At 70.7% G+C, this 51,683-nt stretch carries 45 protein-coding genes and 1 pseudogene (1 of these 46 running past the window's edge); 22 read left to right on the top strand and 24 right to left on the bottom strand.

Annotation, left to right across the window (positions count from 1 at the left end; genetic code table 11):
* The 3 genes from ACFPZ3_RS40500 to ACFPZ3_RS40490 all read right to left on the bottom strand — a co-directional run.
* A partial coding sequence (locus ACFPZ3_RS40500; protein ID WP_379519664.1) for an ABC transporter ATP-binding protein occupies positions 1-455 on the bottom strand: 455 nt, incomplete at its 3' end.
* A complete protein-coding gene (locus ACFPZ3_RS40495) occupies positions 452-1,495 on the bottom strand; it encodes a FecCD family ABC transporter permease (protein ID WP_379519663.1) in 1,044 nt (347 codons plus the stop codon). The genes ACFPZ3_RS40500 and ACFPZ3_RS40495, both read right to left, overlap by 4 nt.
* Entirely contained in the window at positions 1,495-2,529 is a 1,035-nt protein-coding gene (locus tag ACFPZ3_RS40490) for a FecCD family ABC transporter permease (RefSeq protein WP_379519662.1), read from the bottom strand. Before ACFPZ3_RS40490 ends, ACFPZ3_RS40495 begins: the two co-directional genes overlap by 1 nt.
* 100 nt (positions 2,530-2,629) lie before the next feature.
* Between ACFPZ3_RS40490 and ACFPZ3_RS40485 the strand changes: the two genes are divergently transcribed.
* Complete coding sequence (locus tag ACFPZ3_RS40485; protein ID WP_379519661.1) at positions 2,630-3,595, top strand: ABC transporter substrate-binding protein; 966 nt, start codon at positions 2,630-2,632, stop codon at positions 3,593-3,595.
* A gap of 4 nt (positions 3,596-3,599) precedes the next feature.
* On the opposite strand, the pseudogene ACFPZ3_RS40480 reads toward ACFPZ3_RS40485, so the two are convergent.
* A pseudogene (locus ACFPZ3_RS40480) lies at positions 3,600-4,039 on the bottom strand (pyridoxal-phosphate dependent enzyme); the annotation flags it as partial.
* 249 nt (positions 4,040-4,288) lie between these two features.
* Here ACFPZ3_RS40480 and ACFPZ3_RS40475 point away from each other — a divergent pair.
* On the top strand, positions 4,289-4,873 hold the full coding sequence (locus ACFPZ3_RS40475) for a sigma-70 family RNA polymerase sigma factor (RefSeq protein WP_379519660.1): 585 nt from the start codon (positions 4,289-4,291) through the stop codon (positions 4,871-4,873).
* Here ACFPZ3_RS40475 and ACFPZ3_RS40470 read toward each other — a convergent pair.
* Both ACFPZ3_RS40470 and ACFPZ3_RS40465 read right to left on the bottom strand, forming a co-directional pair.
* Entirely contained in the window at positions 4,870-5,778 is a 909-nt protein-coding gene (locus ACFPZ3_RS40470; RefSeq protein WP_379519659.1) for an anti-sigma factor RsbA family regulatory protein, read from the bottom strand. The genes ACFPZ3_RS40475 and ACFPZ3_RS40470 overlap by 4 nt on opposite strands.
* 54 nt (positions 5,779-5,832) lie before the next feature.
* Positions 5,833-6,672, bottom strand: a complete 840-nt coding sequence (locus ACFPZ3_RS40465) for an EamA family transporter (RefSeq protein WP_379519658.1) — start codon at positions 6,670-6,672, stop codon at positions 5,833-5,835.
* Between the two features lie 88 nt (positions 6,673-6,760).
* Between ACFPZ3_RS40465 and ACFPZ3_RS40460 the strand changes: the two genes are divergently transcribed.
* The 4 genes from ACFPZ3_RS40460 (at position 6,761) to ACFPZ3_RS40445 (ending at position 9,276) form a co-directional block, all read left to right on the top strand.
* Positions 6,761-7,339: a helix-turn-helix domain-containing protein gene (locus ACFPZ3_RS40460; protein ID WP_379519657.1), complete on the top strand. Its 579-nt coding sequence runs from the start codon at positions 6,761-6,763 to the stop codon at positions 7,337-7,339.
* Positions 7,340-7,464: 125 nt separating this feature from the next.
* Positions 7,465-7,770, top strand: a complete 306-nt coding sequence (locus ACFPZ3_RS40455) for a hypothetical protein (protein WP_379519656.1) — start codon at positions 7,465-7,467, stop codon at positions 7,768-7,770.
* 30 nt (positions 7,771-7,800) lie between these two features.
* Positions 7,801-8,595: a polysaccharide deacetylase family protein gene (locus tag ACFPZ3_RS40450; protein WP_379519655.1), complete on the top strand. Its 795-nt coding sequence runs from the start codon at positions 7,801-7,803 to the stop codon at positions 8,593-8,595.
* Positions 8,596-8,625: 30 nt separating this feature from the next.
* Complete coding sequence (locus ACFPZ3_RS40445; RefSeq protein ID WP_379519654.1) at positions 8,626-9,276, top strand: DUF2461 domain-containing protein; 651 nt, start codon at positions 8,626-8,628, stop codon at positions 9,274-9,276.
* A gap of 50 nt (positions 9,277-9,326) precedes the next feature.
* On the opposite strand, the gene ACFPZ3_RS40440 is transcribed toward ACFPZ3_RS40445, so the two are convergent.
* Together ACFPZ3_RS40440 and typA are read right to left on the bottom strand one after the other, a co-directional pair.
* Positions 9,327-11,849: a hypothetical protein gene (locus ACFPZ3_RS40440; RefSeq protein WP_379519653.1), complete on the bottom strand. Its 2,523-nt coding sequence runs from the start codon at positions 11,847-11,849 to the stop codon at positions 9,327-9,329.
* Between the two features lie 232 nt (positions 11,850-12,081).
* Positions 12,082-13,932 (bottom strand): translational GTPase TypA, encoded by a 1,851-nt coding sequence (gene typA / locus ACFPZ3_RS40435; protein WP_379519652.1) that lies wholly within the window; start codon positions 13,930-13,932, stop codon positions 12,082-12,084.
* Positions 13,933-14,293: 361 nt separating this feature from the next.
* Between typA and ACFPZ3_RS40430 the strand changes: the two genes are divergently transcribed.
* The 5 genes from ACFPZ3_RS40430 to ACFPZ3_RS40410 all read left to right on the top strand — a co-directional run bounded on the left by ACFPZ3_RS40430 (position 14,294) and on the right by ACFPZ3_RS40410 (position 19,418).
* Positions 14,294-15,037 (top strand): AMP-binding protein, encoded by a 744-nt coding sequence (locus tag ACFPZ3_RS40430; RefSeq protein ID WP_379519651.1) that lies wholly within the window; start codon positions 14,294-14,296, stop codon positions 15,035-15,037.
* 52 nt (positions 15,038-15,089) lie between these two features.
* Positions 15,090-17,504, top strand: a complete 2,415-nt coding sequence (locus tag ACFPZ3_RS40425) for a LuxR C-terminal-related transcriptional regulator (protein ID WP_379519650.1) — start codon at positions 15,090-15,092, stop codon at positions 17,502-17,504.
* A 79-nt stretch (positions 17,505-17,583) separates the two neighbouring features.
* Entirely contained in the window at positions 17,584-17,964 is a 381-nt protein-coding gene (locus tag ACFPZ3_RS40420; protein ID WP_379519649.1) for an AMP-binding protein, read from the top strand.
* Between the two features lie 219 nt (positions 17,965-18,183).
* Entirely contained in the window at positions 18,184-18,660 is a 477-nt protein-coding gene (locus ACFPZ3_RS70340) for a hypothetical protein (RefSeq protein WP_465263585.1), read from the top strand.
* Between the two features lie 32 nt (positions 18,661-18,692).
* Entirely contained in the window at positions 18,693-19,418 is a 726-nt protein-coding gene (locus ACFPZ3_RS40410; protein ID WP_379519647.1) for an alpha/beta hydrolase, read from the top strand.
* Positions 19,419-19,597: 179 nt separating this feature from the next.
* Here the strand turns inward: ACFPZ3_RS40410 and ACFPZ3_RS40405 are convergent, their stop codons facing one another.
* On the bottom strand, positions 19,598-21,031 hold the full coding sequence (locus ACFPZ3_RS40405; protein WP_379519646.1) for an aldehyde dehydrogenase: 1,434 nt from the start codon (positions 21,029-21,031) through the stop codon (positions 19,598-19,600).
* A gap of 122 nt (positions 21,032-21,153) precedes the next feature.
* The gene (locus tag ACFPZ3_RS40400) at positions 21,154-24,168 is read right to left on the bottom strand and encodes a M14 family metallopeptidase (RefSeq protein WP_379519645.1); all 3,015 of its coding nucleotides are present in this window, start codon (positions 24,166-24,168) and stop codon (positions 21,154-21,156) included.
* A 202-nt stretch (positions 24,169-24,370) separates the two neighbouring features.
* On the opposite strand from ACFPZ3_RS40400, the gene ACFPZ3_RS40395 reads away from it, so the two are divergent.
* On the top strand, positions 24,371-25,267 hold the full coding sequence (locus ACFPZ3_RS40395; protein ID WP_379519644.1) for a VldE C-terminal domain-containing protein: 897 nt from the start codon (positions 24,371-24,373) through the stop codon (positions 25,265-25,267).
* Here the strand turns inward: ACFPZ3_RS40395 and ACFPZ3_RS40390 are convergent.
* A complete protein-coding gene (locus ACFPZ3_RS40390; RefSeq protein WP_379519643.1) occupies positions 25,249-26,586 on the bottom strand; it encodes a GH1 family beta-glucosidase in 1,338 nt (445 codons plus the stop codon). The two genes, ACFPZ3_RS40395 and ACFPZ3_RS40390, sit on opposite strands and share 19 nt — an antisense overlap.
* Positions 26,587-26,676: 90 nt before the next feature.
* On the opposite strand from ACFPZ3_RS40390, the gene ACFPZ3_RS40385 reads away from it, so the two are divergent.
* From ACFPZ3_RS40385 to ACFPZ3_RS40365, 5 genes are all read left to right on the top strand, one after another.
* The gene (locus ACFPZ3_RS40385; RefSeq protein WP_379519642.1) at positions 26,677-27,315 is read left to right on the top strand and encodes a TetR/AcrR family transcriptional regulator; all 639 of its coding nucleotides are present in this window, start codon (positions 26,677-26,679) and stop codon (positions 27,313-27,315) included.
* 74 nt (positions 27,316-27,389) lie between these two features.
* The gene (locus ACFPZ3_RS40380; RefSeq protein WP_379519641.1) at positions 27,390-27,749 is read left to right on the top strand and encodes a MerR family transcriptional regulator; all 360 of its coding nucleotides are present in this window, start codon (positions 27,390-27,392) and stop codon (positions 27,747-27,749) included.
* Between the two features lie 35 nt (positions 27,750-27,784).
* Positions 27,785-29,221 (top strand): penicillin-binding transpeptidase domain-containing protein, encoded by a 1,437-nt coding sequence (locus ACFPZ3_RS40375; RefSeq protein WP_379519640.1) that lies wholly within the window; start codon positions 27,785-27,787, stop codon positions 29,219-29,221.
* A gap of 58 nt (positions 29,222-29,279) precedes the next feature.
* Complete coding sequence (locus tag ACFPZ3_RS40370; protein ID WP_379519639.1) at positions 29,280-31,697, top strand: ATP-binding protein; 2,418 nt, start codon at positions 29,280-29,282, stop codon at positions 31,695-31,697.
* A 343-nt stretch (positions 31,698-32,040) separates the two neighbouring features.
* Positions 32,041-32,814 carry an AMP-binding protein gene (locus ACFPZ3_RS40365; protein WP_379519638.1) on the top strand — a complete coding sequence of 258 codons (774 nt, stop codon included), beginning with the start codon at positions 32,041-32,043 and terminating at the stop codon, positions 32,812-32,814.
* A 79-nt stretch (positions 32,815-32,893) separates the two neighbouring features.
* Here ACFPZ3_RS40365 and ACFPZ3_RS40360 read toward each other — a convergent pair whose 3' ends face one another.
* The 8 genes from ACFPZ3_RS40360 to ACFPZ3_RS40325 all read right to left on the bottom strand — a co-directional run bounded on the left by ACFPZ3_RS40360 (position 32,894) and on the right by ACFPZ3_RS40325 (position 41,706).
* On the bottom strand, positions 32,894-33,898 hold the full coding sequence (locus ACFPZ3_RS40360; protein WP_379519637.1) for a 2-hydroxyacid dehydrogenase: 1,005 nt from the start codon (positions 33,896-33,898) through the stop codon (positions 32,894-32,896).
* Entirely contained in the window at positions 33,895-34,509 is a 615-nt protein-coding gene (locus ACFPZ3_RS40355; RefSeq protein ID WP_379519636.1) for a histidine phosphatase family protein, read from the bottom strand. Before ACFPZ3_RS40355 ends, ACFPZ3_RS40360 begins: the two co-directional genes overlap by 4 nt.
* Positions 34,506-35,987 (bottom strand): FGGY-family carbohydrate kinase, encoded by a 1,482-nt coding sequence (locus ACFPZ3_RS40350; protein ID WP_379519635.1) that lies wholly within the window; start codon positions 35,985-35,987, stop codon positions 34,506-34,508. Before ACFPZ3_RS40350 ends, ACFPZ3_RS40355 begins: the two co-directional genes overlap by 4 nt.
* Entirely contained in the window at positions 35,984-37,546 is a 1,563-nt protein-coding gene (locus ACFPZ3_RS40345; RefSeq protein ID WP_379519634.1) for an FGGY family carbohydrate kinase, read from the bottom strand. Before ACFPZ3_RS40345 ends, ACFPZ3_RS40350 begins: the two co-directional genes overlap by 4 nt.
* Positions 37,546-38,778, bottom strand: coding sequence for a sugar ABC transporter permease (locus ACFPZ3_RS40340; RefSeq protein ID WP_379519633.1), 1,233 nt, complete (start codon positions 38,776-38,778; stop codon positions 37,546-37,548). The genes ACFPZ3_RS40345 and ACFPZ3_RS40340 overlap by 1 nt, the downstream gene beginning before the upstream one ends.
* Complete coding sequence (locus ACFPZ3_RS40335; protein ID WP_379519632.1) at positions 38,775-39,533, bottom strand: ATP-binding cassette domain-containing protein; 759 nt, start codon at positions 39,531-39,533, stop codon at positions 38,775-38,777. The genes ACFPZ3_RS40340 and ACFPZ3_RS40335 overlap by 4 nt, the downstream gene beginning before the upstream one ends.
* Positions 39,533-40,615: an ABC transporter substrate-binding protein gene (locus ACFPZ3_RS40330; protein WP_379519631.1), complete on the bottom strand. Its 1,083-nt coding sequence runs from the start codon at positions 40,613-40,615 to the stop codon at positions 39,533-39,535. Before ACFPZ3_RS40330 ends, ACFPZ3_RS40335 begins: the two co-directional genes overlap by 1 nt.
* A 125-nt stretch (positions 40,616-40,740) precedes the next feature.
* A complete protein-coding gene (locus ACFPZ3_RS40325; RefSeq protein WP_379519630.1) occupies positions 40,741-41,706 on the bottom strand; it encodes a sugar-binding transcriptional regulator in 966 nt (321 codons plus the stop codon).
* Between the two features lie 160 nt (positions 41,707-41,866).
* Here ACFPZ3_RS40325 and ACFPZ3_RS40320 point away from each other — a divergent pair, with 160 nt between their 5' ends.
* The gene (locus ACFPZ3_RS40320; RefSeq protein ID WP_379519629.1) at positions 41,867-42,538 is read left to right on the top strand and encodes a rhomboid family intramembrane serine protease; all 672 of its coding nucleotides are present in this window, start codon (positions 41,867-41,869) and stop codon (positions 42,536-42,538) included.
* A 14-nt stretch (positions 42,539-42,552) separates the two neighbouring features.
* On the opposite strand, the gene ACFPZ3_RS40315 is transcribed toward ACFPZ3_RS40320, so the two are convergent.
* Entirely contained in the window at positions 42,553-43,521 is a 969-nt protein-coding gene (locus ACFPZ3_RS40315; RefSeq protein ID WP_379519628.1) for an ArsR/SmtB family transcription factor, read from the bottom strand.
* A gap of 59 nt (positions 43,522-43,580) precedes the next feature.
* Between ACFPZ3_RS40315 and ACFPZ3_RS40310 the strand changes: the two genes are divergently transcribed.
* A complete protein-coding gene (locus ACFPZ3_RS40310; protein WP_379519627.1) occupies positions 43,581-44,780 on the top strand; it encodes an MFS transporter in 1,200 nt (399 codons plus the stop codon).
* On the opposite strand, the gene ACFPZ3_RS40305 is transcribed toward ACFPZ3_RS40310, so the two are convergent.
* Complete coding sequence (locus ACFPZ3_RS40305) at positions 44,728-45,729, bottom strand: LacI family DNA-binding transcriptional regulator (protein ID WP_379519626.1); 1,002 nt, start codon at positions 45,727-45,729, stop codon at positions 44,728-44,730. The two genes, ACFPZ3_RS40310 and ACFPZ3_RS40305, sit on opposite strands and share 53 nt — an antisense overlap.
* Positions 45,730-45,797: 68 nt before the next feature.
* Here ACFPZ3_RS40305 and ACFPZ3_RS40300 point away from each other — a divergent pair, with 68 nt between their 5' ends.
* Both ACFPZ3_RS40300 and ACFPZ3_RS40295 read left to right on the top strand, forming a co-directional pair.
* A complete protein-coding gene (locus tag ACFPZ3_RS40300) occupies positions 45,798-46,970 on the top strand; it encodes a CynX/NimT family MFS transporter (RefSeq protein WP_379519625.1) in 1,173 nt (390 codons plus the stop codon).
* Positions 46,971-46,989: 19 nt separating this feature from the next.
* Positions 46,990-47,652, top strand: coding sequence for a hypothetical protein (locus tag ACFPZ3_RS40295; RefSeq protein ID WP_379519624.1), 663 nt, complete (start codon positions 46,990-46,992; stop codon positions 47,650-47,652).
* Here the strand turns inward: ACFPZ3_RS40295 and ACFPZ3_RS40290 are convergent.
* Positions 47,627-48,160: a cysteine dioxygenase gene (locus ACFPZ3_RS40290; RefSeq protein WP_379519623.1), complete on the bottom strand. Its 534-nt coding sequence runs from the start codon at positions 48,158-48,160 to the stop codon at positions 47,627-47,629. The two genes, ACFPZ3_RS40295 and ACFPZ3_RS40290, sit on opposite strands and share 26 nt — an antisense overlap.
* A 20-nt stretch (positions 48,161-48,180) precedes the next feature.
* Positions 48,181-49,119 (bottom strand): amidohydrolase family protein, encoded by a 939-nt coding sequence (locus ACFPZ3_RS40285; protein ID WP_379519622.1) that lies wholly within the window; start codon positions 49,117-49,119, stop codon positions 48,181-48,183.
* Positions 49,120-49,369: 250 nt separating this feature from the next.
* On the opposite strand from ACFPZ3_RS40285, the gene ACFPZ3_RS40280 reads away from it, so the two are divergent.
* On the top strand, positions 49,370-50,359 hold the full coding sequence (locus ACFPZ3_RS40280; RefSeq protein WP_379519621.1) for a LacI family DNA-binding transcriptional regulator: 990 nt from the start codon (positions 49,370-49,372) through the stop codon (positions 50,357-50,359).
* 5 nt (positions 50,360-50,364) lie between these two features.
* Here ACFPZ3_RS40280 and ACFPZ3_RS40275 read toward each other — a convergent pair whose 3' ends face one another.
* Positions 50,365-51,683, bottom strand: the 3' portion of a protein-coding gene (locus ACFPZ3_RS40275) for an aromatic amino acid lyase (RefSeq protein WP_379519620.1). The gene runs 67 nt beyond the window's last position; 1,319 of the gene's 1,386 nt are visible here — the last part of the coding sequence; its start codon lies off the right edge, out of view; the stop codon is at positions 50,365-50,367.

Raw genomic sequence — 51,683 nt, 5'->3', positions numbered from 1 at the left:
GCCATGGCGATCATGATGCGCTGCCGCTGCCCGCCGGACAACTCCTCCAGCGGCCGCTCGGCCAGGTCGGCCAGGCCCGTCATGTCGAGCGCCGCCGAGACCGCGCCCTCGTCGTCGGAGGACCACTGCCGGTACCACGTCTGGTGCGGATGCCGCCCCCTGGCCACCAGATCGGCCACGGTCAGCCCTTCGGGAGCGGTGGGCGACTGGGGGAGCACGCCGAGGATCTTGGCCACCTCGCGGGTGGGGATCTTGTCGATGCACTTGCCGTCCAGCAGCACCTCACCGCCCTGCGGTTTGAGCAGCCGTCCCAGGGCGCGCAGCAGTGTGGACTTGCCGCAGCCGTTGGGGCCGATGATCGTGGTCACCGTGCCCGCCTCGATGCCGAGGTCGAGCCCATCGACGATGACGCGATCGCCATACCCGAGCTTGACGTCGGCGGCCTGCAGTCTCACTTTCGCGACCTCCAGATCAGATGGATCAGGTACGGGGCGCCCAGCACCGCGGTGACGATGCCGACGGGCAGTTCGAGCGGGGAGAACAGGGTCCTGGCGATCAGGTCGGCGGCCGTGGTGAGCACGCCCCCGATGATCGCCGAGCACAACAGCGGCGGCCGGCCCGAGCGGGCGAGCCGCAGCGCGATCTGCGGCGAGGCCAGGGCCACGAACGCGATCGGCCCGGCCGACGCGGTGGCCACGGCGGCCAGCAGCACGGCGGCCAGGATCATCAGGGCGCGGGCCAGGTTCACCCGGACGCCGAGCGCGGTGATCGTGTCGTCGCCGAAGCGCAGGGCGTCGAGCGAGCGGGTGCCGAGCAGGGTCAGCGGCACCAGGACGACCAGGGCCAGCGCCGTGGGTGTCACGTGCTCCCAGCCCCGGCCGTTGAGTGAGCCGCTGATCCAGACCATGGCGCGGCTGGTGTCGTTGACGTCCCCGACGGTCAGCAGCCAGAACTTGACGTTCGTGAACACGGCGGCCACGCCGATGCCGACCAGCACGAGGCGGTAGCCGTCCAGGCCGCGCCGCCAGGCCAGGCCGTACACGATGGCGGCGCCGAGCAGGCCGCCGAGCAGGGCGAGCGCGGGGATGCCGAGGGAGGCCAGCAGGCCGCTCGTGCCGCCGGCCGCGCTGCCGCTGGCCACGACGCCGGCCACCACGGTGACCGAGGCGCCGGTGGTGACGCCGAGGATCTCGGGGCTGGCCAGGGGGTTGCGCGCGATCGACTGGATGATCGCGCCCGACAGCGCCAGCGCGGCGCCGACGAGGGCGCCGGTGAGCGCGCGGGGCAGGCGCAGCTCCATGATCACGAAGTGGGCGGCGCTGTTGACGTCGAACGTGCCCGCGACCACCTCGGGCAGCGTCATGTCGATGTCGCCGATGCGCATGTTCAGAGCCATGAGCAGGACGAGCAGGACGACGCCCACCAGGGTGATGGTGACGCCACGCAGCCGTAGCCGCCAGGACAGTGCGCCGACGCGGAGGGGGAGAGTGGTCATCACAGTCGTACGGGCTTCCTGCGGCGTACCAGGGCGACGAAGAACGGGGCCCCGAGCAGCGCGAGCACCACGCCGACCTCCAGCTCGCCAGGAGGGGCCACCACGCGGCCGATCACGTCGGTGACCAGCAGCAGCGCCGCCCCGATCAGCCCCGAGTACGGCAGCAGCCACCGATGGTCGGTGCCCGACAGCGGCCTGGCGAGGTGCGGCACCATGAGCCCGACGAATGCCAGCGAGCCGCAGGCGGCCACCGACGCGCCCGACAGCAGGGTGACGGCGGCGACGCCGACGGTCCTGGTCATGGGGATGTTCTGGCCGAGGCTCCTGGCCACGTCCTCGCCGAGGGAGAGCGCGTTCAGGCCGGGGGCGTTGATCATCGCCAGCACCAGGCCGACCAGGATGAACGGCAGCACCTGCCACACCACGTCGGCGCCCCTGGCGGCGATCGAGCCCGCCTGCCAGAACCGGAACACGTCCATGGCCTGCTCGTCCAGCAGCACGATGGCCGAGGTCAGGGCGTACAGGAAGGCGCTGACGGCGGTTCCGGCGAGCGCGAGCGTGACCGGGGTCGGGCCGCCCCTGCCGCCCACCATGCCCAGCGCGAACACCGCCACGCTCGCCACCAGCGCGCCCGCCAGGCCGAACCAGATGTAGACGAGCAGGCTGGAGGCGCCGAGCAGGACGATCGAGGCCACCATCGCGAACGCCGCGCCCTGCGTGACCCCGAGCAGGCCGGGGTCGGCGAGCGGGTTGCGGGTGTGGCCCTGCATGAGAGCGCCCGCCACGCCGAGCGCGAGTCCGGCGAGGATGCCTAAGACGGTCCTGGGCAGGCGCAGCGAGCGGATGACGATGTCGTTCTCGGTACCGGTCGGAGTCATGAGCGCGTGCCAGGCGTCGGTGAGCGGCACGGGCTTGGAGCCGATGGTGATGCTCAGCACCACCGCGACCGCCACGGAGGCGAACAGGACGAGCAGGACGGTGAGCCGGCGGTGGCGGATGCCTTGGAGGCGCGGGGCGACGGCGGTTGCGCTCACCCATGTCCTCCTCAATGATTGCCCGATCCTGCTGAAGTATGCCAGCTTAGGCAGGGCTAACCTAATTTAGGGTTGCCTTACTTTTCGAGAGAGAGAACTGATGAGACCTCTGCGCGTGCTGGCCGGAGTCGTCCTCCTGGCGGGCCTGGCCGCCTGTGGGTCGGCGGAGACGAGTGAGCCTCCGCGGGCGGGCGCGGCCCCGTTCAGGACCGTCAAGCACGCGATGGGGGAGACGGTGATCCCCGCTCAGCCGAAGCGGGTGGTGGCGCTCGACCAGAGCTTCGTGGACGCGGTGCTGACGCTGGAGACGCCGGTGGTGGGGTACACGACGTATCGGTCGATAGATACGAAACTGCCCGACTACCTCGGGGCGGTCGCGCAGCAGTACGGCAAGGAGGCCACCCCGGTCGGCACCCTGGAGCAGCCGAGCCTGGAGAAGGTCATGGCGCTCAAGCCGGATCTGATCGTCTCGGCGAAGGTGCGGCACGAGGCGCTGTACGACAAGCTGTCGAAGATCGCGCCGACCGTGTTCAGCGAGACCACCGGGGCCATCTGGAAGGACAACCTGCGTCTCATGGGCCAGGCCCTGGGCAAGGAGGACCTGGCGGAGACGAAGATCAAGGAGTTCGAGGGGCGGGCGCGCACGATCGGCACGGCGATCAAGGAGAAGGACGGCGAGCTGCCGACGATCTCGATCGTGCGCTTCGCCGGCGAGCCGACGACCCGCCTGTACGTGGAGAACTCCTACTCGGGGGTGGTCATGAAGGACGTCGGGTTCCCGCGTCCCGAGGGCCAGCCGACCGACGAGAAGGCGATCGCGGTGGACGTGAGCCAGGAGCGGATCGCGGACCTGGACGCCGACCACATCTTCGTCGCGACATATCCGGATCCCTCATCTGATGGGCCGAAGGAGAAGTTCGTCGGCAACCCGCTCTGGGACAAGCTCAAGGGCGACAAGCACGAGGTCAGCGACCTGACGTGGATGAGCGCGGTGGGGATCCAGGGGGCGCACGCGATGCTGGACGACGTGGCCAAACTGTTCGGCGTGGATCCCGCCAAGCCCTGACGCGGGTCTCGGTTGCCAGATGGTGAGATTCCTCATAAATCGCACCGGGATCTTCAACCAAATGGCACCTCCCGCCGTAGAACTCGATGAGATGAATCTTCTCCGGCGAAGTGGAAGCGGGCGTCACCGCGATGAAGGACATACCGGCGAAATGTGCCTCGCTCACGGCAGTGGATCCGCTCGACGCCTCGACGACGGTCGTGGCGGGGCCGATCCAGCCGTCGGCCAGGCCGTACAGGAATAGAGAGCGGGCAAGACGGTGTTTCAGCGAACTATTGGGTGCACTGACTCGTCTTTCAGGTAGAGGTTTACTCCCCATCGCGAGGGCAGCGGAAAGACGTGCAGATGTGTGTCGCAGCTACGGTTGGCGTCGGCCTCGACCTTGCGTATGGCCTCAGTCACCCAGCGGCGTGTACCCGGGTCGTGACGGTCCACGAAACTCATCCTCATACGCTATCCCTTGTGACTCTCGCCACTATTACTGCAAGATTGGGTGGGTAGTGTTATGATAATGAGACTTGTCCGGCCGTGGACGTGACCACGCACGCCGCGAGCAGATGGACGGAAACCCCTTCTGGCCAAGGCGGAACCTCCCTAACGCGTCCCTTACCTGGGTCTTGCGATGATGGAACCGCCGTCAGGCGGCTTGTGCCGAAAACGGGGGATAGCGCAAGGGGGAATGAATTGATCACCATGACCGATGAGCAGCGTCAGGACTGGTTCGAGCGCGATGTCGTGCCCGTGACGTCGCAGCTGTTCGCCTCCGCCATGCGCCTGACCCGTAACACCGCGGACGCGGAGGACCTGGTTCAGGAGACGGTGGCGAAGGCGTACACCTCCTACCACCAGTTCCGCGAGGGCACGAACCTCAAGGCTTGGCTGCACCGGATCCTGACCAACAACTTCATCAACGACTATCGCAAGAAGCAGCGCTCGCCCAAGTTGTCGGCCGCCGAGGAGATCGAGGACTGGCAGCTGCACGCCGCCGAGTCACACAGCTCGACCGGCCTGCGCTCCGCCGAGACCGAGGCGCTCGACCGGTTGCCCGACAACATCGTGATGAACGCGCTGCGCTCCCTCCCCGAGGACTTCCGCGTGGCGGTCTACCTGGCCGACGTCGAGGGCTTCGCGTACAAGGAGATCGCCGAGCGCATGGGCACGCCCATCGGCACCGTCATGTCACGGTTGCACCGGGGGCGCCGTCAGCTTCGGGGGATGCTGGAGGAGTACGTGCGCGAAGAGGGCGCCGTGCGCCTTCCCGCCCAGCGCGCCGCCTAGGACTCCATCGACAAATGAAGGCGGACGCGTAACACGCCGCCTTCCGCGCGCAGCTCCACGAGGTCGCAGAGCTGTCTGCTGATCCAGAGCCCGTATCCCCGAGGGGATTCGGGCTCCGGTGGTATATAGCCGGGTAAGGGGTCGTCCAAGGCGCCCCCGGGGTCGGCGATCTCGCAGACCAGCTCGCCGTCGCGGACCCATATCGCGACCGTGCCGTATCCCGCCCCGTGCTCCACGCTGTTGGCCGCGATCTCGGAGACGCTGATCACCAGCGAGGTGATGAGGTTGCGGTCCATGCCGGCCGACCTGGCGTAGTCGCCGACGCTGTGGCGCAGCCGTTTGAGCTCTCTGCCGGTGAACCGGATCGTCGCGGCGTCGCTCGGGGGCTCGGGCAGCGGGGCCTGGTCATGGTCCAGCACCAGCTCGTGGGGCTCGACGAACCGGCCGCTCGTCACCTCGCCGTCCGCGCCGAGCAACACGGGGTGGTTGACCGGGGCGAACTCGACCACGTCGCCGGGGACCTTGCGCACGTCGTACAGGCACCACATGATCGAGGCCGCCGCGCGCAGCGCGGCGTTGACCACGGAGTCGCAGCGGATGAGCTCCCTGACGTCGCGCGGGCTCTTGTCCGCCCAGCTCGGCTCGCCGATCACGAGGGTACGGCGGCCGCGCGTGTACTCGTGGTAGGCGGCCAGCATCCGGTACGGGTGGTCGAACCAGGAGGAGGACAGCCGGCTGTCGATGCGCCCGGCCTCGGGCCCCAGGGCGTCGGCCAGCGCGGCCAGTTTGGCCGGGCCGACGATCACCAGCACGCGCCTGCCCTCGTCCAGCGCGGAACGCACGCGCGGTACGGCCAGGTCCAGAAAGGACTCGTCCGAGCTGTAAGGCACCGCTACGTGCTTCAACGACTCACCATCGGAACGTGCCCGCTCAGGGCGCACGGCCGAAACGTAGCAAGGCTAGAGATGCTGCGCAACGGCTATGAGCGCCACCGCGGCGAGCGCGCATAGCACGCCGCCCACCTGGACGGCCCGCAGCCGCTCCCCGAGCACGCGGTTGGCCAGCAGCAGCGTGCTCGCGGGATAGAGCGAGACCAGCACGGCGACCAGGCTGAGCAGGCCGTCCTGCTGCGCCAGCAGATAGAGCACGTTCGCGGCCATGTCGAGCACGCCGGCCGCCACGATGATGGGCAACGAGCCTGGGCCCGGCTTGAGCGCGCGCCGCGTGAGCAGGGCCAGCAGGCCCACCACCGACACCGACGACAGCCGGGCGCCGACCAGCGGCCACAACCCCGTCCCGTCGGGAGCCAGGGCGAGGAGGATGAAGAAACCGCCGAATCCGGCACCCGCGGCCAGCGCGACCAGCACCGACGAGAGCGACACGCGCCCGCCGCCGGACCTGTCCTGGCTGACCAGCAGCACCGAGCCCAGCGCCAGCACCACCCCGACCAGCGCCCAGAACTGCGGGCGCTCGCCCGTCGCCAGCCCGAACACCACCGGCAGCGCGGCCGAGGTGACCGCGGTCGTCGGGGCCACGACCGACATGACGCCGGTGGCCAGCGCGCGGTAGAACAGGGTCAGTCCGGCGGCTCCCGACAGGCCCGCGGCCAGCCCCCAGGTCAGGGCCAGGTTGCCGTACGCGCCCGGGAGCACGGGCAGCAGGGCGAGGATCAGCGCCAGGCCGGCGATCTGCGAGAGCACGACGACGGACAACACCTGGGAGCGTCGCGTGGCCAGGCCGCCGAAGAAGTCGGCGGTGCCGTACACGATGGCGCACGCGGTCGCCAGGATCACCGTCACCGGAGCCCTCCAGTTCAATGCATTGCACTGTTAGTACAACAGACAGAGTACATTCTGGTGCAAAAAGGAGTCACTAGACTGCACTCCCATGGAGGACCCGGAGCTGATCACCCAGGCCATCGCGAACAACGTCCGCGCCCAGCGCGCCCACCGCGGGCTGACCCTGGACGCGCTGGCCGCCAGGTCAGGGGTGAGCCGGGGCATGCTGGTCCAGGTGGAGCAGGGGCGTACGAACCCGTCCGTCACCACGCTCACCCGGATCGCCTCCGCGCTCGGCGTCACCGTGGCCAGGCTGGTCGAGGTCGCCGACGTGCCGATGGTGCGGGTGGTGGACAAAACGGACGTGGTGACGTTCCGCCAGGGCGACGTGCAGGCGCGGCTGCTGGTCGGCGCGGACATGCCGCTGATCCTGGAGTTGTGGGACTGGCGGCTGGCGCCGGGCGAGCACCACGACGGCGACGCCCACCCGCCCGGCACCCGCGAGATGCTGACGGTGCTGGCGGGTGAGCTGACGCTCAGTGTGTACGGCAAGAGTCACGTGATCGGCAAGGACGACGCCGTGCTCTTCACCGCCGACCGCCCCCACGTCTACGCGAACAGGGCCGAAGAAGAGCTCAGGTTCATCATGGTCGTCGCGGAGCCGCGCGAAGCGCACGATTCGGCCTGAGCGAAAATGCGCGAACACCCCCCGGATCACCCGGTGGAGTTTCATGATTACTCCATGTCTTGGACGGCTGATGCCCGTTGTTGGGTACATCCCTTGTGTACGGCGACGTCGGCAGGGGGTGGCGTGTGAGTGAGGCCCGAGGGGCGACGGAGAAGCTCCAGGCGGAGCTTCATGGTCTGGGCGTCACCAGCGCGTACGAGGTAGGCGACGACGAGACCATCTCGGTGTGGATCGGCCTGGTCGTGCGCTATAGAGATGGTTTTTACCGGTGGCAGGAAGGGCCGGTGAAACGTCGGCATCTGGGTACGGATCCGGTCGGATGTGCCATGCGCGTGGCGCGCCGCTACAAGGAATTGCAGACGGATGTCCCACTCTGGTGGGACGACCTGGACAGGGAGCTGCGGGGGGCACCGGTCCAGGATTATCCGTAGGCCCCCGCATGCGGCGTTTCGGGGGGAAGCATGCGCGTATGGGCCCTGCCGCTGGCCCTGCTCGCCCTGGTGAGTTGCGTCACCCAGTCGGTGCCGCGCCGCCAGCAGCAGTCCAGGGCGCCGGCCATGCCGGCCAGGCCGGTCGTCGTCGATCCTGTGGCGCTGGCCAAACGATTGGTGTCCATGCAGGCGGGCTGGCCGCGCAGCCGCAAGTTCGACTGCGCCAGGCTCAAATGCGTGGCCCTGACCTTCGACGACGGTCCCGGGGAGCACACGTGGCGGTTGCTCGACGAGTTGAGCAAACGTGACGTCAGGGCCACCTTCTTCGTCCTCGGGCAGATGGTGGCGGCCGACAGGGGCGGGCAGACGGTCCGGCGCATCGTGGGCGACGGCCACGAGATCGGCAACCACTCCTGGAGCCATCCGGCCCTCTCCGGGCTGCCGCTCGAGGAGGTCAAACGGGAGCTCAAGCACACCGAGGAGATCGTGCGGCGGCTGACGGGGGTGCGGATGCGGGTGATGCGGCCGCCGTACGGGGCGACGGACAAGAAGGTCGAGGCGGAGACGCGCAGGGAGGGCCTGGCCCAGATCCTGTGGAGCCTCGACACCCTCGACTGGCAGGACCGGGTCGCCTCGATCGTGGCCAAGCGGGCAGGCGACGCCAAACCCGGATCGATCGTCCTGCTGCACGACATCCACCGCAGCACCGTCGATGCCGTACCGGCGGTGCTGGACACGCTGAGCAAGAAGGGCTACACCTTTGTCACCGTCTCCGAGCTGTACGGCAAGACGCCCGCGCCCGGCCGGACCTACACCGAGCGCTGACTGTCGGTGGGACATGGCACCCTTGTGCGCATGGGTTTCACCGGCTTTCCCGACGAGGCGTTCCTCTTCTACGAGGGGCTTGAGGCGGACAACTCCAAGACCTACTTCGCCCAGCACAAACGGCTCTACGAGGAGGCCGTCCGAGCTCCCATGCTGGCTCTCGCCGACGAGCTGGCCGCGGAGTTCGGCGCCGCCCACCTCTTCCGGCCCTACCGCGACGTCCGCTTCGCCAAGGACAAGTCGCCGTACAAGACCCACCAGGGCGCCTTCGTGGATGCCATGCCCGGGATCGGCCTCTACGTGGAGCTCAGCGCCTCGGGCCTGTTCACGGCGGGTGGCATCTACTCGACCGCCTCCGACCAGGTGGCCCGCTACCGGGCCGCCGTGGACGAGGATCTCTCCGGCAAGCCCCTGGAGTCCATCGTGGGCTCGCTGGAGGCGGAGGGCTTCGAGATCCTGGGCGAGCGGCTCAAGACGCGGCCGCGAGGCTTCGACGAGGACCATCCCCGCATCGAACTGCTCCGGCACAAGTCGCTGTTCGCCGGGATGCGGTTCGAGCCCGCGGAGTGGGTGCACACGGCTGAGGTGCGCAGGCGGGTGGAGAGAACGTGGCGCTCGGCGGGGCCGCTGGTGGAGTGGTTGTGCACGCACGTGAGAGGCAGCGAACTACCACGCCGTTGAACGCCCGCCCATGACCCTTACCTCCGCTGCGGTGGTGCGCTGTGTGGGGGTCAGCGTGGGGCGGTGGTGGCGGTGGTTGTTATCTGGTCGCCTTTCAGGATGCGGTCCACGGTCTGGCCGGCGGCTGAGGAGGCTGCCGTCGTGCCGGCGGCCAGCACCAATGCCAGGGTCGGGGCGGCCAGGCTGCGGACGCTGCGGAGGTTGCGGACGCGTGCCCACGGCTCGCCCGCCAGATGCATGGTGCGCCACTCCCAGAACAACCCGAGCCCGATGCACACCATCATCACCTGCCCCACCACGATCCCCACCACCTGGGCCTTGTCGATCGCCCCGATGTCGGGCTCCGCGAGCGTCGACAGGTAGCCGGACAACTCGGTCAGCAGGGCGGCGGCGGTCAGGTGGAGGGCCTTGGTCATGGGCTGGGTGCCGCGGATCCGGGGGTAGAAGTAGCCGAAAAGGAAGCCGAAGGCGGGCAGGGTGATGAGGTAGCGCCCGTCGAAGATGAAGCTGGTCAGGTCCACGCCTTCGGGCCAGCCGTACACCAGGGCGAAGGGCAGGCTCAGGAGGAGGCTGACGGTGAAGGCGTGGATGCCGTTGTGCCAGGGCGTGCAGCCGGCGGTGGTGGCGAAGGCGGTCTCCGGGTGCCGCCCGTGCCGGTTCATGGCGCTCTCCAGGGCGCTGCGCTGCTGTTCGAAGTCGGCCATCGACAGGTCGCCGGCCCCGATCCTGCCGCGGCCGTACCGGTAGAGGTCCTGTTCGGAGACGAGGAGCAGGCGGTTGTGCAGGGCCGCGCGGACGAGCCGGCGGTGTTCCTCCTGGTCGAGGGGTTCGACGATGGTCACGCGCGGGCCCGTGAGGAGCCAGCGGGCGGTGCCCCAGGCCACCAGGGAGGTGATGGCGAGCAGGGGCAGGGGCACGTCGATGTCGGCCAGGGTCGTGCTGCCGCCGGGCGTGATGTACAGCACCATCAGTACGGCGATCATGGTGGATTCGGCGACCGGGTTGTCGATCGAGGCCACCTGCCCGCCGAGCCGCCTGAGCCGCAGCACCAGCATCACGAACCCGAGCAGCAGCAGCCCCAGCACGCCCCGCACGATCGGCGTGAGGGTGAGGCTGCCGATCATGGGCTCCTGCTGGGGCACGGCCAGGCTCCACGACCCCGAGTCGAGCCACTCGGTGGGCCAGCCCTGGACGAGCAGGCTGATGAGCACGGCGCCCACGACGGCCTGGCGCTTCCACTGCTTGGTCGCCACGGCCATCGCGGAGATCGGGATCAGGGCCCAGCCCAGGGCGAAGACGAGGCGGATGCTGTCGGGCGGGTACACCCCGGTCAGCAGCGCCCGCAGCCACAGCGCCGCCGCCAGCAGCCCGATCGCGGCCTCGGCGGACAGGACCGCGAGCCGTACGATCACCGGCCGTACCCCGAGGTCCACGCTGAAGGCGATCGCCGCGCCGGCCGCCGCGACGGCGGCCACCGCCCCGCCCGCCAGCAGGGTCTGGCCGGAGAGCTGGCCGTGCAGCCACGACCAGATCAGCATGCCGAGCCCGACCAGCACCCCCATCCCGGTCACGATCAGCAGGTCACGGGTGTTCCACGGCGGGCTGGTGGGCAGCACGCGGCCGGCGTGCCGCAGCGCGAGCAGGGGCACGGCGACGAAGAGGATCACGTAGGCCACCGCCGACCACTCCTCGGCGAACAGCGGGATCAGCAGTGTGGGGGCCGCGAGCGACAGCCCGATGACCAGCTCCCTGTTGGGCGGCCGCGCCCACCAGCCCTTGCCCAGCGAGCGCAGCAGGAACACGATCAGCGCGATCGCGGTGAGCACGCCGAGCGCCGTGGCCCACGAGAAGTCGTCCTCGACGACCACGTCGGCGAACCCGTAGGAGTCCGGGGCCAGCGTCATGCTCACCGGATAGGCCCCGACGGTGAACGCCAGCCGCTCCTGCTGCTCCTGCTCAGGCGTGATGCCCTCCAGGCGCAGCACGGTCCACTCGCCGGGCAGGACGGCGATCGACCGGCCGGTCACGATCAGGGGGAAGGCGTTGGGCGCGCTGAAGTCGAGCTTCAGCAGGTCGTCCGTGTCCAGTTGCCGCAGCAGCGTCACCGTGAACTGGGCGATGGTCCGCTGGGCGTCGCTGGTGAGGATCGGCGCCAGGCGCGTGGTGGGGGTCAGGCTGACGCCGTCCACCTTGATCGCGCCGAACGCGGCGTCGATGGCCTGCTGGAGTGTGCCGGGGAAGCCGGCGCCCTGGCGTAACGCCTCGATGAGCGTGTCGTCGGGGCTCATCTGGAGCCGGTGGACGACGGTCACCTTGACCTGGCGCTGCCTGGGGTCGAGGCGCCCCTCAGGCACCTGTTCCAGGTCGGCGTCGCGTGCTCTGGTGACCGTCACCTCGGTGCCGGCCTTGCGGGCCCACTGCGCGGTGGGGTCGGCGCGGGTGGCGGCGGCTACCCACGGGTTGGGCGCTGCGGCGCCTTGGGGCGGCGCAGGCCCCGCTACCGGTCTGGCTGCAATGGTGCACCAAACGATCGCCCCCAACGACACCAGAGCCAGCCCGAACGCGATTGCCATCCGGAGTTTTCCCACAATTTGGATGATTCTCCGGCGTGCGCGTTTGTTCTATCTCGTGGGGTCACGGTGTGATTACAGCTTATTCCCATGACAACTTTTCTTTACGGCGTGACACGGGAGAGTTCATCCATCGCACATGGCCGAGCCGGGGCGCTTACTGCCCGTACTTACCCAAAAGCCGCGTTTTGCTTGCAAAAAGCGAGCAAAACGCGGCCGGTGGTGAAAACTAGCTTCACGCCCGCTTGGCGCGAGCGGCGGCGCGGCCCCGGATGGAGGCATCGAGCACTACCTTGCGGATGCGCACGGTCGCCGGAGTGATCTCCACGCACTCGTCCTCGCGGATGAACTCCAGGGCCTGCTCCAGCGACAGGTTGCGCGGCGGGATCACCTTCTCCGTCTCCTCGCTGGTGGAGGAGCGCATGTTGGTGAGCTTCTTCTCCTTGGTGATGTTCACGTCCATGTCGTCGGACCGGGAGTTCTCGCCGACGATCATGCCCTCGTAGACCTCGGTCGTCGGCGCGACGAACAGCACGCCACGTTCCTGCAGGTTGAGCATCGCGAACGCGGTCACAGGGCCCGACCGGTCGGCCACGAGCGAGCCGTTGTTACGGGTGCGCAGCTCGCCGAACCACGGCTCGTAGGCCTCGAACACGTGGTGCACCAGGCCGGTGCCGCGCGTCTCGGTGAGGAACTCCGTACGGAAGCCGATCAGCCCGCGCGCCGGCACCACGAACTCCATCCGGATCCAGCCGGTGCCGTGGTTGGTCATGTGCTCCATGCGGCCCTTGCGCACGGCCAGGAGCTGGGTCACCGCGCCGAGGTAGTCTTCCGGGCAGTCGACCGTCAGCCGCTCGACCGGCTCGTGCACCTTGCCGTCGATGGTCCTGGTGACCACCTGGGGCTTGCCCACGGTCAGCTCGAAGCCCTCGCGGCGCATCTGCTCCACCAGGATGGCCAGCGCCAGCTCGCCGCGGCCCTGCACCTCCCAGGTGTCGGGCCGCTCGGTGGGCAGCACGCGCAGCGAGACATTGCCGACGAGCTCCTTCTCCAGGCGGTCCTTGACCATGCGGGCGGTGACCCTGGAGCCCTTTTCCCTGCCGACCAGAGGCGAGGTGTTGGTGCCGATCGTCATGGAGATGGCCGGCTCGTCCACCGTGATCAGCGGCAGCGGCCGCGGGTCCTCGGGGTCGGCCAGCGTCTCACCGATCATGATCTCGGGAATGCCCGAGATCGCGATGATGTCGCCGGGACCGGCCTGCTCGGCCGGCTTGCGCTCCAGCGCCTCCGTCATGAGCAGCTCGGTGATCTTGACTCGCTGGATCGACCCGTCGGTACGGCACCACGCCACCTGCTGGCCCTTGCGCAGGACGCCCTGGTGGATCCGGCACAGCGCGATGCGGCCCAGGTAGGAGGAGGCGTCGAGGTTGGTCACGTGGGCCTGAAGCGGCGCGCTCGGGTCGTAGACGGGCGCCGGGATCGTCGACTTGATGATGTCGAACAGCGGCTCAAGGTCCTCTGAGTCGGGCATGCCGCCGTCATCGGGCCGCGCCATGGCGGCCCGCCCCGCCTTGGCGGAGGCGTAGACGATCGGGAAGTCGATCTGCTCCGCCGTGGCGTCGAGGTCCATGAACAACTCGTAGACCTCGTCCACGACCTCCTTGATGCGGGCGTCGGGACGGTCGACCTTGTTGATGCACAGGATGACCGGCATCTTGGCGGACAGCGCCTTGCGCAGCACGAACCGGGTCTGTGGCAGCGGCCCCTCTGAGGCGTCCACCAGCAGCACCACGCCGTCGACCATCGACAGGCCGCGCTCGACCTCGCCGCCGAAGTCGGCGTGGCCGGGCGTGTCGATGATGTTGATGGTCATGCCGCTGTGCTGGACGGCGGTGTTCTTCGCGAGAATGGTGATGCCCTTCTCGCGTTCCAGGTCGTTGGAGTCCATCACGCGGTCGTCGACGTCCTGGTTGGCGCGGAACGCCCCGGACTGCCAGAGCATGGCGTCGACCAGCGTGGTCTTGCCATGGTCGACGTGCGCGATGATCGCGATGTTCCGCAGGTCGTCGCGGCTGTTCAAAGGCATGATGACGTCTCGCTCTGTGTTCGTGGGGGCGGCCGCGCGAAGTCGCGACGTTATAAGTCTAGTTGATCCCCCTGATGACAGGAGCGGGACGAGGTGGTGGCGAGCGTACGCGCGGGCACGAGGGCCTGTTCGAACGCCCTCGGAAGGCGTCTCAACTCGCGCCTGGTCGCCGCCTGGGTCCGGTCGTTCTTGCGGGCAAAACGGCGGTAAAGGGTGAATCGTCCATGGCAGGCCCGAACGCGCCGCGCCTCCAGTAGGCCGCGTTCAGCGGTCTGCTGCAAGTAGCGGGAACCGCACTTACATAGGTGCTTGCACAATTGTGCGCATGGCAATCTTGGTCCTCGTACCTAGATTTGACGGCATGACCTGGACTGAGCTCGTTATGGCTGCCGCACCCATGCAGGGCGACCAGCCGGCGGTGAGCGACGTCAGGACCGGTGAGGTGCTGTCGTACGCCGCCTTCGCGAGACGGGTCACCCGCGCGGCGGCCGGGCTGCGCGCCCAGGGCCTGCGCTACGGCGAGCAGGTGCTCGTGGACGTCCCCCTGGGCGCGACGTTGCCCGTGGCGGTCCACGCCGTCGCCTGGGCGGGCGGGGTCGCGGTGCTCACGGGCTCCGGCGCCGCCCGCATGATGATCACCCAGGACCGTTACGACCCCACCGAGGTGAAGGTGGACCAGGTCTTCTCCTTCCGGCCCACGCCGGGGACCAGGCCCTTCACCGACCTGCTGACCGCCGGGGCGGTCGAGTTCGGGCCGCTGGCGGGGCCCGCGGTCACGCTCGACGGCTCCCGGCTGTTCGACAACACCGAGCTGGCGACCGACCTGCGCAGGCTCGCCACCCGGCTGGTGGTGGGCAAGGACGACGTGGTGATCAGCGCGGTGAGCGAGCCGTTCCGCGGGCTGCGGGTGATCGATTTAGTGATGACGTCCGGCGCCCACGTCGTGGTCGCCCACGAGCCGAGTCTGGTCGGCTGCCGCGTGCTGGCCCAGGAGCGCCGGGCCACCGTGGTCGTCGCGCCCTATGACCTGGCCAGGCGGCTGCTCGGGGATCCGATTCTGCGTGTCGTCGACGAAAGGGCGATCGTGAGCTCGCTTGGCCTGTGAAAAGTGCGACACTGTGGGAGAGTGTGATCCTTCCGCGACGCAGGGTGAGCACATGCCAGATTCCCCTCGGCACAACCTTCCGGCAGAGCCCAACCGGTTCGTCGGCCGCGAGCGCGACCTGGACGACCTGCACGAGCTGTTCGGTGAGACACGCGTGGTGACGCTGTGCGGGGTCGGCGGCATCGGCAAGACCCGGCTGGCGCTGCAGGTGGCCGCCGGGCTGGTGCCGGCCTACCCGGACGGCGTCTGGCTGGTCGAGCTGGCCAGGTTCGGGCGGCCAGAGCTCGTCGAGCAGGAGATCGCCCGCGTGCTCGGCGTGGTCGAGGAGGCCGGTCGCCCGCTCCTCGACACCGTGACGGCCAGGCTCCGCGACCAGCGCTGCCTGCTGCTGCTGGACAACTGCGAGCACCTGGTCGACAGGTGCGCCGAGGTGGTCGCGGCGCTGACGGCGAGTTGCCCGTCGCTGCGCGTGCTGGCCACCAGCAGGGAGCCGCTGCGGATCGCCAGCGAGCTGATCTGGCGCGTGCCGCCGCTCGACCTGCCCGCCGCCGACTCGGAGGACGCCGAGTCCGTGCAGTTGTTCATGGACAGGGCGGCGGCCGCCGGCACCAGGCTGGGCGCCGAGAGCATCCACGACGTGGTGCGCCTGTGCCGGGCGCTCGACGGGCTGCCGCTGGCGCTGGAGCTGGCCGCGGCCCGCACCAGCCTGCTCAGCCCCGGCCAGATCACCGACCGCATAGACGACCGGTTCTCGCTGCTCACCACCGGCGGGCGCACGGCCCCGGCCAGGCAGCGCACGTTGCTGGCGGCCGTCGAGTGGAGCTACGACCTGCTCTCGGCCAAGGAGCAGGTGCTGCTGCGCCGGTTGTCGGTGTTCGCCGGGAACTTCGACCTCGACCTGGCCGAGCAGGTCTGCGCCGAGCGGCCCATCTCGGCGGGCGAGATCGTCGATCTGCTCGGCGGCCTGGTGGACAAGTCGCTCATGTTGTGCGACGAGAGCCGCAGGCGTTACTGGCTGCTGGAGACCATCAAGCGCTACGCGCTGGAGCGCCTCGACCAGGCGGACGAGCGTGAGGTCCTGCGCGAGCGGCACCTCAACGTGCTCTGCGAGCTGCAGGAGCGCCACTTCGACGGCGAGATCGTCGTGCCCCGCGCGCCCTGGCCCCAGCGGCTGGAGGCGCTGAGCGCGACCAGGAGCCTCGTGGACGACCAGCGGGTGGCGCTCGACTGGGCCGCCGAGTCCGGCAACGTGACCCTGGGGCTGCGCCTGTGCAGGACGAGCACGGGGCTGTTGCCGCTGGGGGGCAGCATGACGGAGATCGTCGGCTGGATCGAGCGGCTGCTCTCGCTGGACACGACCGGCGTGCCCGCCGACGAGCTCGCGCACGCCAAGGCCTATCTCGCGTACGGGCTGGAGGCCAGGGACGAGCTGAGCCGGTCGCTGGAGGTGGCCGAGCAGAGCCTGGCCGGGATGGCGCGGGACAACGTCTTCCCGCGCTGCGTCATGCACAGCCTCGTGGTCGTGGTGCTGCTGCGCATGGGCCGCTCCGACGACGCGCTGCACCACGCGGAGCAGGGCCTGGCCATGGCCACCGGCTCGGGAGACACCTGGAACCAGGCGGCGGGGCTGGCCGGGCTGTCGGCGGTGGCCCTGACCCGCGGGCGGTTGCGGGAGGCGCAGCGGCACGGTGAGGAAGCGCTCGCGCGGGCGAGCGAGCACGGCCACCGCTGGATCATGGCCAGGACCGCCGGCCAGCTCGGCGCGGTGGCCGAGGCGCGCGGCGACCTGGTGACCGCCAAGACGCACTACGAGATGGCCGTGCCCTGGCTGAGCGAGCTGGGCAGCGACCTCGAACTGGCGCGCTGCCTGGCCAGGATCGGCCGGGTGGCGGCGATGTTGCACGAGTTCGCCACGGCGCGCGAGCGGCTGGCCGCCAGCCTGGCTCTGGGCAGGGCCACCGGGCAGCGCCAGGGGGTGGCCAGATGCCTGGTGGGGCTGTCGGTGCTGGCCGAGTACGAGGGCGACCTGGAGGGCTCGGTGCTGGCGGCAGCGGCGGCGGCGGCCCTGCGGGAGTCGATCGGGCAACATTCGGCCACGATCAGGATCGAGGAGTTGCTCGTCAGGGCCCGGACGAAACTGGGCGACGGCCGTACGACCTCGTTGTGGTCGCGCGGACGGGCGATGAGCCCCGACGACGCCGCCCGCCACGTGCTGGAGGGCGAGCGGCTGGCGCCGAGGACGCAGGTGCCGGCCGAGCGGGTCAGGCACTCGTTGCTGACCGTTCGCGAGCAGGAGATCGCCGGGCTGCTCACCCGGGGGTTGTCCAATCGGGCCATCGCCGAGGAGCTGGTGATCAGCCCAGCGACGGTCGCCCGGCATATCGCCAACATCATGGAGAAGCTCGGCTATACCTCGCGGGCGCAGATTGCGGTGTGGGCGGCCGAGCATCCTGACACCTCCATGTAGCCGGGCGCGCAGTTCTGCATAGGGATCTGCATATTCCGCCCCATGTGTGCACGAGACGCCCCTCCTTACGGTGGGCCACATGGATGAGCACATCGTGATGGTGGACTCGGGCACGGGCCTGAAGCTCACCGAGGAACAACTGGACGAGAGGTCCGCGGTCGCGACCGTCCAGTTGCGGCGCAGGGGAGTGCGCGCTGGGGACACCGTGCTCATCTGCCTGCGCGTCGGCCCCGACCTGCTGGTGGCGACCGACGCGGTGATCGCGGCGGGCGGTGTCGTCTGGCCGCTGCCGGTCGATCTCGACGAGGCCACGTTGCGGGACCGCATCCAGGAGAGCGGCGCGCGGGTGATGATTTCGAACGTCCCGCAGGCGCTCGACGCGGCGGACGAATCACGCGTACGGATCATCATGAGCATCGCAGACCTGAGCGACTCACATTCATATCCGACGGGTCGCTGACTCTGCACGGAAAGTGATCGCATCGGGCCCGGCGGCGGAGGAGACTTGTCGCGAAGGTGATCCTCCCGCGATACCGCTTGGGCGCCCACATGACCGTGCACAACCTGCCCGTCGAGCCCAACCGCTTCATCGGACGCGCGCGTGACGTGGCCGAGCTGAGCGCGCTGGTCCGCGAGGAACGCGTCCCACCACGCCTGCGCGCTGCCGCTGCTGGAGGGCATGGACAACGAGATCGAGCTGGCCCGCTGCCATGCCCAGGTCGGCCGGGTGGCCGCGGGGCTGGGCGACCACGCGACCGCCAGGCGGCACGTGGCGGCCGGGCTGGAGCTGAGCAGGCGGGCGGGGCAGCGCAGGGGGATCGCGCGGGCGCTCATGGCCCTGTCGGCGCTGGCACGGGCCCAGGACGACCTGGAGGGCGCCGTGCTGGCCGGTTCGGCGGCCACGGCCCTGCGGGAGTCCATCGGGCAGTTCGGCACTCCTGGGCGCGTACAGGAGCTGCTGGGGCCGGCCAGGGACCGGCTCGGCGAGGGGCGGGTGACGCTGTTGTGGGCCAGTCGCGGGGGAGCTGGTGATCAGCTCGGCGACGGTCGCCCGGCATATCGCCAACATCATGGGCAAACTCGGCTTCGACGCCCGCACGCAGATCGATGTCTGGGCGGCCGACCACGAGGTCGACGCAGGGCGGACATAAGCTGATATCCATGCCTTTTGCGCCCAATTTCCCCGTCATGCTCAGAACCGAGGACGGGGTCCGCGTGGACGCCGCGCACACCCCCTCCGCCCATACGGACCTGGGCATCGTGATGGCGCACGGCTTCACCGGCTCGTGGCGGGACCGCACCGCGCGCCGCATCGTGCACGTGCTGAGCGGGTACGGCGGCGTGATCGCGTTCGACTTCCGCGGCCACGGGCGCTCCGGCGGCGAGAGCACGGTGGGCGACCTGGAGATCCTCGACCTGGAGGCCGCGGTCCTGCATGCCCGCGTGGCCGGCTACTCCAGGATCGCGGTCGTGGGCTTCTCCATGGGCGCGGCGGTGGCCGTACGGCACGCGGGGCTGCGCGGCGGGGTGGACGCCGTGGTGGCGGTGAGCGGCCCGGCCCGCTGGTACTACCGGGACACCAAGCCGATGCGCCAGGTCCACTGGGCCATCGAGCGGCCTCTCGGGCGGTGGGCGGCGCGGGTGGCCAAGCGCACGAGGATCGCGCGGGAGGAGTGGGACCCGATCCCGATGCCGCCCCACGAGGCCGCCGGGCTCGTCTCGCCGACGCCGCTGCTGATCGTGCACGGGGACGTGGACACGTTCTTTCCCCTCGATCACGCCGAGCAGATGTACGCCGGCGCGCGGGAGCCGAAGGAGCTCTGGATCGAGCGGGGATTCGGACATGCCGAGTCCGCTGCCAGCCCTGACCTCATCCGCCGAATTGGCAAATGGATCTCTTCGAACTTTTCGTGAGTAATACACGTCTACCTAGGGCGGATGGAAGGAAACCGCCGGGAGAAAGTCCCTGGGGAAGAAAACCGTCGATGCGGTTGACATGGGACATACTGCTGTAGTCAGGCGGTTGCCCAGCGTCGCGGGGGCGCGCTGGGTGGCCATCCTGGGGCCCCGCGAGGCTGCGGGGCCCCTTTTCGTCAGCCGAGGCGGGCGATGGTCTTGTACTCCAGGTAGTTGTCCAGGCCCTCCGGGCCCAGCTCGCGGCCGATGCCGCTGGCCTTGTAGCCGCCGAAGGGGGCGTTGGTCTCCAGCATGAAGCAGTTCACGCCGTACGTCCCCGTGCGCACCTGCCTGGCCACGTCCATCCCGTGGTCGGTGTCGGCCGTCCACACCGTGCCGGCCAGGCCGTAGTCGCTGTCGTTGGCGATGCGCACGGCATCCGCCTCGTCCTCGTACGGGATCACCGCCAGCACCGGCCCGAAGATCTCCTCACGGGCGATGCGCATGTCGTTGGAGACCCCGGAGAAGACGGTCGGCGAGACGTACCAGCCGCGGGAGTGGGGCCGGTCCAGGCCGCCCACGACGACCTTGGCGCCCTCGTCCATGCCGAGCTTGATGTAGCTCTCCACCCGGTCCTGCTGCCGCTTGGCCACCAGCGGGCCGATGCCGGTCGCCGGGTCGGCGGGGTCGCCGACGGGCTGGGAGTTCACCATGCCCGCGATCGCGTCGACCACCTCGTCGTAGCGGTGGCGGGAGGCCAGGATGCGGGTCTGCGCCACGCACGCCTGGCCGTTGTTCATGAGGGCGGCCACGGTCAGGAAGCCCATGCTGGCGGGCAGGTCGGCGTCGTCGAGGATGATCGCGGCCGACTTGCCGCCCAGCTCCAGGCTGACCCGCTTGAGCTGCTCGCCGCAGATGGCCCCGATGCGCCGGCCGGCGGCCGTGGAGCCGGTGAAGGCCACCTTGTCCACGCCGGAGTGGGAGATCAGGTGCTCGCTCACCTCGCGCCCGGCGACCACGATGTTGAGCACGCCCGCCGGCAGCCCGGCCTCGGCGGCCCACTCGGCCAGCAGGTACGCGTCGAGCGGCGTCTCGGGCGCCGGCTTGAGCACGATCGTGCAGCCGGCCAGCAGCGCGGGCGCGACCTTGGTCATGGTGACGAACTGCGGCACGTTCCACGGCACGACGGCCGCCACCACGCCCACCGGCTCCCTGCGCACGGTGATCGGGCCGAACAGCCCTGGCCGCTGCTCCTCCTGCTCGAACGTCGCGCCCAGTTCGGCGTAGTACTGCAGCATGCCGAGCGGCTGCGGCGCCTGCGCGAGGTTGGAGAAGCTGATCGGCGAGCCCATCTCCTCCGTGATGAGCGCGGCCATCTCGCCCTGACGCTCGTTGTAGATCGCGGCCAGCCTGCCGATCGTCGCGGCACGTTCCGCGAACGTCATCCGCGGCCACGGCCCGTGGTCGAACGCCTCCCTGGCGGCCGCGACCGCGCGTTCCATGTCCTCGGCCGTGCCCTCGGGCACCCGGCCGACGATCTCCTCGGTGTGGGGGGAGATGACCTCTATCGTCCCGGTGCCCGCCGGGGCCACCCATTCGCCCCCGATGAACAGCGTGTCGTGCTGGCGCATGTCGTGAGCCTCCTGCTTGACCGAATGCTTGCTCGTTTGCGGTGAGCCTCAAGGTGACCGAACCATGTTCTGTCCGCGCACGCAAGGGGGTGCGGCGCCGGTGCGCCGCACCCCCGGGGACGTCAGCCGAGCAGGTGCCGCATGGACCGCTTGACCAGGTCCGTACGCGCGGCCAGGTCCGTCACGGTCTCGACCCCGAAGCCGAGGTAGACGGTGTCCTTGGTGACGATGCCGCCGCCCTCCTCGAAGATCTGGTCCGTGCGGAACCAGTTGTTGATCGACGGCGAGGTGCCCTCAGGGGGCGGACCGAGAGCCCAGCCGCTCAGGTCCGTCTCGAACGAGGTCGACTCGCCGGCCGCGCCGTCCAGGGTGACGGCGAAGTCGTCGAGGAAGACGCCCGCGCCCTGGGTGGCCCAGTCGCTGATGTAGGAGACGGAGATCTCGACCTGCTTGCCCGCGTACGGGGTCAGGTCGAGCTTCCACTGCTGCCAGCCGTTGGAGTTGCCCGAGGCCGCGTGCCACGAGCCCGAGGTGCCGGTCGGCCCGCAGTCCACGCCCTGGTAACGCTGCGTGAACGGGTGGATCACGCGCCAGCCGCCGCTGTTCTCGGTCAGGCAGCTGGAGCCGGTCGACTGGCTGGTGTGCCCGTTGGCGTCCGGCAGCGTGGTCCAGTCGTCGCCGCCCGCCGTCCGCGCCTCGACCGTCAGGAAGTCCCAGTCGGCCTCGGTGTCGTAGGAGGTCCAGAACGACAGGTCGCCGCTGGTCTTGCCGGTCAGGTCGATGGTCTTGGTCAGCCGCTTCCAGGAGACGTCGGCGATGCCGCTGTAGACGTCCCATGAGCCGGTGTGCGGGTCGAAGGGGCCGCCGGGGCGTACCCACTTGAGCTGGGCGGAGCCGGCGAACAGCGGGAACTGCCCGGCGGGCAGGATGGCCGAGGTGGCCACGAACGAGTTGGTGTGGCTCGGGTCGATCGTGGCGTTGAAGCCCTCGAACCTGCCGCCGTTGCCCCGCAGCGGGAACGGCTGCTCGGTGGTGTGGTCGGTGCCCGCGTCGTCGAAGTAGACGTACGCGCCCAGCCAGTACTGCTGGAAGTCGTTGAACACCTGGATGCAGGGCGGGTCGTTCGCCGTCGCGCACTCGGGGTTCTCCGGCTGGTCGGGCTCGTAGTAGTAGGCGCCGTTGGCGTTGGCCGCGTACGACGGGTACTTGCCGGCGTGCAGCAGCTTGCCGCCCTCGTTCAGGTAGGCGCGCACGGCCAGTTCGGTGTCCACGCCGCCCTTCGACGTGGTGCCGGGAACCTGGCCCTGGGACCTCGGGATGATGTCGTCGCCGGTCTCCCAGACCACGGCCTTGTAGTGGCTGAGCACGCCCAGCGGGTGCGGGGCCTTGCGGCTCATCTTGTCCATGTCATACACGTCGGAGCTGTAGCCGGCGGCCTGGAGGGCGGCGGCGTACTCGTCGGCGTACTTGGCCTCGGTCACGCCCTGCGCCGGGCTGAGGCCGGTGACGTCCTCGGCCGCGAGGACCAGGACCTTGCCGCCGATGTCCGTGGAGACCTTGTAGGTGAAGTCCGCGCTCTTCCTGCCGATCGAGCTGAACCAGACCTTCACCGAGTCACCCGGCCTGGTGCCGGTGATCTTGCCGCGGAGCCGGTGGTAGTAGCGGTCGTAGCCCGCGCCGTACCGCTCGCCGCCCTTCCACTCGCCGGTCAGGGCGGTCTTGGTCCGGCCGCCGTTGACCTGGTAGTTCAGGAAGACGGGGCCGAGCTTGCGCTTGGCGTTGACCTGGACGACCTGGTCCCTGCCGTAGCTGACGTCGAACGGGTCGAGCACGAAGTCCGAGGTCTTGTTGCCCAGGTGGTTGACCGGCTCGGCCGGGTTGACCGCGGACTTGGCCACGTCGAGCGCGAAGGGGATGTTCTTCTCGAACTCGGCCTGCACCAGGGCCTCGTCGTCGGGGAAGACGAAGCCGCAGCCGTCGCAGCCCTCGTCCAGCTCAGGAGTCCAGGACAGGGTGCCGTACTGACGGTGGGCGTGGTCGTTGGTGTCGCCGTTGGTGGTGTACAGCTCGGCGCCGAGGTCGGGGTCGAAGCCGGGGACCGCCGGGTTGGCGTCGTCGCCGGTGAGGGCCTCGTAGATCGGGTTGTCGGCGGTCTCCGTGGCGATCTGGAAACCGCTGGGGTAGAGCAGCAGCGGGCCGAACGAGTGGTAGTTGAGCTGCATCTCGAACTTGACGCGCCTGAGCAGGCCGTCCATGGCCTTGGTCTCGGGCTCGCTGGCCGGGCCGGTGCCGCGGTAGGTCTCGCTGCTGGGGATGCTCGACGAGCCTTCCTCGTCGTAGTGGAAGTTCGTGGGGAAGTTTCTGTTCGGGTCGACGCCGTCGATCCCGGTGAACTGCCCGTCGCCGTCGTTGTCGCGCAGGTTCTTGCGCCACAGGCGGTTGCCCTCGGTGAAGGTGAAGTCGTACCCGTCGGGGTTGGCCACCGGCACGAACCACAGCTCGGTCCTGTTGAGCAGGTCCCTGAGCGAGGACCTGTTCGCGATCACGTGCTTCAGCAGCCGCAGGTCCACCTGGGTAGCGATCCACTCGCGGGCGTGCTGGGTGGCGGAGTAGAGGGTGGCGGGCTTGATGCCGTCGGGCAGCAGCCGGGCGCCGGTGCTCACCTTGACGGCCAGGATGTCCTGGCCCTTCAGCGACTTGCCGATGGACTGGAGCTTGACGATGTCCCTGTTGGCGTTGGCCAGCGCCTTGAGCTGGTCGGCGATGCCGCCCGGCTCGGAGTAGGACTTGTAGACGGTGTAGCCGCCGGCGGCCTGCGCCTTGGCGGCCTCCAGCTGAGTCTGGCCCTGCGGGTTGCGTACGGGCTCCGGTTTGTGCCCGAGCTTGTCCAGGACGCCGAGGTCCGCCTGGTCGGCGGTCAGCTCTATGTGCTCCTTGCCGCCCCTGGCCTCCTGCTGGACGACGTCGAAGCCCTTCTCCCTGAGCGCCTGCGCGGTGCCCGGCGGGCTTTCGAGCTGGTACAACTCAAGGCGGTCGGCGGGTGGTAACGGATCCACGGAAGCTTCGGCGGTGGTGGCCACGAGTGAGGTGCCTAAGCCGAGGATGACGGCGGCGGCGATGGTTAAGGATCGAGACACGGTCTGCCCCTTCGCAGAGACGGAATCGTTCGCCATCTCAGACCTTTGGAGCGATCTATACAAGGCCCAACTTTTAGCTTGCTGTTAAGTCCGACAAAAGTCAGAAAACCTCATCAAAGGTGCGGCACTTCGCTCGTTCGGATGACAGATATCAAGATCATCTTCTATAGTTTCGGTCCGTCTATGAGGGGAGGGGACGGGTGTGAGAATCTGGCGGCTCGCCGTCCTGGTCGCCGTCCTCGGCGGGCTGCTCGGCCTGCGCCCCCCGACTCCTGCCGCGGCCGATCCCTCCCCTGCTGAGCTGCGCAAACTCACCAAGCAGGCGGCCCAGCTCAGCGAGCGCTACCGAGGGCAGATCCAGATCCTGGAGGAGATCAGGATCCAGGCGAAGAAGGCCACCGACACCTCCGGCAGCCTGCAGGCCGAACTCCTGGCCGCCCAGGAAGAGGTCAGCCGCATCGCCACGACCTCCTACATGGTGGGTCCTCTCGACGCCGCGCAACTCCTGGCCCCCAGCGCGGATCCGTACAAGGTGCTGGGGCAGGCCGCCAACATGACCTACATGGCCAACGAGCGCGCCAAACGCGTCGAGAACGTCCGGAAGCTGATCGACAAGTCCAACGACGCGAAGGTCAACGCCAACGAGAAGATCGAGAAGCTGCGCAAAGAGATCAAGGCCATGCAGGCCAAGCGCAAGGACATCGACAAGCTCCTGTCCAAGTTCGGCTTCCAGCAGCCCGGCGGCGCCGAGGGCCTGACCCAGCGCATGATCACGGTACGCGCCGAGATCATGGCGAACTTCCCCATGAAGTACGGCGTCGGCTGCCTGCGCCCCGGCGACCCCGGCGAGCACGGCAAGGGCCGGGCCTGCGACTTCATGATGTCCGGCGGTGGCCGCGCGGCCGGGGGATCCGACGCCGCCAACGGCGACGCGCTGGCCGCCTGGCTGATCAAGAACGGCGCCCGGATCGGTGTCATGTACATCATCTGGAAGCAGCGTTACTACGACATCCGGTCAGGTGGCGGCTGGGACCCGATGTCCGATCGCGGCGGGGTGACCGCCAACCACTACGACCACGTTCACGTGTCGGTGTTCTGACCCGTGTTCTGACGCGTGTTCTGACGCGCCAGGAACTCCTTGAACCAGTGGTAGGAGCGCTTCGGGGTGCGGCGCTGGGTGGCGAAGTCCACGTGGACGAGGCCGAAGCGCTGGTGGTAGCCCTCCGCCCACTCGAAGTTGTCCAGCAGCGACCAGACGAAGTAGCCGCGCACGTCCACGCCCTCGGCCATGGCCTGCCGCATGGCGGCGATGTGCTGGTCGAGGTAGGCGACGCGGGCCTCGTCGTCGAGCGTGCCGTCCTGGCCGGGGACGTCGTCCTGGGAGCAGCCGTTCTCGGTGATCATGATCGGCGGGAGTGCGGTGCCGTATCTCGTCTTGAGGCCGGTCAGGAGCTCGCGCAGGCCGTCGGGGACGACCGGCCAGCCGAAGGCCGTGGTGGGGTGGCCGGTGATGCCCGCGTCCGTGAAGGGGAGCGCCTCGTCGGTGGGGGCGGATATGCGGGTGGGGTTGTAGTAGTTGACGCCGAGGGCGTCCAGCGGGGCGGCGATGGTCTCCAGGTCACCGTCGCGGACGAAGTCCAGGCTGGGCGTATAGGCCGACAAATCTGGATATTTGCCGAGAAGTATGGGGTCGTTGAAGAGGCGGTTGTGGAGGATGTCGTACGCGTCGGCCGCCTTGAGGTCGGGCTCCTCGCGTGAGGCCGGCCAGACGGGGGTGCAGTTGTTGGTGAGCGCCACCTGGCTCACGCCGGCCGCCCTGAGGGCCCGTACGGCCAGGCCGTGGGCCAGGAGCTGGTGGTGGGCGGCGGGGAGCGCGCCGGTCACGAGGAGCCGGCCGGGGGCGTGGGCGCCGAGGGCGTAGCCGTAGGCCATGTGGACGAAGGGCTCGTTCAGGGTGATCCAGAGCGGGACGCGGTCGGCCAGGCGGGTGGCGACGGTGGCGGCGTACTCGGCGAAGATTTCGGAAATATCGCGATTCATCCAGCCGCCGCGGTCCTCCAGCGCCTGGGGCAGGTCCCAGTGGAACAACGTCGGCACCGGTCGCACGCCCGCCGCCAGCAGCGCGTCCACCAGCCGGTCGTAGAAGTCCAGGCCCCGCGCGTTCACCGCGCCGGAGCCCTCGGGCAAGACGCGCGGCCAGGAGATCGAGAAGCGGTAGGCGTTCACGCCGAGGCCCGCCATGAGCGCGACGTCCTCGCGCCAGCGGTGGTAGTGGTCGCAGGCAACGTCCCCGGTGTGCCCGTCCCGGGTGCGGCCGGGCTCGCGGGCGAAGGTGTCCCAGATGGACGGGCCCCTGCCGTCCTCGCCGGTCGCGCCCTCGATCTGGTAAGCGGCCGTGGCCGTACCCCAGAGGAACATGCCTGCCTCCACGGTTATCTGAGTGTGGCTCATGTTATCCGAGGTCAAAGGATCTGACTCAACCCCAGGCGAATAGGCCAGGATGGGGTCATGACCAGTACCTTGCGCCGCCGCCCCGCCCAGCGCCGGAGCGTCGAGCGGGTGGAACGGATGCTCGACGAATGCGCGATCCTGCTCGACGAGGTCGGCTACGAGGCGCTGACCACGAAAGAGGTCGCGCGCCGGGCCGAGGTGCCCATCGGCACCTTCTACCAGTTCTTCCACGACAAGCAGGGGCTGGTGCGGGCGCTGGCGCGGCGCAACCTGGAGGCGTTCCTCCAGCGCATCGTCGAGCGCATCCCGGCGGCCGAGCTCGGGCACTGGACCGATCTGGTCGATCTCGCGATCGACGAGTTCGTCGACATGAAGCGCACCACGCCGGGGTTCGCCGTGCTCGACTTCGGCGAGGTGTTCTCCGCCCCGGGCGGGCCCGCCGTCGGGGGCAGCAGGAAGGCGCTCGACGAGACGCACGAGAACAACGTGGTCGTGGCCGAGCGCCTGCGTGCCGTGACGCTCGAGCTCCTCGACGCCCCCGTGGGCCCAGGGCTCGACCGGGCGCTGCTGGTGGCGGTCGAGGCCACGGACGCGGTGCTCAAGCTGGCCTTCCGGGCCGACCCCGGCGGCGACCCCGCGCTCATCGCCGAGTGCAAGCAGCTCGTCCACCGCTACCTGGCCGACCACCTGCCCTAGCCGCCGGGCGCGCTGCGAGCTCGAAGCACATTCCCTGTTGACCTGGAGCCCACTCCAGGTGGGATCCTGAGACCGTGAGCGTGTACACACCGGCGGAAGTGGTCGAGGAGACCGGCTTCACCATCGACACCCTTCGCTACTACGAGAAGATCGGCCTGCTGGAGCGCGTCGGGCGCAACGCGGCCGGGCAGCGCAGGTTCAGCCAGCAGGACGTCGGCTGGCTGGGCATGGTCCGCTGCCTGCGCGACACGGGCATGCCGATCGCCACGATGTTGCGCTTCGCCGAACTCGTACGCGCGGGCGACCACACGATCGCCGCCCGCATCGCGCTCCTGGAGGAGCACGACCGGCAGGTCCAGGCCCAGATCGACAAGCTCGCCGAGCGCCAGAGCTACATCCACAACAAGATTTCCCACTACCGAAGCGTCCTCTAGCTCCCCCTTTGCGGCCCGGTTGGTAGACCGGGATCATGGTGTCGAGGGCGAGGTGGATCAACGTTCCGCTGGGCCGCGTCGCCAGGTTGTGCGCGGCGATGTTGTTCGTCCTGCTGGCGCACATCACGCTCATCCAGGCGTTCGGCTCCCACGCGCTCAACGCCGACCACAGGAACGAACGGCCGCTGATCGCCAGGTACGGCCACCCGCGCGGCGACATCGTCACCTATGACGGCACCCCGATCGCCACCAGCCGGCTGACCGGCACGGGCCCGTACCGCTACCGCCGCGTCTACCCGCACGGCGAGCTGTTCGCGGCCGTCACCGGGCACGTGGCCCTGCGTCATTCGACGGGCATCGAGCAGGCGCAGGACGCGGTGTTGTCGGGGGACGACGCCAAGGTCAGGGTGCGCTCGCTGGTCAGGGAGGGGACCGTCGACGGGGCCGACGTCAGGCTGACGATCAGCGATCGGGCGCAGTGGGCGGCGTACGAGGGGCTCAGGGCCACCGGGGTGCCCGGGGCGGCGGTGGCCCTCGATCCGGCGACGGGGGCGATCCTGGCGCTGGCCACGTACCCGACGTACGACCCGAACACGCTGACCACGTTCGACCAGGCCAGGCTCGGGGAGGCCGTGCGGTGGCTGCGGCGGGCGCCCGCGCAACCCCTGCTCAACCGGGCGCTGAACCGGCTCTATCCGCCCGGGTCCACGTTCAAGGTGGTCACCACGGCGGCGGCGCTGGCGTCGGGCGAGTACACCCCGTCGGCCCTGGTGGACGCGCCAGCCAGGCTGCGGCTGCCCGGAACGCCCACGTACTTGCGGGGGAGCTGCGGAGGCCGGCGCCCGACTCTCATGTACGCCTTCCAGCAGTCCTGCGACACCGCCTTCGCCACCATCGGGCTGCAACTCGGGCGGGACCTGCTGCGCGACCAGGCGGAGGCGTTCGGCTTCAACGGGGAAGGGCTGCGCATTCCGCTGACCACCACGCCGAGCCGCTATCCGCCGGCCATGGGCCGCCCCCAGACGGCGCTGGCCGCCATCGGGCACCATGACAACCTGGTGACGCCGCTGATGGTGGCCATGTTGTCGGCGGCGGTGGCCAACAACGGGGTGCTGATGCGGCCGTACCTGGTGGAGGAGGTCCGGGTGCCGGACGGGTCGATCATCAACAGGGCCGGTCCCGCGCCGTACAGGAAGGCCATGTCGCCGGAGCTGGCCAGGTATCTGGCGGTGATGATGACGACGGTGACGCAGGCGGGCGGCGCGGGGGCGGCGATTCCCGGGGTGCGGGTGGCGTCCCAGGCGGCGGTCTCGTCGGCCGTGCCGGGGGCGGGGGACCACGCGCTGGTCACCGCGTTCGCGCCGGCGGAGGCGCCCGAGGTGGCGGTGGGGGTCGTGCTGGAACGGCCGGGGGAGCGGGCGGACGCGGTGACCGCCATCGCCCGGACGATCATGGAGGCCGCGCTGTCGTGAACAGTTCGCCGTCGAATACGTCTGGGCGCGAGGCGTAGTTGATGGCACACTCACAGTGATGCTGCGATCTGCCGACTTCAGCAACCTACCGGCCGAACCGAACCTCTTCGTGGGCCGAGAGACCGATGTGGATGAGCTCGTCCACCTGATGCGCGTATCGCGCGCCGTGACCCTGTGCGGGGCGGGCGGCATCGGGAAGACCCGGCTGGCCCTGCGGCTCGCCACCAGGATCGCCGCCGGCGGCGTGTGCATGATCGAGCTGGCCGACCTGGAGAAGGGCGAGCTCAGGGGGCATGTCGCCGCCGCGCTCGGCATCGTGGGCGACCTGACGGAGACGATCGGCGACCGGCGCGTGCTCCTGCTGCTGGACAACTGCGAGCCGGTCATCGGGGAGTGCGCCGAGTTGTGCCGCGACCTGCTGGGCGCCTGCCCGGGGGTGACGGTGCTGGCCACCAGCCGCGAGCCGCTGCGCGTGCCGGGCGAGACCGTGTGGCGGGTGCCGCCCCTGTCCGTGGGCGGGCCCGCCAGTGGGTCCGCCAGTGGGCCTGTTGGTGGGCCCGCCAGTGGGTCCGTGGGCGGGCCCGCTGACGGGGCCGAGAGCGAGGCGGTGCGGCTGTTCGTGGCCAGGGCCGCCGCCGCCAGGCCCGGGTTCGAGCTGACCGACGAGACCCGGCCGCTGGTCGTGGAGCTGTGCCAGGCGCTCGACGGGTTGCCGCTGGCGATCGAGCTGGCCGCCGCCCTGGTCAGGGTCCTGTCCGTGGGGCAGCTCGTCGAGCGGATCGACGACCGGTTCAGGCTGCTGGCGGGTGGCGCCCGTACGGCTCCGGCCCGGCACCGCACGCTCAGGGCGGCCGTGGACTGGAGCTACCGCCTGCTCACCCCGCAGGAGCGGTTATTGCTGCGCCGTACGGCCGCCTTCCGCTCCTCCTGGACGCTGGACCTGGCCGAATGGGTCTGCTCGGGCCCCGGGCTGGCGGAGGAGGAGGTGCTGCCCCGGCTCTGCGACCTGGTGGACAAGTCCCTGGTCGCCCTCGACGGCGAGATCGCCGGCCAGGCTCGTTACCGGCTGCTGGAGACCGTCCGCGAATACGCGCTGGAGCAGCTCGTCGAGTCCGGCGAGGAGGCCGGGCTGCGGCGCGGGCACCTGACGGCGCTGGCCAGGCTGGCGGCCCGGGTCAAGGAGGCCCTGGCCCCGGGGACCCGCACGTCGTGGCAGGTGGTCGAGCGGTACATCAACCTCTTCGACGGGCTCAAGGCCGAGGTGAGCGCGGCCTGCGACTGGTCGATCGCCATCGGCATGCCGCAGACCGCGCTCGGCCTGCTGACCGACATCCGCTTCCTGCTGATCGGCAGTGGCCGCAAGCTCGACATGGCCGAGCGGCTCGACCGGCTGCTCGCCCTCGACGCCCCGCAGGTGCCGCTCGCGCTGCGCGGGCAGGCCACGGTGCTGCGCGGCGAGCTGGCGCTGTCGGCGGGCGACCTCGAACCGGCCATGCGCCACACCCGCGCCGGGCTCGACCTGTGCGTCAAGGCCAGGGACGGCTACGGCGAGGCCGTCGGCACGATCGTGCTGGCCCAGCTCACCGGCGAGCAGGAGGCCCTGGGCCGCGCTCTGGAGACGGCCAGGCAGTCGGGCGACCTCATCCTGGAGTCCATGGCGCAGGGCACGCGGGCGCGTCACGGCCTGCACCAGGGCCGCCTGCACGAGGCGCGGCGGGCCTACCAGGAGGTGTTGTCGATCAGCGAGGAGCTCGACAACCACTACGGCCAGACCTTCGGCCACATCGGGCTCGCCCAGGTGGCCAGGCGCTTCGGCGACCCGGCGACGGCCAGGCGGCACTACGAGTCGGGGCTGCGCCTGCTGCGGCACGTGGACGCCAGGCAGCACACCGTGAGCTGCCTGGCCGGGCTCGGCCGGGTGGCGCTGGAGCAGGGCGACCTGATCGAGGCCAGGGTCAGGCTCACCGAGGCGCTGGTGCTCAGCCGTGACGCGGGCCTGCGCTCCGGCATCGCCAAGCGGCTGGAGGCGTGGGCCGACCTGGTCATGGCCGAGGGCGACCACCGGCGGGCGGTGCTGCTGGCCGCGGCCTCGGTGGAGCTGGGCGGGCGCCGGCCGGACGCGCGTACCGAGGAGGTGCTGCGGCCCGCCCGTGAGCGCCTGGGCGAGGCCGTCGTCGGGGTGTTGTGGGCCGAGGGCGCCATCCTGAGCGCCGACCAGGCGGTGGCCTGCGCGCTCGACGGGGCGCTGCCCGAGCCGCCGGCGGAGCCGGTCCTGCCCCTCGGCCAGGGCAGCAGGCTCACCGCCAGGGAGTGGGAGATCGCGGAGCTGGTCGCCAGGGGGCTCAGCAACCGGGGGATCGCCGACGAGCTGGTCATCAGCCCGGCCACCGTGGCCCGCCACGTGGCCAACATCCTGGCCAAGCTGGGCTTCTCCACGCGTACACAGATCGCCGCATGGGTGATCGGCAGCCGCTGAGCCGAGGGGGGTCGTCTACACATGGTGGTGGGGGCCGCTTACATCGTCGAATGGCCATGTCAGCGCATGTGCCATGGCCGTCTGCACGCCTACCGTTTCTTTCTGTGATCGACCGCACCGCGCGTTCCTCGCCCCTCGCGACGGGGGCGCCGCGGCCGATCGATCGGGGACGTCACGCGTCCTCACGGAGCTGGGCCTTCTCGGAGGGGTGGGGGCCTGGCTCCGGGCGCGTGACAGCGGGCTCGAGTCGCGCAGGGCTCGAGCCCGCCCATCCGCGAATGCACAACCGCCTACATACATCGGTGGATGCTGGGGCCGTCCCGGCGGCCGTACGTTGGCGAGCATGAAGCCCAGCGTCTCGACCACCGGCACCGTGATCCACGAAGTGTTCCGCCGGGCCTACGAGCGCGGCGACCGCCCCGCCCTCATCGATCTGCGGGGCGGGCACGTCTATGGCTACCGGCGACTGGTGACCGAGGTGACCAGGGCGGCCTCCGGGCTCGTGCGCAGAGGCGCCCGGCGTGACCAGGTGGTGGGTGTGCACGTTTCCACGGCGGGCGCGCAGACGCTGGCGGTGCACACGGTGATGGCCGCCGGTGGGGTGGCGGCGCCGATCGATCCGGGGCTGGGGGCGGGCGAGATGGCGGTGTGGCTGCGTGAGTGCGACGCCCGCACGTTGATCACCACGCCCGACCTGGCGGAGACGGCGATCACGGCGGCCGAGGAGTCCCGGGTGCGTCAGGTCATCTCGCTGGGCGCGGCGCTCGACACGATCGACTTCCGCTGCCTGCTCACGCTGGAGCCCACCGCGCTGCCCACGCTCGACGCCAAGCGCCAGGCCGCCCTGCTGCTCGCCGGCGGCCGCCGCCTGTCGCACGCCGACCTGCTGGCCAGGATGGCCGAGCTGGATCTGCCCGTACGCCTGGCCGAGTCCGACGTGGTGCTGACCACGTGGCGGCCCGACGGCGGCTGCGGCCTGCTCGCCCTGGTCGGCCTGGGGATGTCGAAGGGCGCGCTGGTGGTCGCCGGAGACGGTGGCGACCTCGCCGGCACCAGCCACGACTTCGGTGTCACCGTGGTGGCGGGCCCGGACGGGACGCTGGAGCGCACCGGCTGAAACCGCCCGTCCATCCTCACCATGTTGATCTACGTGCCGCCGGGCCGGTTCTTCGTGCGCGGGCTCATGGCGGGGGCGCTCAAGGAGTGGCCACGTGGGCGAGCGGCTCGCCGCGTACGTAGCGGGCCACGTCCGCCGCCACGATCGAGGCCGCCTTCATCGCGGTCTGCTTGCTGGCCCCGGCCAGGTGCGGGGTCATGACCAGGTTCGGCGTGGTGAGCAGGCGTGAGCCCGGGGGGATGGGTTCCTCGGGGAAGACGTCCGTCGCGGCGCCGAACAGGTGGCCCGAGTCGAGCGCGTCGCACAGGGCGTCGTAGTCGAGCAGCGCGCCGCGGGCGCAGTTGACCAGGACCGAGCCCCTCGGCATGGCGGCGATCTCGGCGGCGCCGATCATGCCGGCGGTCTCCGGGGTGGCGCGGGCGTGCAGGGAGAGGAAGCCGGAGCGTTCGAGCAGCTCGGGCAGCTCGACGCGGCCGGGGATGTCCACGTACGGGTCGTGGACGAGCACGTCCGCGCCGAAGCCCGCCAGCATGCGGGCCACCCTGCGGCCGATCGCGCCGTAGCCGACCAGGCCGACCGTGCCGCCCTCCAGCTCGGGGCCGACGTTGTCGTAGGTGTAGTAGTCGCCCCGCCACACGCCCCCGGCCAGGTCGGCGTGCGTCTGGGGGACGCGGCGGGTGGCGGCGAGCAACATGGCGAGCGTGTGCTCGGCGGTGGCCACCGCGTTGCGGCCCGGCGCGAACGTCACCGCCACCCCCGCCTGCGCGGCCGCCTCCAGGTTGGCGTTGACGGGACCGCCGCGGCTCACGCAGAACAGCCGCAGATCGGGCGAGGCGTCCAGGACCCGCTTGGTCAGCGGGGCCATCTGGGTCACGCAGACCTCGACGCCGCGCAGCGCCTCGATCAGCTCGTCCTCCACGTCGGAAGCCTCGTCCACCTCGCCCACCTGGCCGAACGGCTCCACCGGCCACGGCAACGTCAGCTCGCGGACGTCCACCTCGCCGGGGACCTCGCGTCTGAGCGCGTCGACGAGCAGGCGGTTCTGGACGAAATGGTCGCCTGCGGCAAGGACTCGGATGGTCAACGAACGGCTCCAATCGGGGAGTTGTACTGCAATATCGCCACCTGTCCACGGCCCAGGCGCAGCTCGGTCAGAGCGCAGTTGTCCAGTCGCGGGAACAGCCGCCGGTACTCGCCGAGCGGCACCCCGATGAGGTGGCACAGGGCGAGCCTGATGGCGGTGGTGTGCGCGACCACCAGCACACGGGCTTCAGGGTGTTGTACTGAAATTTCGTTCAACACGGTGACAAATCGGGTGGCGGCCTCGTGGGGGTTCTCGCCGCCGGGCAGCGGGTGCTCGGCGGGGTCGGCCTCGAACGCGGCGCGGGCCTGCGGGAAGCGGGCCTTCATCTCCGCCGAGGTGAGGCCCTCGCCCTGGCCGAAGTCCAGCTCGCGGAGCCGGGCGTCGGTCCGTACGGGCAGGCCCGCCTTGGCGGCGGCGGCCTCGGCCGTGATCCTGGCGCGACTGAGCGTGGAGGCCCACACGGCGTCGAGCCCCGCCCCCGCGGCCCAGCCGGCGAGCTGGGCGGCCTGGTCGTGGCCGCGCGGGGTCAGCTCGACGTCGCTGGTCCCGGCGTAACGGTTCTCGGCGTGCCAGGCGGTCTCGCCATGGCGGACGAGAACAAGGTCGGTCATGGGGTAGCTGTCCTCTCGCGGGCGTGTGCGGCGGCTCTGGGGTCGAGCCAGCCGCGTCGTTCCAGCTCTTCGACGAAGCGCAGGTACGGCTCGCGCAGGTCGGCTCCCGACGGCTGCACCACGTCTCTGGTCCTGATCATCCTCGCCGGGTCGCCGCCCGCCAGCACGGCCATGCCCAGGGCAGGCTCGGCGTTCTCCCGCAACGTCACGGGGCGGTTCAGAACGTCGGCTCTGAGCTGCGTCCAGTACGCGCTCCTGGTGGCGCCGCCGGTCAGGATGATCTCGCCGTCCACGGGGGCGCCGAGGAGGTCGAGGTAGTCGAAGCAGAGCCGTTCGACGAAGGCGGCGCCGAGCAGGATGGCGGCGTACCGCTCGACGTCGTCGGCCGGGGTCCCGAGAGTGAAGGGCTCGGCGTCGGGGGCGGCGAACGGGAAGCGCTCCCCGCGCGAGACGAGCGGATAGGTGACGGGCCATCCGGCGCCGGGCGTGTGGCCAGGTCGCTGCGCGCGGCCGTCGCGCGTGCGGTCCGGGCCGAAGCGGGCCGCCGCATCGGCGCTGAGGGCGTCGAGGTCGCGGCCAGGGAGCTCGCGGGACAGGACGCCCGCGCCCGTGCTCGACGCGCCGCCGGGCAGCCAGGAGCCGTCGGGGGCGCGGTGGGAGTAGACGACGCCCAGGGGGTCGTGGATGAGCTCCTTCGTGACGCCCTTCAGCACGAGCGTCGTGCCGAGCACCGAGTTCCAGCTCCCCACCCGCTGGGCGCCCGCGCCGAGCTGGGCGGCGCAGCCGTCGGTGGTCCCGGCGATCACCGGGGTGCCGGCCGGGATGCCGGTCTCCTCGGCCGCCGCCGCGCACACCGTGCCGAGCCGGGTGCCGGGCCGGACGACCTCGGGGAGGAGGCCGGCAGGCACGCCCAGCGCGTCGAACACCTCCAGCGGCCAGCGTTCCTCGATCAGGTCCACGCCGGTCTTCAGCGCGTTGCTCAGGTCGGTGGCCACCTCGTGCCCGGCCAGGCGCCGGTTGACGAAGTCGCTCTGGTGGGCCAGCCGGGCCCCGGCAGGGGCGTCGGGCAGCAGCCACAGCAGCTTCGGCAGTCCCCAGTTGGGCTGCATGCGCCGGTAGCCGAGCCGCTCCCAGACGTGGGAGCCGAGTTCGTTGACGCGGCCGGCGTCGGCGCGGCGGTCGTCGTACATGAGGGCGGGGGTCAGGGCGCGGCCGGAACCGTCGGTGAGGAGGACCGTTCCAGATGTCGCGTCCACCGCCACGCCCTCGACCCGCTCACCGGCGGGCAGGTCGCGCAGCGCCTCGCGGGTGGCGGCGGCCAGCTCGCGCCACCACTGCTCGGGGTCCTGCTCGTGGCGGGGGCCGTCGCGGTGGCTGGTCAGCGGGCGGCTGCCGGTGCCGAGCACCCGGCCGTCGCCGGTGACGGCCAGCGCGCGCACGCTCTGCGTCCCGAGATCGATGCCGATCCACACGCTCATGTACGCCCTCTCATCGTGCCCAGCAGCGGCCAGGTGTCCGCGTTGTTCTCCCGCAGGGCGAGGAAATCCTCGAACGCACGATCGTAGAACGCGCGGCGCGCGGGATCGGGTTCGACCGCGTCGCGCAGGCGTACATGGTGCGGGGCCGCGCCGGCGATGGACGGCGCGGCGCCGGTGGCGGCCAGCCCCACCAGGTACGCGCCGCGCGCCCCCACCTCGGCGTCCGCCGAGCGCCGCACCGGCAGCCCGGTGATGTCGGCGATCAGCCCGAGCCAGGCGGCGCTGGCCGAGCCGCCCCCGCACACCCGCAGCTCCGTCGGCGCGGCGCCGGTGGCCGCCAGGCAGTCACGGATGACCATGGTGAGCCCTTCGAGCACCGCCCTGGCGACGTGCTCGCGGCCGTGCTCGAACGACATCCCCAGCAGTGCCCCCCTGGCCAGCGGGTCGGAGAACGGCGCCCGCTCCCCGGCAGGGGACAGGTACGGCAGGAACGCCAGCCCGCCCGCGCCCGGCTCGCTCAGCAGGGCCAGCTCGCCCAGTTCCGCCGGGTCGTTCAGGCCCAGCAGGCGGCACGTCCACTGCACCACCTCCGTGCCCGCGAACGTGGGGAAGGCCCGCAGGTAGCCGTCGGGCAGCGCGATCGTGATGCCGGTCGGCGGGCCCTCCAGGTCGGGGGACTCGACCACGACCTCGGTGCAGAGCGTGGTGCCCAGGATGGCGCACGCCTGCCCCGGCTCGACCGCGCCCGCGCCCAGCGCCGTCGCGGCGATGTCGTACGGGGCCATCACGACCGGCGTGCCGGCGGCCAGGCCCAGGGCGGCGGCCGCCTCCGGGGTCAGCCCGGCGACGGGACAGGGGCGGACCCGGGGGAGCAGCCGCCCGGCCCACTCCAGGCCGAACATCCTCAGCAGCTCAGGCGAGTACGCCCGCGCCCGCAGGTCCATGAACGGCGCGGAGGCGTCGGACTCGTCGGCCACCCGTTCCCCGGTCATCCGGGCGAAGATCCAGCCGCCGCAGGTCAGCATGGCGCTCGACCGGTCGAGCCTGGCGGGGTCGTTCGCGCGCAGCCAGGTCAGGATGGCGTGCGGCAGCCCGGAGGCGGCCGACGAGCCGTTGCGGCGGAAGGCCGTCGTGGCCAGCCCGTCGCGGGTCCAGGCGTCCACGGTCGAGGCGGCCCTGGCGTCGTTCCAGAGGATCGCGGGACCGGTCGGCTCGCCGTCCGCGTCCACCAGCCAGCAGCCGTCGCCCTGAGCGGTGATCGCCACAAAGTCGACACCGCCGCTAGGACCGCCGTTAGCACCGCTGCTGACACCACCGCTAACACTGCCGCTGACGCCGCCACCGGCGGCGCCGTCCCCGGTGCCGTTCAGCTGAGCCGCGACCTCGCTCACCGTGGCCGCGACCGCGGCCCAGACCGCGTGCATGTCCTGCTCGGTGTGGCCGGGGGCGGGCCTGGAGACGGCCGTCGCGCGCCTGGCGACGGCCGCTTCCGCGCCCGTGGAGTCGTACCCGACCGCCTTGATGACCGTGGTCCCCGCGTCCACGCAGATGATCGCCATCAGGCCCTGCCGTGGGAGGTCCTCGACCGGCGCGACACGGAGTCGACGATGACCGCGAGCAGCAGCACGGCGCCGGTGACCACGAACCTGATCGAGGAGTCCAGGTTGAGCAGGGTGAGGCCGCTGGAGATCGACTGGATCACGATGATGCCGAGCAGCGCGCCGAACGCCGTGCCGCGCCCGCCGAACAGGCTGGTGCCGCCGATGACGGCCGCCGCGATCGCGTTGAGGTTGACGTCGCCCGCGCCGCTGCTCTGGTTGGCCGCCGCCAGCCGGGCCGCGGCCAGGATGCCGCCGACCGCGGCGAACGTCGAGCAGAGCACGAAGACGGAGGTGTAGATGGACCTGACGTTGATGCCCGCCCGGCGCGCGGCCTCCACGTTGCCGCCCACGGCGTACACGGCCCGGCCCCACTTCGTCCGCGACAGCAGGTAGTGCATGATCAGCACCAGCGCGACGAAGAAGACGAACATCCAGCCCACGCCGCGGGTCTGCCCCAGATACCAGACCATTACCGCCAGCACCACCAGCAGCGCCGCGCTCCTGACGACCAGCGTGGACAGGCTCCTCGCCGACAGCCCCGCCTTGCGCCGCTCCCGCGCGTGCAGGTGACCGCTGACGAAGAGCCAGACGGCCGCGATGACGGCGAAGGCGTAGGACAACCCCGCCGGTACGAAGTCGAGTTGCGCGAAGTTCACCAGCCCCGAGTCGAAGGGCAGGTTGATCGACCCCTTGGTGCCCAGCACGTACAGCTGGAGCCCGAGGAAGGCCAGCAGGCCGGCCAGCGTGATCACGAAGCTGGGCACCCCGAAGCGGTTGAAGAGCTGCCCGTACAACCACCCGACGACCGCGCCCATGAGGACCGAGGCCAGGATCGCCAGCCAGACCGGCAGCCCCTGGCCCACGAACAACACGGCGAGCACCGCTCCGGACAGCCCGCTGACCGAGCCGACCGACAGGTCGATCTGGCCCACCAGCAGCACGCACACGATGCCGAGCGCGATGACGCCGACGGCGGCGGACTCGAGGGTGAGGTTCACCAGGTTCGCGCTGGACAGGAAGATCGGGTTGAGGATCTGGAACACCGACCAGATGACGATGAGCCCGACGACGACCGGGATGACGCCCAGGTCGCCGCCGCGGGCCCGCTCCAGCACGTCGGCGACCGCGCCGCGCAGCCCGTCACGGTTCTTGAGCCGCTCGTCCTGGCGGTCGGTGGTGATGGCGCTCACGACAATCCTCTCTGCGCCCGCCTGGTCACCACGTTGTCGGTGGCGCCGGTGATGGCGGCGACGATGTCCTCGGTGGAGACCTGGTCCACGTCGAACACTCCGTTGTTGCGGCCGAGCCGCAGCACCGCCACGGTGTCGGCGACGGCCTTCACGTCCGCCATGTTGTGGCTGATCATGATGACGCCCAGGCCGTTCTCGCGCAGTCGCTCGACCAGGTTGAGCACCTCGGCCGTCTGGGCCACGCCGAGCGCCGCGGTGGGCTCGTCGAGGATGATGACCTTGGGGTCGCCGAGCAGCGACCTGGCGATGGCCACCGTCTGCCGCTGGCCGCCCGACAGCGCCGCGACCGGCACCCGTACGCTCGGGATCTTGGCGGAGAGCTGGCGGAGCAGCTCCCACGAGCGGGTCTCCATGGCCACGTCGTTCAGCCGCAGCGGGCGGATCTCCTGGCCGAGGAACAGGTTCTGGATGACGTCGAGGTTCTCGCAGAGCGCCAGGTCCTGGAAGACGGTGGCAATGCCGAGCCGGTGCGCGGCGGCCGGGGTCGGGATCTCCACCTCGCGGCCCTCGAACGTGATCGTGCCCGCGTCGGGCGGGTGCACGCCCGACAGGATCTTGACCAGCGTCGACTTGCCGGCGCCGTTGTCGCCCACGACCGCGACGACCTGGCCGGCGGCCACGTCGAGCTCGATGTCGGTGAGCGCGGCCACGGCGCCGAAGGTCTTGCTGATCCCGCGCAGCGACAGAACGCTCATCACTTGATTCCGAGCTCGTCGCAGCCCTTGGCGTACGCGCTGGAGCACACGTCGGCGGCCTTCATGATCCCGCTGTCGAACAACACTTCCTTGACGTTGTCCTTGGTGACGACCGTGGGCACGAACAACTCGGACGGCGTGTTGAACAGCGTGGCCTTGCCCGCGGGCTTCTTGCCCTGCATGAACTCCCAGGCCACGTTCGCCGTCGCCTCGGCCACGATCTTGATCGGCTTGGAGATCGTGTTGTACTGGTCCCCGGCGATGATGCGCTGCGCGGCGGCCACCTCGGCGTCGTTGCCGGTCACCGGCGGCACCTTCCCGCCCGCGGCCTTGAACGCGGCGATCGAGCCGCCGCCGGTTCCGTCGTTGGCCGCGACCACGCCGACGATCTGGTCCTTGAACTGGGTGATCTGGCCGCTGACCCAGGTCTGCGCCTTCTCCGGCTGCCAGTCGGGGGTGTCGTACTCGGCCAGCAGCTTGAACCCGCTCGGGTCCACCGCGCTGTGGATGCCCTTCTTGATCAGCCCGGCCGCCGCGTCCGTGGGGGAGCCGTTGACCTGGAGGATGCCGCCCTCGGCCTTCTCGGCCTTGAGGTGGTCGACCAGGGACTGGCCGATCATGGAGCCGATCTTCTCGTTGTCGAACGAGATGTAGTAGTCGGCGGGCGTGGCCGGGACCGGCCGGTCGTAGGCGATGACCGGCACCTGCTGCGCCTGGGCCGACTTGACGATGGTGGCCGCGGCGGCGGAGTCGACGGGGTCGATCACGATGGCCTTGACGCCCTGGGCCAGTGCGGAGTTGGCCTGTTGCTGCTGCTTGGCGGCGTCGGAGTCGGCGTTCTGGTAGATGACCTCGCAGCTCGGGCAGAGCTGCTTCATCTTGGCCTCGAACAGCGGCTTGTCCTGCAGTTCGTAACGGGTCGAGGCGAGGTCGGGCATGAGGAAGGCGACCTTGGCGTTCTCCACGGCCCCTCCGGCGTCGCCGCCGGTTGAGCCGGAGCCCGAGCCGCACGCCGCCAGCACCGATCCTGCCAGCACTGCCACTGCGGCGAACGCGGAGGTCCGCATCTGAGCTCTGTTCACGGGTGTTCCTTAGGTTTCTATGACGCTCGCTGTCCCCGAGACAGGGACATGCCCTCACAGGAGGGCACATCCTGTGGTGCGGCTCACGTTAGCGCGCGTTCAGAAACTTTGTCCAGCAAAAATGTTCAGAGTTGATGGGCGGCCGCCAGCAGGCCCTCCGCCGTCGGGGTGTCCGTGACGAGATGGTTGAAGTAGCCGCCCCTTGCCCCGGCGACGATCGAGAGCACCTTCTCGGCGCCGACCGCGACGGCGATCGTGTGCGGGATGCGGCGCAGCTCCTCCAGTTCGGTGGCGACCAGGCGCTCGCTGCCCGGGTAGGTGATGGGCCTGCCGTCGCGGTCGTAGACCCGCATGCACACGTCGCCCACGGCCTGGCGCAGGCTGTCGGCGTCGCGGGGCATGAGGGAGGGCACCATCTGCCGCATCAGCGGGGCCGAGCCGACGCCCACGATCGCGCACTTGGCGTGCGCCCACAGGTCCATGACCCTGCGCACGGAGGGCTCGTGCTGCAGGGAGTAGAACAGCTCGGGGCCGGGGAGCGCCGGGGCGTAGAGGTAGGCGGGGACGCCGCCGGAGCGTTCTGCCAGGATGCGGGTGGTCTCGTTGGTCTGGAACCAGGGCTGCGGCTCCTCCTGGCCGCCCACGGCGGGGGCGATCGTGACGCCGGGGTACTGGCCGAGGCCCTCGCGGGCGCACTCGTACACCGTGGTGCCGGAGGAGACCAGCACGACGTCGCCCGACTCCAGGCCGACGGTGGCCAGCGCGCGGGTCACGCCCGGGGCCAGCCACGGGCCCAGCGCGGGGCCGCTGACCTTGGGGACCAGGTGGACGCGCGCCAGGTTGAGCGCCTGCGCCACCTCGGCGGCCAGCGGGCCGTCCTCCAGCGAGGCCGGGCGGTGCACCTTGATCTCGACGATGCCCTGCCTGCGGGCCTCGGTGAGCAGCCGGCTCACGGTCGCCCTGCTGACGCCCAGGCGCTTGGCGATGTCGCCCTGGGTGGCGTCCTCCATGTAGTACTGCTGGGCCGCCGCGTACATCAGCTCATGCGGGAACCTGCCCTGCGCCTCGGGCGCGACGTCGGCGGCATTCATGCGCGCGCTCTCCTGTGAACAAATTTGCTGAACTGATGCGCATCCACTATAGCTTCGTGCCCCTGGGGAAAGGCTAGCGCCCGTGGCGCACGGTGATTCTGACGTCGGCACGCGTACATCCCAAGTGTCCGGCTTTGGGGTGGCGTGCGAGACTTGCTCGGTGTTCAAGCCCTACGCCACGGCCGTCGTCTTCGTGCTCACCGCGGTACCGAGTCTCCTGCAGTTCGCCGTACCGAATCTGGAGCCGGCGCTGATGCGCGAGCCGGCGGCGATCGCCGATGGCGAGTGGTGGCGTCTCGTGACATCGCTGGTGGTGCAGGACGGCGGGGTGTTCGGCACGCTGATCAACCTGGCGTTCCTGGCCGTGCTCGGGTACGTGGCCGAGCGTGCCCTCGGCCCCGCCCGCTGGCTGCTGCTCTACCTGGGCGGCGCGGCGGCGGGTGAGGCCGCCGGATACCTGCTCGGCCAGCCGGGCGCGGGGAACTCGGTGGCGCTGTGCGGCCTGGCGGGCGGACTCGTCCTGGCCGCCGGGCGGCTCGAACGCTCGCTCGGCGCGTTCTACGCGGTGGTCTCCGGCGCCTGGCTGCCGGCCGCGGCGGGCGGCACGTGGGGACTGATCGTCACGATCGTCCTGGCCGCCGGCGGTTTCCAGCTCGTCGTCCATCGCGAGCGTCTGCCCGGGTGGCTGCCGGTGACCGTGTTCGGGGTCGCGACGGCCGTGCTGGTCGCCCTTCGCGACCTGCACGGCTTCGCGCTGCTCGGCGGCATCATCGTGGCGTGGATCGCGAACGCGGCGTCCCCTACGACGCTCAGGCGTACCTCGCCCGCATGACGTGGCCGCGCCCGTCAGCCCAGCAGGGCGTCGCCGAGCGGGGTGCGGGCGTACAGGACGCCGCGGCCGATGCGGGTGCCCGTGATCAGGCCCGTTCTGCGGAGCGTGGCCAGGTGGCCGCCGATGGTGCCGAGGCTCTGGCCGAGCAGGGCGGCGAGCTGGGTGGTGGTGGCGGGTTCGGCCAGTTCGGCGAGGATGCGGGCGCGGCTGCGGCCGATCAGCGCCGACAGGTCCGCGTCGGGGACGGGCGGCTGGGCCGCGAGACCCCGCGCGGGGTAGACCATCGCGTACGGCCAGGCATGCTCCAGGTAGACGCCGATGTTGTTCATGAACGCCGAAGGCAGGAACAGCAGCCCCTTGCCGTCGAGCCGCCGCACGCCCGAGGACAGCCCGATCTCGATGCGCCCGCTGGGATGCCAGTGCACGTTAGGGCTGAGATCCTCCAGCGCCGCCTGCCATCCGTACGCGGCCAGCCGCCCCGCCCGCTGCGCCACGTCCCGCTGCAGGATCGCGCGGAAGCGCGGCCACTCGTGGGAGAGCACGTGACGCCACAACGCCTCGTACGCCTGCGCGAACCGCTCCACCACCTCAGGCCCCAGCAGCAGCTCCCTGGCCCAGCCCGGCGCGGACGGCCGCTTGGCCAGCACCCGCTCGATCTCACCGTGCGCCTGCCCCAGCGGCGTGGCCCGCATGGCGGCCAGCTCCACCTCGAACGGCACGTCCACGGCCGTGGGCGGGGGCGCGATGAAGTCGGCGTTCGCGTCCCCCTTGTTGCCGCTGATCACGGCCGCGGCCCGCAGCGCCGGATACTCCCGCACCAGCCGCAGGTACGTCTCCCGCCACCGCGCCACCCACGGCCCGTTCGCCCCCGCCGGGTAGCGGCCGGCCAGCACCCACTGCGCGTGCATGGTCTCGATGAGAGGCGAGATCGCGAACCTGCTCGCCATGAGATCCTGCGGCACGACCTCGATCGTCACCACCATCTTTCGGTTATATCCGAAAGTCTCGCCCCGGCGCGGCGGCGAGCCGCACCATCGGGACGGTGAAGGCAGCGACGTTCGGCGACGTGTTCGCCGTCAAGGAGTTCCGGGTGTTGTTCGGCAGCTTCGCGCTGCTGGTCGGCGGGGACTCGATCAAGATGCTGGCCCTGTCCGCGCTGGTGTACACGCGGACCGGGTCTCCGGGGCTGTCCGCCGCCGCTTACATGGCCGGGTGGCTCCCCTACATCTTCGGCGGGTTGTTCCTGCTCTCCCTGGCCGACCGGATGTCGCCGCGGGTGCTGATGGTGGTGGGGGAGGTCGTCAGGGCGGTCACCTGCGTGTTGCTGGCCTACGCCCATCTGCCGGTGTGGGCGATGCTGGCGCTGGTGCTGGCCACGGGGCTGTTCTCGCCGGTGTTCTTCGCGGCGCGGGCGGCGATGTTGCCCGAGGTGCTGCCGGGGGACGCCTTCGTGCTCGGGCGGTCGGTGCTCAACATGGCCTCGGCGAGCGCGCAGATCGTGGGGCTGGCGGTCGGGGGCACGTTCCTGACCTTCGCCGGGCCGTCAGGCGCGCTGGCGGTCACCGCCGGGCTGTCCGTGGTGGCGGCCGTGGTGTTGCGGTTCGGGCTGCCGTACCGGGCCGCGCGGGGGGCGGGCACGCGGGGTGCGGTCCGCCAGACGCTGCGGGTCAACCGGCGGTTGCTGGCCGACGGGCGGGTACGGGGGTTGCTGCTGGCCCAGTGGTTGCCGTGCGTGTGCCTGGCGGGGGCCGAGGCGATGGTCGTGCCCTACATGGGCGGGCAGGGGCAGGCCGGGGTGGTGCTGGCGGCGGCGGCCGGGGGGATGGCGGTCGGGGAGTTCTCGGTGGGGCGGTTCGCGGAGCCGTCGCTGCGGGAGCGGTTGTCGTTCCCGCTGGCGGTGTTGCTGGGGGTGCCGTGGCTGGCGTTCGCGCTCTCGCCGGGGATCGTGTGGGCCGCCGCGCTGGCCGCGCTGGCGGCCGGCGGGTTGTCGTACCAGCTCGGGTTGCAGCGTCGGTTCGTGGACGCGGTGCCGGAGGAGGTGCGGGGGCAGGCGTTCGGGCTGCAGTCGGCGGGGTTGATGACGGGCCAGGCAGCGGGTGCGGCGCTGATCGGAGCGCTGGGCGAGGTGGTCGCGCCCGGGCCGGCCATGGCGGTGTCCGGGGCGGCGGGGGTGCTGGTCGCGCTCGCTCTCAGCCGCGTGCTCCGGCCTGGTCCGGTGACAGTTCGCCCGAGCCACGGGTGACGAGGCGTACCGGGAGTTCGAGGTGCTCAGACGGGCCCACGTCGCCGCGCAGGCGGCGGAACAGCACCTCGGCCGCCACGCGCCCCATCCAGGACGGATCCTGCGCCACCACGCTCACCCCCGGGTCGAGCAGGTCGGCCAGCTCGAAGTCGTCGAACCCCACCAGCGCCACCCGCCGCCCGCCCAGCGCCCGCAGGGTGGTCACGGTGTAGCGGCCGTTGCCCGTGAACAACGCCGTCGGAGGGTCGTCCAGCGCGAACATGCGGGCCAGGTCGTCGCCGATCACCCCGGACGACGGCGGGCGCATCGAGACCAGGCGCGCGTCGAAGAGCCCGCCCAGCTCCTCCCGGTAGCCCCGCAGCCGCTGGGCCGCCGTGAAGATGGCCGGGTCGTCGCCGAGGAAGGCGATCCTGCGGTGGCCGTGCACCATGAGGTGGCGCACGGCCTGCCGGGCCCCGCCCACGTTGTCGGCGAGCACGGTGTCCACGTCGAGCCCCGCCCCCGGGGGCCGGTCCGCGAACACCACGGGAGTGCCGGCCTCCAGCTCCGACCGCAGGTACGTGTGGTCGTCACCGGCCGGCACCACGATCAGCCCGTCCACGCGGCGCGCGCAGAACGTCTCGACCAGCTCGCGCTCCCTGCCGGGCTCCTCCCCGGACGAGCCGCTCAGCAGCAGGCAGCCGTGCTCGATCACCACGCCCTCGACGGCCCTGCTCAGACCGGCGTAGAACGGGTCCGCCACGTCCTCGATCACCAGCCCGATCGTGGCCGTCCTGCCCCTGCGCAGCATCCGGGCGCTCTCGTTGCGGCTGTAGCCCAGCCGCTCGATGGCCTCGCGCACCCGCTCGGCGGTGGTGGGGTGCACGCCCGGCTCGTCGTTCACGACGCGCGAGACGGTCTTGAGCGCCACACCCGCCGCCGAGGCGACGTCCTTCATCGTCGGTCTCACGTCTGGATCATTTCCTACTCGGGAGGGGTGGACAACGTTGTCAAGGGCTTATGCGAGAGTGGTCGTCTATGTCGTTGAGATCCGCCTTGCTCGTGGCCGGGTTCGCTCTGGCCGCGCTCAACCTGCGTCCGGCCATCGCGGGCGTCTCCCCGCTCCTCAGCGAGATCATGAACGACGTGGGCCTCTCACCCGCGGGCGGCGGCGCGATCACCACGGTCATGGTGGTCTGCCTGGGGATTTTCGGGCCGCTGACGCCGCTGCTCGCCCGGCGCGTCGGCCTCGACCGCACGCTGCTGGCCGGCCTGCTGGTGATCGCGGCGGGCGTCGCGCTGCGCGGCCTCGACGGCGCTCCCATGCTCTATGTCGGCTCGGCCCTGGCCGCCACCGCGATCTCCGTCATGAACGTTTCCATGCCCGGCATCGTCAAGCAGCACTTCCCCACGCGGGTCAACCTCCTGACGGGCGTCTACGTCTCCGCGGTGGTGGCCGGCGCGGCGGCCTCCTCCGCGCTGGTGATCCCCGTCGAACACGCCACCGGGTACGGCTGGCGCGGCGTCTCCGCCCTGCTGGCCGTCCCCGCCCTGCTGGCGGCCCTGCTCTGGCTGCCCCAGGCCCTGCGCAAACAGGCCGGCGGCCAGAACGGGCCCAGGCCTTTCGGCGCGGTCCTGCGCAGCCGCGTCACCTGGTACGTCACGGCGCTCATGGGCCTGCAGTCGCTCACCTTCTACGTCATGCTGGCCTGGCTCCCGACGATCTTCCGCGAGGCCGGCCTGCCCGCCGACCAGGCAGGCTATCTGCTCAGCCTGACGAACCTGGTCCAGGTCGGCACCTCACTCGCCGTCCCGGTGCTGGCCGGCCGCCGGGCCTCGCAGGTGCCGTACGTGGTCGGGGCCGGCGTGCTGACCGTCTTCGGCTACCTGGGCATGTTGCTCGCCCCCGCCACCGTCCCGTGGTTGTGGATGATCGTGCTCGGTGTCGGGCAGGGGGCCTCGTTCGCGCTGGCCCTGCTGATCATCGCGTTGCGCCCGTCCGACCCCGCCACCGTGACCGCGCTGTCGGCCGTGGCCCAGTCCGTCGGGTACGTGATCGCGGCCCTGGGGCCGTTGGTGTTCGGGTTCCTCAGGCAGGCGTCGGGCGGCTGGACGGTGCCCCTGGTGACCGGGCTGGGGGTGCTCGCGGCCCAGCTCGTGGCGGGCTGGTTCGCCGGGCGTCCTGCTACTTTGGGAAAGCCTGACCCTTAGATCTTCCGGGAGTCCCAGCGTGTTGACCGAGACGCTCCAGCGGATCGCCGACGAGCGTGGCGGGGTGCTCGGGGTGGAGCCCGCTCTGGTCATCGAGCCCGACGAGAGCTGGACGCCGGTCAGCGAGCTGACGCGGGAGCCGTACACGTTGCTGGGGCGGCTCGTGGACGAGACGGCCGCGCGCTGGAACGCGCCGAGGCACGTCGGCGCGGCGCTGTTCTGGAAGACCTACGGCTACTGGCACACGCTGCCCATGGCGCTCGGCTGGGCGCTGGACGGGCGGGTGCCGGTCATGCGGCCGGCCGACACCTACTTCAAGGAGTCCGGCGCCGGGGTGACGCTCGCGGCCACCCGGGTGAGCTGGGGCACCGGCGCCGCCCCGATCGCCGAGGCGCTGCGGGAGTCGCAGCAGCCGCTGGTCGAGGCCATCGGCGCGCTGGCCAAGGTGGGCGATCGCACGCTGTGGGGATCCACGGCCGAGGCGATCGCCCATCCGCTGACCTCGATCGTGCCCGGCGACTACATGAGGCTGCTCAAGGAGCTGGGCCGGCCGCTCGACGGGCTGGTCGAGCCCGCCGGCGACGGCTACTTCCGCAGGACCTGCTGCTTGTGGATCGCACTGCCCGACGTGGAGCCCTGCGGAAGTTGCTGCGTGCTCAGGCCGGCACGGCCTCGTCCATAGGGCGCAGTTCGTCGGCGTAGCTCACCGAGACGCGGCGCATCACGCCGGTTCCGTCGATCGAGTACTGGCCGAGCCGCCACAACGGCGGCGAGTAGGCGTGGATGGAGACGCTCTGGTCCACCGCTCCGGTGAGCCGGTGGATGTGGTCGGGGCCGAACGAGAACGACTGGCCCTCCGACACGATGGTCTCCAGATGCTCGCCGCCGATGCGCGGGTTGCACTCCTGCAGCGCCCCCTGGACGACGTGCACCGCTCCCGAGGAGGTGTCGTGGTCGTGCCAGCCCGTGTCGTCCTCCGGACGCCAGCACAGGAGCCAGACGTCCACGTACGCGTCGCGGTAGAGCGAGGCGTAGTGCCTCCCGCCGTCCGCGGGGAACTCCACCTGGTCGCGCCACTCCTCCGGGCTGGCGGCCAGCTCGTTCACCAGGTCGCGCAGCTCGCGACGGTCGAGAGTGCGCTCGGGGAGGCCGGCACAGGTGCCCCCGCCCTGGATCTGGTCAGTGCTCACGTACGACTCTCCTTCCCTGTTCATGGCCTCACTCCGTTCGGCGGGCTCGGTCGCCCTATGCCGCCGCCTTCCCCCGCTCTGGTCGCTGCGCTCCCGCCGCTCCTCCAAGCGACGGCACTCCCGAGCAGGCGACGGGGGTTGACGACCTTGATGGCATGGTCGGCGGCCACGCCGAGTCCTGTGTCGGGGGCTGTCGCGTAGGGGGCGTCGGAGCCGTTGACGATGACGTCGATGCCGAGTTCGCGGACGATCGCGTCGATCGCGCGCGGGCCGTAGGAGGAGGTCTCCACGAAGAAGTCCCGGTCGATCAGGCCCCGCCCGCCGCCCCTGGCGATCAGGCGCTCCGAGTGCAGCGGCGCGAGCCCCGCGAGGAGCGCGAAGCAGACCCGCAGCCGCGGATGACGGGGACGTACGACGGCGTTGAAGTAGTGCCAGGAGGCGTGCATCTGCTGCACGTACGGCACCAGCGCCGGCCACCACGGCGGCGTGCCCGCAGCGGGGGCGGCCGCCGGTCCCGGGTGCACGAACAGCGGTAGGTCGCGGGCGGTCAGCACCTCCAGCAGCCGGTCGTCGGGCTCGGCCGTGGCCGGGATCTGCAGGCCCGCGAAACCGCGGTCGAGATCCTTGGCCAGGCGGTCAGGGTCGAGCTCGCTGTGGCAGGTGGCCGCCCACGCCCCAAAGGGCTCGCCCAGCGCCAGGGAGCCGTCGTGGTAGGCGTCGATCAGCGGCCAGCACTCTTCGGGCGGCAGGAACTCGATGCCCAGCGGGCTCGACAGCGACACCAGCGCCAGCTCCAGGCCGGTGGTGTCGCGGTGCTCGTGGTCGGCGGGGTTCACCTCGTAGGGTGGTTCGCCGTCGAGGATCAACGTCCAGCCGTCGAGATAGGGCGGGGTGGCGCGGGCGCGCAGCGCGTCGACGAACGTGTTCGTCCACAGGTGCTGGTGCACGTCTATGCTCATCTCGGCGGCCTCCTCCCGCTATTTCCTACTCACAATACATGTAAACGCTCTGTGCTGTGACGCTATCTCTGTGAACCGTTTCAGTGATACGGTTCAGTGAACCGCTTCACATCGTGATTGTCAACGCTTCGGCCTCGGTGATCGACACGCCGGGTCCCGCTCTACGGTCCCCGGCGAGCTCGAGACGGCAAACCTGACAATCCCCTCACGGGAATCAGCGTCTGTCGGTCGCACGCAATAAGCTGGCCCAATGCCTCGCAAGAGAGCGACGATCCGTGAGGTGGCCCAGGCCACAGGCCTGTCACCGGCGGCTGTCTCCTACGCGCTACGCGGTCTGCAGGTCTCGGAGGAGACCAAGGAGCGCGTGCGGGCCGCTGCCGCAGAGCTCGGTTACGAGGCCGATCCCATCGCCAGAGCCCTGGCCAGCGGGCGTACGGGCATGATCGGCCTGCTGTGCGGCTCGCTGGAGGACCTGTGGCAGCAGGCCCTGGCCGTCGGCATCAGCAGGGGCCTGCGGGAGAAAGACCGCTACGCCCTGATCCTCGACGCCGTCGGCGATCCCACCCGGGAGCGGGCCCTGGCCCAGCAGCTCCGCGATCAGCGGGTGGACGGGCTGATCGTGCAGTCGATCGATCCGGTGGCGGCGTTCTGGCCCGAGCTGTGCGAGTCCGTGCCGGTGGTCGCGATCGGCGACTCCATCGCGGGCACGGCCGGCGAGGTCGTCTTCGACAACCGGCACGGGGTGACGCTCGCTCTGGAGCACCTGCGGGCGCTGGGCCATCACCACATCGCCGTCCTCACCCCCACCCAGGCCAGCACGCCTGACCGGCCCGCCGACGTGCACGTCACGGCCGAGGCCGATCGGCTGGGGCTCGACATCGAGGTCACCACCGCGCCCCACGGGCTGGCCGGGGCCACTCTGGCGGCTCACGAACTGCTGACCGGCAAGAAGCCGAGCGCCGTCTTCTGCTTCGCCGACTCGATCGCTTACGGGGTCTACGCGGCGGCGCAGGACCTGGGGCTGTCGATCCCGGGTGACGTGTCCGTCATGGGATACGACGATCATCCGATGTCGGGGCTGCTCACGCCGGGGCTGACGACGGTGGACTGGGACATCGACGGGATCGTCCGCGCCGCGGTGCGGCTCATCTCGGCGGCGGCCGATGGGGGGACACGGCGGCGGCGCGTCATGCAGAAGCCGACGCTCAGAGAGCGGAGCTCGGTCGCCCAGTTGACCTGACCTTCTCAGTGAATCGGTTGGGTCAGGGCGCGGCGGGATTCCTCCAGGTCGGCCGTGAGAGGGCGGTCCGGGGCGGAGGCGGAGAGGGCGCGGGTGGCGGCGGTGCGCTCGGCGGCCAGGATGATCTCCAGGGGTTCCAGGCAGCGCAGGGTGTGGCGGGCGGCCTGGGTGGCGAAGCCGGCGTGGTCCTCCGCGCCCCGGGAGATCATCGCCGTGCCCGTCGTCACCGGGGTCGCCAGGTGGCGGAGGTCGGCCAGGGCGTCCTGGGCCACGTACTCGAGGATCAGCAGCCCTGAGGCGCCCGGCCGGTAGGCCAGAAAGGGGAGGTGGCCGGTGTAGGCGGGGTCCATGAGGGTGGCCAGGCGGGCCGTGCTGAGCTGCGCCGTCTGGACGAGCGCCGCCCGCAGCGCGTCGAGGGCCAGCGCCACCGGGGCCGAGTGGAAGTTGCCGTTGTGCCAGGCCAGGCCGCCGGAGATGAGCGGGTTCTCGGTGGAGGCGTTGAGGTCGGTCTCGATGGTGGTCACGGCTCGGTCGAGGGCGTCCAGGGCGGCGCCGTGCACCTGGGCGAAGGCGCGGAAGCCGTACGGGTCCTGGACGCGGGTGGTCGGCTCGTGGGCCAGCAGGCCGCGCAACCGCTCCGCCACGACGGCCTGGCCCGGGTGCGGGCGAGCCTCGTGTACGGCGGCCGCGAGCGGCTCGGCCGAGGCGTCTACGGCCGCGAACGACAACGCGGTCACCCCGATGGCGGCCTCAAGGAGCAGGCGCAGACGGTGGCAGGCGATGGCGGCGTCGGCCAGCGTGGCGGCCCCCGAACTGATGAACGGCAGCGCGTCACTCGAGGCCAGAGGGTGATAGGGGACCGAAGCGCCCGGCGAGGGCTCGGACGCATCCGGTGACGCGGCGCCGGGCATGGGCGGTCGGGCGGCGGGTGGTGGGGTGTGGTGCCAGGGGAGTTCGCCCAGGAGGCAGAGGGCCGTGATCGACAGGGCGGTGAGGTCGCCGGTGCCGATGGCGCCGTAGGTTCGCAGGGGCGGGGTGTAGCCGTGGTTGATCGCGTACGCCAGCGCCCGGCAGAGCGCCGGGTCCACGCCGGAACCGCCGGTGAGGAGCTGGTTGAGCCGGATCACGAGCATCGCCCTGGCGCGGGCGGGCTCGATCGGTGGGCCGGCGGCGCAGGCGTGGCTGCGTACGAGGTCGAGGCCGGCGCCTTCCAGCAGCACGTCGCGGTTGGCGCCCACGCCGGTGCTCTTGCCGTACACCGGGCCGGGCAGTTCCTGGGCAGTGGCCCACGCGGCCCGGGCCCGATCGAGGGAAATGATCGAGA

The organism is Nonomuraea insulae, assembly GCF_042656245.1.
This window is presented reverse-complemented; position numbering and strand designations above follow the sequence as displayed.

What these genes read in the sequence shown, in the direction of transcription:
- typA (WP_379519652.1), bottom strand. Translation starts at nt 13,932, where the DNA reads ATGCCTTTGAACAGCCGCGACGACCTGCGGAACATCGCGATCATCGCG.
- ACFPZ3_RS40280 (WP_379519621.1), top strand. Translation starts at nt 49,370, where the DNA reads ATGCCTCGCAAGAGAGCGACGATCCGTGAGGTGGCCCAGGCCACAGGC.
- ACFPZ3_RS40430 (WP_379519651.1), top strand. Translation starts at nt 14,294, where the DNA reads ATGACCTGGACTGAGCTCGTTATGGCTGCCGCACCCATGCAGGGCGAC.
- ACFPZ3_RS40445 (WP_379519654.1), top strand. Translation starts at nt 8,626, where the DNA reads ATGGGTTTCACCGGCTTTCCCGACGAGGCGTTCCTCTTCTACGAGGGG.
- ACFPZ3_RS40460 (WP_379519657.1), top strand. Translation starts at nt 6,761, where the DNA reads ATGGAGGACCCGGAGCTGATCACCCAGGCCATCGCGAACAACGTCCGC.
- ACFPZ3_RS40345 (WP_379519634.1), bottom strand. Translation starts at nt 37,546, where the DNA reads ATGGCGATCATCTGCGTGGACGCGGGGACCACGGTCATCAAGGCGGTC.
- ACFPZ3_RS40485 (WP_379519661.1), top strand. Translation starts at nt 2,630, where the DNA reads ATGAGACCTCTGCGCGTGCTGGCCGGAGTCGTCCTCCTGGCGGGCCTG.
- ACFPZ3_RS40300 (WP_379519625.1), top strand. Translation starts at nt 45,798, where the DNA reads ATGTCGTTGAGATCCGCCTTGCTCGTGGCCGGGTTCGCTCTGGCCGCG.
- ACFPZ3_RS40335 (WP_379519632.1), bottom strand. Translation starts at nt 39,533, where the DNA reads ATGAGCGTTCTGTCGCTGCGCGGGATCAGCAAGACCTTCGGCGCCGTG.
- ACFPZ3_RS40450 (WP_379519655.1), top strand. Translation starts at nt 7,801, where the DNA reads ATGCGCGTATGGGCCCTGCCGCTGGCCCTGCTCGCCCTGGTGAGTTGC.
- ACFPZ3_RS70340 (WP_465263585.1), top strand. Translation starts at nt 18,184, where the DNA reads ATGGACAACGAGATCGAGCTGGCCCGCTGCCATGCCCAGGTCGGCCGG.
- ACFPZ3_RS40495 (WP_379519663.1), bottom strand. Translation starts at nt 1,495, where the DNA reads ATGACCACTCTCCCCCTCCGCGTCGGCGCACTGTCCTGGCGGCTACGG.
- ACFPZ3_RS40375 (WP_379519640.1), top strand. Translation starts at nt 27,785, where the DNA reads ATGGTGTCGAGGGCGAGGTGGATCAACGTTCCGCTGGGCCGCGTCGCC.
- ACFPZ3_RS40410 (WP_379519647.1), top strand. Translation starts at nt 18,693, where the DNA reads ATGCTCAGAACCGAGGACGGGGTCCGCGTGGACGCCGCGCACACCCCC.
- ACFPZ3_RS40370 (WP_379519639.1), top strand. Translation starts at nt 29,280, where the DNA reads ATGCTGCGATCTGCCGACTTCAGCAACCTACCGGCCGAACCGAACCTC.
- ACFPZ3_RS40350 (WP_379519635.1), bottom strand. Translation starts at nt 35,987, where the DNA reads ATGAGCGTGTGGATCGGCATCGATCTCGGGACGCAGAGCGTGCGCGCG.
- ACFPZ3_RS40405 (WP_379519646.1), bottom strand. Translation starts at nt 21,031, where the DNA reads ATGCGCCAGCACGACACGCTGTTCATCGGGGGCGAATGGGTGGCCCCG.
- ACFPZ3_RS40285 (WP_379519622.1), bottom strand. Translation starts at nt 49,119, where the DNA reads ATGAGCATAGACGTGCACCAGCACCTGTGGACGAACACGTTCGTCGAC.
- ACFPZ3_RS40475 (WP_379519660.1), top strand. Translation starts at nt 4,289, where the DNA reads ATGACCGATGAGCAGCGTCAGGACTGGTTCGAGCGCGATGTCGTGCCC.
- ACFPZ3_RS40390 (WP_379519643.1), bottom strand. Translation starts at nt 26,586, where the DNA reads ATGTTCCTCTGGGGTACGGCCACGGCCGCTTACCAGATCGAGGGCGCG.
- ACFPZ3_RS40365 (WP_379519638.1), top strand. Translation starts at nt 32,041, where the DNA reads ATGAAGCCCAGCGTCTCGACCACCGGCACCGTGATCCACGAAGTGTTC.
- ACFPZ3_RS40385 (WP_379519642.1), top strand. Translation starts at nt 26,677, where the DNA reads ATGACCAGTACCTTGCGCCGCCGCCCCGCCCAGCGCCGGAGCGTCGAG.
- ACFPZ3_RS40440 (WP_379519653.1), bottom strand. Translation starts at nt 11,849, where the DNA reads ATGGCAATCGCGTTCGGGCTGGCTCTGGTGTCGTTGGGGGCGATCGTT.
- ACFPZ3_RS40425 (WP_379519650.1), top strand. Translation starts at nt 15,090, where the DNA reads ATGCCAGATTCCCCTCGGCACAACCTTCCGGCAGAGCCCAACCGGTTC.
- ACFPZ3_RS40355 (WP_379519636.1), bottom strand. Translation starts at nt 34,509, where the DNA reads ATGACCGACCTTGTTCTCGTCCGCCATGGCGAGACCGCCTGGCACGCC.
- ACFPZ3_RS40315 (WP_379519628.1), bottom strand. Translation starts at nt 43,521, where the DNA reads ATGGTGGTGACGATCGAGGTCGTGCCGCAGGATCTCATGGCGAGCAGG.
- ACFPZ3_RS40420 (WP_379519649.1), top strand. Translation starts at nt 17,584, where the DNA reads ATGGATGAGCACATCGTGATGGTGGACTCGGGCACGGGCCTGAAGCTC.
- ACFPZ3_RS40325 (WP_379519630.1), bottom strand. Translation starts at nt 41,706, where the DNA reads ATGAATGCCGCCGACGTCGCGCCCGAGGCGCAGGGCAGGTTCCCGCAT.